The sequence below is a fragment of the Bradyrhizobium sp. CCBAU 11361 genome, from assembly GCF_028128935.1.
Taxonomy (GTDB): domain Bacteria; phylum Pseudomonadota; class Alphaproteobacteria; order Rhizobiales; family Xanthobacteraceae; genus Bradyrhizobium; species Bradyrhizobium niftali.
Map to the genome: position 1 here is coordinate 1 of NZ_LBJZ01000181.1, position 57671 is coordinate 57671.

General features: G+C 65.9%; 42 protein-coding genes and 3 pseudogenes (1 of these 45 running past the window's edge). 25 read left to right on the forward strand and 20 right to left on the reverse strand.

Translation table 11 applies throughout. The features are described from left to right. Positions 1-3412 (reverse strand): AsmA family protein (locus tag XI08_RS23675; protein WP_271576166.1); only part of this gene is annotated, 3412 nt, incomplete at its 3' end. Positions 3413-3557: 145 nt separating this feature from the next. Next, positions 3558-4790, reverse strand: a complete 1233-nt coding sequence (locus tag XI08_RS23680; RefSeq protein ID WP_271576167.1) for a cytochrome P450 — start codon at positions 4788-4790, stop codon at positions 3558-3560. Between the two features lie 131 nt (positions 4791-4921). On the opposite strand from XI08_RS23680, the gene XI08_RS23685 reads away from it, so the two are divergent. Next, positions 4922-5533, forward strand: coding sequence for a TetR/AcrR family transcriptional regulator (locus XI08_RS23685; protein ID WP_271576168.1), 612 nt, complete (start codon positions 4922-4924; stop codon positions 5531-5533). Positions 5534-5689: 156 nt separating this feature from the next. On the opposite strand, the gene XI08_RS23690 is transcribed toward XI08_RS23685, so the two are convergent. Both XI08_RS23690 and XI08_RS23695 read right to left on the reverse strand, forming a co-directional pair. Then, entirely contained in the window at positions 5690-6394 is a 705-nt protein-coding gene (locus XI08_RS23690) for a LytR/AlgR family response regulator transcription factor (RefSeq protein ID WP_271576169.1), read from the reverse strand. After that, a complete protein-coding gene (locus XI08_RS23695) occupies positions 6391-7494 on the reverse strand; it encodes a sensor histidine kinase (RefSeq protein ID WP_271576170.1) in 1104 nt (367 codons plus the stop codon). The genes XI08_RS23690 and XI08_RS23695 overlap by 4 nt, the downstream gene beginning before the upstream one ends. A gap of 257 nt (positions 7495-7751) precedes the next feature. On the opposite strand from XI08_RS23695, the gene XI08_RS23700 reads away from it, so the two are divergent. The 3 genes and pseudogenes from XI08_RS23700 to XI08_RS46425 form a co-directional block, all read left to right on the forward strand. Next, a complete protein-coding gene (locus XI08_RS23700; protein ID WP_271576171.1) occupies positions 7752-9278 on the forward strand; it encodes an amidohydrolase family protein in 1527 nt (508 codons plus the stop codon). Positions 9279-9320: 42 nt separating this feature from the next. After that, entirely contained in the window at positions 9321-10367 is a 1047-nt protein-coding gene (locus XI08_RS23705) for an alpha/beta hydrolase family protein (protein ID WP_271576172.1), read from the forward strand. A gap of 84 nt (positions 10368-10451) precedes the next feature. Then, positions 10452-10697: pseudogene (locus XI08_RS46425) on the forward strand (autotransporter domain-containing protein); the annotation flags it as partial. Positions 10698-10760: 63 nt separating this feature from the next. Here XI08_RS46425 and XI08_RS23715 read toward each other — a convergent pair. Then, positions 10761-12527 carry a winged helix-turn-helix domain-containing protein gene (locus XI08_RS23715; RefSeq protein ID WP_333928046.1) on the reverse strand — a complete coding sequence of 589 codons (1767 nt, stop codon included), beginning with the start codon at positions 12525-12527 and terminating at the stop codon, positions 10761-10763. A gap of 191 nt (positions 12528-12718) precedes the next feature. Here XI08_RS23715 and XI08_RS23720 point away from each other — a divergent pair, with 191 nt between their 5' ends. The 3 genes and pseudogenes from XI08_RS23720 to XI08_RS23730 all read left to right on the forward strand — a co-directional run bounded on the left by XI08_RS23720 (position 12719) and on the right by XI08_RS23730 (position 21106). After that, the gene (locus tag XI08_RS23720) at positions 12719-14413 is read left to right on the forward strand and encodes a beta strand repeat-containing protein (RefSeq protein ID WP_271576174.1); all 1695 of its coding nucleotides are present in this window, start codon (positions 12719-12721) and stop codon (positions 14411-14413) included. Beyond that, positions 14368-16077, forward strand: a pseudogene (locus XI08_RS23725) (autotransporter outer membrane beta-barrel domain-containing protein); the annotation flags it as partial. The gene XI08_RS23720 and the pseudogene XI08_RS23725, both read left to right, overlap by 46 nt. After that, positions 16028-21106, forward strand: coding sequence for a beta strand repeat-containing protein (locus tag XI08_RS23730; RefSeq protein ID WP_271576176.1), 5079 nt, complete (start codon positions 16028-16030; stop codon positions 21104-21106). The pseudogene XI08_RS23725 and the gene XI08_RS23730, both read left to right, overlap by 50 nt. A 122-nt stretch (positions 21107-21228) precedes the next feature. Here XI08_RS23730 and XI08_RS23735 read toward each other — a convergent pair. Continuing rightward, a pseudogene (locus tag XI08_RS23735) lies at positions 21229-21444 on the reverse strand (hypothetical protein); the annotation flags it as partial. 59 nt (positions 21445-21503) lie between these two features. Between XI08_RS23735 and XI08_RS23740 the strand changes: the two are divergent. Further along, entirely contained in the window at positions 21504-21995 is a 492-nt protein-coding gene (locus XI08_RS23740) for an MAPEG family protein (protein ID WP_271576178.1), read from the forward strand. Positions 21996-21998: 3 nt separating this feature from the next. Here the strand turns inward: XI08_RS23740 and XI08_RS23745 are convergent, their stop codons facing one another. After that, entirely contained in the window at positions 21999-23942 is a 1944-nt protein-coding gene (locus XI08_RS23745) for a BTAD domain-containing putative transcriptional regulator (protein WP_271576179.1), read from the reverse strand. A gap of 401 nt (positions 23943-24343) precedes the next feature. On the opposite strand from XI08_RS23745, the gene XI08_RS23750 reads away from it, so the two are divergent. The 4 genes from XI08_RS23750 to XI08_RS23765 all read left to right on the forward strand — a co-directional run bounded on the left by XI08_RS23750 (position 24344) and on the right by XI08_RS23765 (position 26602). Next, positions 24344-24775 carry a hypothetical protein gene (locus XI08_RS23750; protein WP_271576180.1) on the forward strand — a complete coding sequence of 144 codons (432 nt, stop codon included), beginning with the start codon at positions 24344-24346 and terminating at the stop codon, positions 24773-24775. Positions 24776-24916: 141 nt separating this feature from the next. Further along, positions 24917-25276 (forward strand): hypothetical protein, encoded by a 360-nt coding sequence (locus XI08_RS23755; RefSeq protein ID WP_271576181.1) that lies wholly within the window; start codon positions 24917-24919, stop codon positions 25274-25276. A gap of 25 nt (positions 25277-25301) precedes the next feature. Next, positions 25302-25481, forward strand: coding sequence for a hypothetical protein (locus XI08_RS23760; protein ID WP_271576254.1), 180 nt, complete (start codon positions 25302-25304; stop codon positions 25479-25481). A gap of 227 nt (positions 25482-25708) precedes the next feature. Then, complete coding sequence (locus tag XI08_RS23765; RefSeq protein ID WP_271576250.1) at positions 25709-26602, forward strand: hypothetical protein; 894 nt, start codon at positions 25709-25711, stop codon at positions 26600-26602. Positions 26603-26692: 90 nt separating this feature from the next. On the opposite strand, the gene XI08_RS23770 is transcribed toward XI08_RS23765, so the two are convergent. The 3 genes from XI08_RS23770 to XI08_RS23780 all read right to left on the reverse strand — a co-directional run bounded on the left by XI08_RS23770 (position 26693) and on the right by XI08_RS23780 (position 33395). Next, entirely contained in the window at positions 26693-29275 is a 2583-nt protein-coding gene (locus XI08_RS23770) for an EAL domain-containing protein (protein WP_271576182.1), read from the reverse strand. Positions 29276-29431: 156 nt separating this feature from the next. Further along, a complete protein-coding gene (locus XI08_RS23775) occupies positions 29432-30730 on the reverse strand; it encodes an MFS transporter (protein WP_271576183.1) in 1299 nt (432 codons plus the stop codon). A gap of 274 nt (positions 30731-31004) precedes the next feature. Further along, positions 31005-33395 carry a bifunctional diguanylate cyclase/phosphodiesterase gene (locus XI08_RS23780; RefSeq protein ID WP_271576184.1) on the reverse strand — a complete coding sequence of 797 codons (2391 nt, stop codon included), beginning with the start codon at positions 33393-33395 and terminating at the stop codon, positions 31005-31007. Between the two features lie 325 nt (positions 33396-33720). Between XI08_RS23780 and XI08_RS23785 the strand changes: the two genes are divergently transcribed. Further along, positions 33721-34887: an ABC transporter substrate-binding protein gene (locus XI08_RS23785; protein ID WP_271576185.1), complete on the forward strand. Its 1167-nt coding sequence runs from the start codon at positions 33721-33723 to the stop codon at positions 34885-34887. A 151-nt stretch (positions 34888-35038) separates the two neighbouring features. Here XI08_RS23785 and XI08_RS23790 read toward each other — a convergent pair whose 3' ends face one another. The 3 genes from XI08_RS23790 to XI08_RS23800 are packed head-to-tail and all read right to left on the reverse strand — an operon-like array spanning position 35039 to position 38921. Then, positions 35039-36016, reverse strand: coding sequence for a hydroxyacid dehydrogenase (locus XI08_RS23790; protein WP_271576186.1), 978 nt, complete (start codon positions 36014-36016; stop codon positions 35039-35041). Positions 36017-36028: 12 nt separating this feature from the next. Beyond that, positions 36029-37882, reverse strand: a complete 1854-nt coding sequence (locus tag XI08_RS23795; RefSeq protein ID WP_271576187.1) for a TRAP transporter large permease — start codon at positions 37880-37882, stop codon at positions 36029-36031. Between the two features lie 7 nt (positions 37883-37889). Next, the gene (locus tag XI08_RS23800) at positions 37890-38921 is read right to left on the reverse strand and encodes a TRAP transporter substrate-binding protein (protein ID WP_271576188.1); all 1032 of its coding nucleotides are present in this window, start codon (positions 38919-38921) and stop codon (positions 37890-37892) included. On the opposite strand from XI08_RS23800, the gene XI08_RS23805 reads away from it, so the two are divergent. After that, a complete protein-coding gene (locus tag XI08_RS23805; protein ID WP_271576189.1) occupies positions 38920-39261 on the forward strand; it encodes a hypothetical protein in 342 nt (113 codons plus the stop codon). The genes XI08_RS23800 and XI08_RS23805 overlap by 2 nt on opposite strands. 2 nt (positions 39262-39263) lie before the next feature. Here XI08_RS23805 and XI08_RS23810 read toward each other — a convergent pair whose 3' ends face one another. Next, a complete protein-coding gene (locus tag XI08_RS23810; protein WP_271576190.1) occupies positions 39264-39707 on the reverse strand; it encodes a DoxX family protein in 444 nt (147 codons plus the stop codon). 95 nt (positions 39708-39802) lie between these two features. On the opposite strand from XI08_RS23810, the gene XI08_RS23815 reads away from it, so the two are divergent. From XI08_RS23815 to XI08_RS23825, 3 genes are all read left to right on the forward strand, one after another. After that, entirely contained in the window at positions 39803-40723 is a 921-nt protein-coding gene (locus XI08_RS23815) for a LysR family transcriptional regulator (protein WP_271576191.1), read from the forward strand. A gap of 136 nt (positions 40724-40859) precedes the next feature. After that, the gene (locus XI08_RS23820) at positions 40860-42350 is read left to right on the forward strand and encodes a caspase family protein (protein ID WP_271576192.1); all 1491 of its coding nucleotides are present in this window, start codon (positions 40860-40862) and stop codon (positions 42348-42350) included. A 237-nt stretch (positions 42351-42587) separates the two neighbouring features. Continuing rightward, complete coding sequence (locus XI08_RS23825; RefSeq protein ID WP_271576193.1) at positions 42588-44255, forward strand: SulP family inorganic anion transporter; 1668 nt, start codon at positions 42588-42590, stop codon at positions 44253-44255. 6 nt (positions 44256-44261) lie between these two features. Here the strand turns inward: XI08_RS23825 and XI08_RS23830 are convergent, their stop codons facing one another. The 3 genes from XI08_RS23830 to XI08_RS23840 all read right to left on the reverse strand — a co-directional run bounded on the left by XI08_RS23830 (position 44262) and on the right by XI08_RS23840 (position 47569). Next, on the reverse strand, positions 44262-44624 hold the full coding sequence (locus tag XI08_RS23830) for a hypothetical protein (RefSeq protein ID WP_271576194.1): 363 nt from the start codon (positions 44622-44624) through the stop codon (positions 44262-44264). Positions 44625-44745: 121 nt separating this feature from the next. Continuing rightward, on the reverse strand, positions 44746-46059 hold the full coding sequence (locus tag XI08_RS23835) for a Spy/CpxP family protein refolding chaperone (protein ID WP_271576195.1): 1314 nt from the start codon (positions 46057-46059) through the stop codon (positions 44746-44748). A gap of 85 nt (positions 46060-46144) precedes the next feature. Further along, positions 46145-47569 carry an FAD-binding oxidoreductase gene (locus tag XI08_RS23840; protein ID WP_271576196.1) on the reverse strand — a complete coding sequence of 475 codons (1425 nt, stop codon included), beginning with the start codon at positions 47567-47569 and terminating at the stop codon, positions 46145-46147. A gap of 86 nt (positions 47570-47655) precedes the next feature. Here XI08_RS23840 and XI08_RS23845 point away from each other — a divergent pair, with 86 nt between their 5' ends. Then, positions 47656-48159: a thioesterase family protein gene (locus XI08_RS23845; protein WP_271576197.1), complete on the forward strand. Its 504-nt coding sequence runs from the start codon at positions 47656-47658 to the stop codon at positions 48157-48159. Between the two features lie 157 nt (positions 48160-48316). Here the strand turns inward: XI08_RS23845 and XI08_RS23850 are convergent, their stop codons facing one another. Beyond that, positions 48317-48487 (reverse strand): DUF1328 domain-containing protein, encoded by a 171-nt coding sequence (locus XI08_RS23850; protein WP_014493008.1) that lies wholly within the window; start codon positions 48485-48487, stop codon positions 48317-48319. Between the two features lie 238 nt (positions 48488-48725). On the opposite strand from XI08_RS23850, the gene XI08_RS23855 reads away from it, so the two are divergent. The 7 genes from XI08_RS23855 (at position 48726) to XI08_RS23885 (ending at position 56578) form a co-directional block, all read left to right on the forward strand. Next, positions 48726-51314, forward strand: a complete 2589-nt coding sequence (locus XI08_RS23855) for an ATP-dependent helicase (protein WP_271576198.1) — start codon at positions 48726-48728, stop codon at positions 51312-51314. A 91-nt stretch (positions 51315-51405) separates the two neighbouring features. Next, positions 51406-51822, forward strand: a complete 417-nt coding sequence (locus XI08_RS23860) for a hypothetical protein (protein ID WP_271576199.1) — start codon at positions 51406-51408, stop codon at positions 51820-51822. After that, positions 51822-52505 (forward strand): OmpA family protein, encoded by a 684-nt coding sequence (locus XI08_RS23865; protein ID WP_271576251.1) that lies wholly within the window; start codon positions 51822-51824, stop codon positions 52503-52505. Before XI08_RS23860 ends, XI08_RS23865 begins: the two co-directional genes overlap by 1 nt. 174 nt (positions 52506-52679) lie before the next feature. Next, the gene (locus XI08_RS23870; protein ID WP_027544703.1) at positions 52680-53198 is read left to right on the forward strand and encodes an Mpo1 family 2-hydroxy fatty acid dioxygenase; all 519 of its coding nucleotides are present in this window, start codon (positions 52680-52682) and stop codon (positions 53196-53198) included. A 29-nt stretch (positions 53199-53227) separates the two neighbouring features. Beyond that, positions 53228-54259 carry an NAD-dependent epimerase/dehydratase family protein gene (locus XI08_RS23875; protein WP_271576200.1) on the forward strand — a complete coding sequence of 344 codons (1032 nt, stop codon included), beginning with the start codon at positions 53228-53230 and terminating at the stop codon, positions 54257-54259. 31 nt (positions 54260-54290) lie between these two features. After that, positions 54291-54917, forward strand: a complete 627-nt coding sequence (locus tag XI08_RS23880) for a methyltransferase family protein (protein WP_271576201.1) — start codon at positions 54291-54293, stop codon at positions 54915-54917. 356 nt (positions 54918-55273) lie between these two features. Further along, positions 55274-56578, forward strand: a complete 1305-nt coding sequence (locus tag XI08_RS23885; protein WP_271576202.1) for a PQQ-dependent sugar dehydrogenase — start codon at positions 55274-55276, stop codon at positions 56576-56578. Between the two features lie 3 nt (positions 56579-56581). On the opposite strand, the gene XI08_RS23890 is transcribed toward XI08_RS23885, so the two are convergent. Beyond that, a complete protein-coding gene (locus XI08_RS23890; RefSeq protein ID WP_271576203.1) occupies positions 56582-57406 on the reverse strand; it encodes an aspartate dehydrogenase in 825 nt (274 codons plus the stop codon). 38 nt (positions 57407-57444) lie between these two features. After that, positions 57445-57671 carry the final stretch of a LysR family transcriptional regulator gene (locus XI08_RS23895; protein ID WP_271576204.1) on the reverse strand. The gene runs 691 nt beyond the window's last position, so only the last 227 of its 918 coding nucleotides appear in the window; its start codon lies off the right edge, out of view — the gene reads right to left on this strand; it ends in the stop codon at positions 57445-57447.

The following is a 57671-nucleotide window of genomic DNA, read 5'->3' on the forward strand; positions in this document are numbered from 1 at the left end:
CGGGCATCGGCACGTCCTGCAGCGACGGCTCCGGCGCGGGGTCGGGCGAGACCAGCGTCGGCAGCGCCGCGGTCGCCGGCGGCGGCTCGCCGCGCTCGATCGCGTCCAACCGGCGCGTCTCGCGATCGATCGTGCGCACCGCGAGCCATGAGGACAGCGGCCCAAGATCGACGGTGCGATTGAGCTTGTCGGGGGGACCCGCCGCGAACAACTGGATTTCCGGCGGTGCACCGGAGAGCCCGGTCATGATCGGCGTCAGGCTGGCGCGGATGTCAGCCTGGTCGGCGGGAATGTCGTAGCCGCCGGAGACGATGGCGCGGGCGTTCTTCGCCTCCAGCGGCGTGGCGCCAACGCGCAGCCGTCCGTCGCGGATCGTGAACGGGATCTGCGCCGAGGCGACCGCAATGGGACCCGCCGCCAGCGCGGGCTCGACGAGCTGCCGCAGCCTGTTGTCGTCGGCGACCTGGCCGCCGTCGCTGGCGCGGATGGCGATCTCGAAGGCACGCGGGTTGAGGCCGCTGATTTCCGCAGACTCCAGCGTCACCGTGCCGTTGCCGGCGAGCGCGCCGGTCAACGCCGCAACGCTGCGGCCCTGGCTGGTCAGAGCCATCTGCACCGAGGCACGCCCCTTGGGCAAAGCAAGGTCGCGGTAGCGCAGCGTGGTCGCATCGACATTGCTGAGCTCGATACGGGCGTTCAGCGCAATGCCACCCGCGCCATTGCGCGCGTCAAAGCTCGCCGACATCTCGCCGCCGCCGACGCCGCCCTTCAGCGCATCGAGCGCGAGCGACTGGCCGTCGCTCCGGATCGTCCCGCCGAAGGGACGCAGCTCGACGCCGCCCGGCAACGTGCCGCGCAACGCCTGAAAGGCGATGCGGCCGCGCCAGCCGCCGAGGAGCCCCGCGCTCAGCGGCTCGCCGGCGTCGCGGCCCGCAGCGCCAATGGCCACCGCAAGCGTGGGCACAAGATCGAGCGAGTCGAGGCCGACTTCGCCGTCGACGCTCTTCTCCTGGTCGAGCGTCACCGCCAGACGGCCGCGCAGATGCGAGCCGGCCGCGCTGCTGTCGAGATCGTCGAAGGTCAGTCGATTGCCTGATAGCGCGACGCGGGAGGACACGCTGACGGTCCGCGCCGACTTGTCGGCCGGGCCGGTCCCGAACAGCGGCGCGAGGTTGACGTTGCGCACGCGCAGATTCACGGACGCCTTTGGCTCCGGCGCGGACAATTCGACGCTGCCCTGCGCGTCCGCGTCCAGCCCGCCGCCGCTCAGCTTTGCGTTCAATTGCAGCGGACGGCGCCAGGCGCCGCTTAACCGGCCTTCGAACTGCGAGGTGCCCTCGCCTGCGGCCACCACGCGATCGAGACCGAGCAGAGCCAGCAGCGCGCCGGCCTGCGGGGTCGACAGTTTCGAGTCGAGCGTGAAGTCGCTGTTGCGCAGGCGGTCGATGTCGATGCCGTTGACGGCCGCCACCGGCGTCTGTGCGGCCAGCGTCACGGTGGCCTTGAGCTGCGGCGCGTCGAGATCGAGCACGGCGCGCGCGTCGCTGCGATCGGCATGCTCGGCGTTCTTGTCGAGGCTCAAATCGAGCTTCAGGCGGGTCGCACCGGGCAGCGGCGCGATGGCATCGAAGCGTGCGCGCACCGACGGCGCAAACGGCTCGATCAGCGCGGTCAGCTCGCGCAGCGAACTGGCCGAGGATTTCAGCGCGAGCTTGCCGGTGGCTTTGGTGCGGTCGAAGCTGCCGCTCGCCTCGGTGGTCACGCCGCTGGTCTGGCCGAACCGCAACTCCTCCAGCGACAGCGACGCCGGATTGTAGCCGAGCTTCGCCGCGAGCGGCCGCAGCTCCTGGCCGGCGGAGATCGCACGGCCGACATCGAGCGAGAGCTTTGCCTCCTCCGGCCATTCGCCTTGCGGCCCGGCGAGCGCGCGGACAAAGCTTGCGGCGGCGTCGAGATCGAGACGGTCGGCCTTGAGCTCGGCATCGATCCGCGAGCCCTTGCTCGCGCCAGTCTGGACGAAAGCAATTCGTCCCTCGACGGCGCCGCCTTCGATGTCGGCCTTCAGCCTGTCGATGGCGAGATGGTTGGCGGCAATCGTCACGTCGCCGGCAAGACGCAGCGGCCGCGTGCTGCGGCGGTTGACCTCGCTGCGGCCCTGGAGCCAGGCGACCAGCGTATCGGGATCGGAGGATTCGACGCTGAGCCGGCCGCTGAAACTGTCGGCGCCGGGCGCCGCGCCGTTCAGCGAGAGCTGCGTCATGCCGGGCGCGCGCAGCTCGAGCCGCTGGAACGTCCAGGACCGGCCGTCGGTCTTGAGCTCGGCCGCAATGTTCTGGAGCGGACGGCCGCCCAGCATGATCTGGTCGGAGTTGAACTCGATCTGCGCCGGGATCGGCGCCTGCGGGATTACGGCAAGGCCGGCGCGCAGCGCCGGCAGGATGCGCAGCGGCTCGGCATCGTCCTTGCCGGCCAGCTTGTCGGCATCGAACTGGCGCGCCGACAGCACCGCGCGCAGCAGCGGCGAGGCGCCGAACTTGAGGTCGCCGACGCCGCCGGCTTTCAACGCGTTGTCCTCGGCGCCAAAGCTCGCGTCGATCTGGTCGAATTTGGCGCCGGCGGGATCGGCCTTGAGTTTTGCGGTGAGCTTCCAGGGCGTCGGCCCGGCCTCGCCTGCCTTCTTCGCCGCCGGCACCGCGATCGTCAGCGCGCCGTCGAATTTCGGCAGGCGGTTGTCGAAGGCGAGCACGCCTTCGAGATCGGCGAGGATGGCGCGCTGGCCCGGATCGATATTGAGGTGGAGACGGGTGGCGCTGCCGTCGGGGCTCGGGCCGGAGGAGATGCGGAACGGATAGCGCACCCCGGAGGCGATGAAACTGCCGTCGCCCCGCACCGAGCCGGCCAGCGAGCGGACGTCGCCGGAGAAGGCGATGTCGCTCAGCTCCAGCGTCGAGCGGCTGGCGGCATCGTGCAGGGCGATGCGGCCGGTGAGATTGAGGCGCTCGATCGCCAACGAAGCCAGATTGAACGTTCCGCTCGCGGTGGAGGGCAAATCGACCCGTCCCCTGGCGTCGAGGCCGAGATCGACCGCCATGCCATTGACAGTCAGCTCGGTGGCGCGCCATTCGCCGCGCATCAGCGAGGAGAGGCTGAACTCGACGTCGAGCTTGTCGGCGCGCAGGCGGCCGAGATCATTGTTGCCGCCGAAGGTGACCGAACGCAGCCGCAGCGTCGGCGCCGGCAGCAGCCGGGCGTCGAGTTCGCCCGCCACCCGCACCGGCACGCCGATGATCCGGCCCGCCTCCGCCTCGAACTGGGGCCTGAACTGGTTCCAGTCGATGAAGTAGGGCCCGATCAGCGCGGCCAGAAGCGCAATGATGAAGGCAATCGCCAATCCGAGCAGCGTCGTCTGCACGGGTCTCCCCTCGGCCAAATCGGCATCCGGGCCAAACCTTGCCCCTTGGAAGGCTTCAGGCGCGCCGGAACAGCCCCTTATATAGGGGGAAGTGTGGCGAAGTCACAGCGACTGTTGCGCGCGGAGGTTAACGCGTGGCGCCGCCTCACCAGCTCGCCGGCAAGCTCTTCAGGCCGCGCAGCACGAAGGTCGGCCGCCATTCCGGGTTCTCGACGTCGTCGATGCGCAAATCCGGCAGCCGGCGCAGGAGCGTGGCGATGGCGATCTCGGCCTCGATCCGCGCCAATTGGGCCCCCAGGCAGAAATGGATGCCGCCGCCGAACGACAGCGGCTTGACGTTGGGACGGGTGACGTCGAGCCGGTCGGGGCGATCGGGGTAGACCGCCGGATCGCGGTTGGCCGAGCCGAGCAGGCAGAGCACGGTCTCGCCCTTGGGGATTTTCTTGCCGCCGAGATCGTCGATGTCCTCGAGCGTGACGCGCCCGGTCATCTGCACCGAGGAATCGTAGCGCAGGAACTCCTCGATCGCACCCACGATCAGCTCCGGCCGCGCCTTGAGCAGCGCAAGCTGGTCCGGGTTGCGATGAAGCGCGAGCAGGCCGTTGCCGATCAGATTGACGGTGGTCTCGTGGCCGGCGCCGAACAACAGGATGATGTTGGCGGTCAGCTCCTCGTTGGTGAGCTTGTTGCCGTCCTCCTCGGCCTGCACCAGCTGGGTGGTGAGATCGTCGGCGGGATTTCTGCGGCGCAGCTCGAACAGCTGCTGGAAATACATCTGCGCCATCATGTTGCCGGCGTTGCCCTTCGCGATCTCCTGCGGCGTCAGCGGCACGGGGTCGAGCAGCCGTCCGCCGTCGCGCGAGCTCTTGTAGAAAACCTCGCGATGATCCTCGGGGATTCCCAGCATGTCGCAGATGATGGTGACGGGCAGGCGGAAGGCGAAATCCTCGATCAGGTCCATGTGGCCGCGGTCGATCACGGCGTCGATGGCATGGTCGACGATCTCCTGGATCCGCGGCCGCATGTCCTCGACGCGCCGCGCGGTGAAGGCCTTCACGACGAGGCCGCGCAGGCGGGTGTGATCCGGAGGATCAGACTGCAGCATCCAGTGGCTCATGCTGCGGAATACCGGCTCGTCCATGATCTTTTCGCTGTAACGGCGCTTGGAGCGCTCGACGAAATCCTTGCCGAAGCGCTTGTCGCGCATCACGAGGCTGACATCGGCGTGGCGACTTGCGACGAACTGGCCGAACGGCGTCACATGGATCGGATCGATCGCGCGCAGCCGTTCGTAATGCGGATAGGGATTGCGGATGAAGTCCGGCGACAGCGGATTGAACAGCGGATCGCCGCCGGCGGGTTGCGCTTGCTCGTTCATGGTGACCTCAAATCGGTTGCCGCATGACACGAATACGCCGGCAGCCCCGGCTTGCGCGGCGTAACCATCCCCTGAGATTATCAACTCGATACATTGTTGTATCGAGTTGCATTCTGCCCTAAACTGGTCCGATGTCAAGGATGAGAACCAGGCCGACCAGGGACGATACGCGCGACAAGTTGTTCGAGGCGGCCGCGCGGGTGTTCGAGGAAGGCGGCATCGGCGGCGCCAGCATCGAGGCGATCGCGGCCGCCGCCGGCTTCACCCGCGGCGCGTTCTATTCGAACTTCAAGAGCAAGGACGAATTGATCATCGCCATGCTCGAGGACCATGTCGAGCAGTCGATCCGGCGCAACATGGACATCCTCGCGCAGCACGACAATCTCGACGATTTCATCGCCGCGCTGCGAACGATGGACCGCAGCCGGCAGGATCCGCTCGGCCGCTCCCCCCTCCTCCACATGGAGATGATCCTCTACGTCGCGCGCGCCGAGAAGCGGCGTCCCGAGCTTGCAAAACGCCTGCGCGCGCGGCGCAAGCTGATCGCCGACATCGTCGAGGCGACGTTGAAGGGCAACGGCCGGAACGACAATCTGAACCCGCCATGGATGGCCTCCGTCGTGCTGGCGCTGGAAGACGGCTTCCGCCTGCACCGGCTGATCGATCCCGAGACGACGCCGGCCGACAGCTTTCTGCGCGCGATCACGTATCTGCGGCGGAGGACGGGATTGGCGGCGGAGTGAGGTGGCTGGGCGTGTCTTCTTATGTCCGGAGATAAGGCAGACTTAAGCAGGTAACTCCGTAACGACCGTTTCCGGATCAAGGACCATTGGCGCCATCGACCTAATTCGGTGCCGTTGCCCCAGTCACAGCACTAATGCCTTGATGCAAATGAGGCTTTAAACCGTCATTCTGGCACGGAACAGCCGCGCCTGGCGTCGCGAAATTTCGACATCTGATCCATCGCGCAACTTGGCCAGCAAGCGGCCACCGGATCCAAGCCGGACACTTTGAACAAATTCCAGGTTCACGATCTGCCGCCGGTTGGCGCGGAAGAAGCTTTTCGCATCGAGCTTCTCTTCGACGGTGGCCAGGGACCGTCCCAGCACGGGGCGCTCCTTCCCCCAATACAATCTCACGTAGTTCCCCTCCGCGACGAACAGACTGACCTCGCGCAACGGCAGGAACCAGCATCGCGGTCCGTCGCGGACGAAGAGCTGCTCGAGCGGCTCGTCGTTTGCCATCGCCCGGCTCGACATGGATGTGTGAATCTTGTCGAGCGCCGCCGCAAGGCGCTCCGGTTCGATCGGCTTCAGCAGGTAATCGAGCGCGCTCACCTCGAACGCTTTTACGGCATAGTGATCGTAGGCCGTCGTAAAGACGACGCGCGGCGGCCGGTCAAGCTGAGCCAGCAGATCGAAGCCCGTGCCGCCCGGCATCTGCACGTCGAGAAATGTCAGGTCCGGCGCGAGCGTTTCGATTCGGACGCGCGCCTCGTCGATATTGCTTGCCTCGCCGACGATCTGGACCCAGGTAAACGCGGCGAGCAGCCGACGCAGTTCGAGCCGGGCGAGCGGTTCATCATCGACGATCAGCGCCTTCATGCCGGAAGCCTCACTTGCGCGCTCGCCCGGCCCGGATCGGACAGGTCCAGACGCAGCCGCGCGGCGGGACCGAACAGCAGCCGCAGGCGTTCCGACAGGTTCTTGAGCCCGACATTTTCAGATCCCGAGTCCATCGAGCCGCTCTCAGGGCGGGGATTGGCGACCTCGATGACGAGCTCCGTCGCGGCGACATGTGCCGCGATGCGTAGCGTGCCACCTTGCTTGAGCGGCGCGATCCCGTGCTTGATCGCGTTCTCGACCAGTGTCTGCATCAGCATCGCTGGAATCCGCACCATGATGGCAGCAGGCGCAATGTCGCGTACCACGTTCAATCGCTCTGCCAGGCGAAGCGATTCGAGCGCCAGATAGTCGTCCACCATCTCCAGTTCGCGGGCCACGGTCACGAGATTTTCCTCGCCGGAACTCAACGTGTAGCGCAGGGTCCGGGCGAGCCGGGTCACGGCATCCTGCGCCTTGGCGGGATCACCGGCGATCAAAGCGCGCACGCCGTTGAGGGCGTTGAACAGGAAATGGGGATTGAGCTGCGCCTTCAAGAGCCGCAGCTCCGCGGCCTGCAAGGCTTCGGCGAGCTGTGCCTGACGCAATTCCGCGCGGTGCCGCCGACGCTGTATCGCGATGCCGAAATAGACCGCAACCCAGATCCCATAGATCAGGAGAGAGCCGATGAACTGATTGCGGAGCTGGTCAGCGAAATTGAGCTTGCGATAGACTGCGCCCAATATCGGCACGACAGGCGTGCCATAGAGCGTCGACGACAGCGCCATGGCGACGAGAGAGGACGTCATCGCAATGATCAGCAATCCGGCCAGAACTCTGCCCAGCAAAGCCAGCGGCGGCAATTCAAGCCAGGCATGACGCCTGGAGAACCAGCGCAGCGTTTGGGTGAGGCCGATGGCCGCCGCGCAAACCCCGCCCCACATGGGGCCTGCCTTGCTCCATGGCGCCCCGGCGAGAATGACCTCTCCGGACGATTGCCAGTAGAAATAAAGGCCCCAGCCAACGAGCTGCAGGGTCCAATAGGCAAGGCTGGTTCTGGACGACAGAGACTCCGATCGAGAACCGCCGCGTTCGGTTGTCATTGGCTCATGCATCGCCCGCGACATCTACACCACCTGCGACGCAGTTCCCAGCGCCATAAGAACGGAGCGGACCGCAAGCAAGTCGCCGCGGTGCCCCTCAACCGCAGCAACGACCGCTCGCCATCGCGATTCGACCGCTCGTCATTCTTCCGGGACGAAGCGGCGATTTCAGTTTTGGGTTTGCCTCCCCGTTACCTATTCTGATGCGGGAATTGTCAGCGCGGGTGGCCGCCAGGATCCTCGCATTGGAAGGATTGATGACCATGATTTCGAGAATATCGCTGTTTGCAATGCTGACGTGCTGGCTCGCATTTTACGGCGAGCTGTCAGCCGCCGCGACAATTGGGGATGTTCGGATCGAACACGTCACCGTCGTTTCGCCGGAGCGGGCAAGCCCGCTGCGCGATGCCGAAGTCTATATTCACGACGGCCGCATTGCCTCGATCACGACCGGCGGAGCGATGGGCTCAGCAGCCGGCGCGGCAGCGACGGTCACGACGATTGACGGCACCGGGCTCTATCTGGCTCCGGGCCTCATCGACAGCCATGTCCACCTCGGTGCCATCCCCGGAATGACCGAAGAGCAGGAAGCGCGGCATTCCGATATCGCGCGGCTTGCCAGGGATCAGATCCCGCGCAGCTACCTGCTTTACGGCTTCACGACGTTGGTCGATCTGATTTCAACGCCGCAAAGGATGGCGCGCTGGAACGATCACGACGTCGTCCCGGACACCTATTTCTGCGGCGCCGCCGCCGTGATGGACGGCTATCCGATGAATTATTTGCCGAAGCCGCTACGCTATCGCGCATTTCCCTACCTGCTGATCGAGCCGGACACGGCAGCCCCACCCGACATCGCTCCCGAGATGCACACGCCCGTGGCCGTGGTGGCGCAGATGAAAGCGGATGGCGCCATATGCGTCAAAACCTTTTACGAGCACGGTTTTGCCGGAGTGCGCAACCTGCCGGTACCCAAGGCCGAGACGATCCGAGAGTTGGTCCAGACCGCTCACGCCGCGGGACTGCCGGTACTGATGCACGCCAGTTCCATCGAGGCGCAGGCCTTTGGCCTCGACACCGGCGTCGACATCATGGCGCACGGACTATGGGGCTGGAACGAGGCTTCGACGGTCACCGAACCCACCCCAGCGGTCAAGACGGTACTCGATGGCGTGCTGGCGAAAAATGTCGGCTGGCAGCCGACCATCCAGGTGCTGTACGGCGAACGGGATCTCTTCAGCACAACCTTTCTGTCGGATCCGCTGTTGGCGCGTGTTCTGCCATCGGGTCTGATCAACTGGTATGGATCCGCGGAGGGGCAATGGTTTCACGATCTGCGGGCCGAGCGCTTCCGTGCCAAGGATCGGGACCCCAAGGCCGTGGAAGCGGATGCCAACGAGCGGTTTGCGCTTCCGATCGACCGTGTTGCGCACGCCACGGCCTATCTCGGGTCTCATGGCGGGCGGCTGCTGTTTGGGACCGATACGCCCAGCGCACCAATTTACACCAATCCCCCCGGTCTCAACGGCTGGTTCGAAATGCATCGTCTCGTCGCGGCGGGCGAGACGCCCGAACAAATATTTCGTTCCGCGACCTTGTCCAATGCGCAGGCGTTGAAGCTGGATCAGGATGTCGGGACCGTGGAGGTCGGCAAGCGGGCCAATCTGCTATTGCTGCGTGAAGATCCGACGCAGACGATCGAAGCCTATGCAGGGATTCTAAAAGTGTTGCTTGGTGGCCGCGTGCTGGATCCGGCCGACCTTGTTGCCAATCGCAGTCACTAATTGCCCGGCCAAGAAGCCACCACAGATCGAGGAGTAACCACCATGTGCAAGCGACCCGCCGGCCCTGCCGGACTACTCGTTCTTGCAGCGGTGATCGCGCTTTCGCTGCTTGCGCCACTCGCCGGCAGCCCGTCGCCTGCGCGCGCGGATGGTACGTATCGCGCGGGCGTCGCGCAGATCACCGTGCCGGACGCAGTCAGCGGTGTTGTTGGCCTCGGCGATGCGCAGATGCCTCCGGTCCCGTTTGAGGTTCTCGTGGCCTACCCGACCGACGTAGCCGAAGCCCCGTTCGAGGCCGGGCCCTTTACCATCCACGCGAGTCGTAACGCACCGATCGCCCCGGCGAAGACGTTCCCGGTGCTGCTGTTCTCACACGGCAACGGTCGTGGCGGAACTCCCCGCCATGACCGCGATCTGATCACCTCGCTGGCACGAGAGGGCTTCATCGTTATCGCCCCGTTCCATTCCGGGACCAGGCCTTTGCGGGATCGACCGCGACAACTGCACAAGGCTCTCGATCAGGTTCTCGCTGACCAACGCTTCGCCGCCCAAGCTGATCGCTCGCGGCTGGGTATTGTCGGCTACTCGTTTGGCGGTGCGGTGGCGCTCATCGCCGCCGGCGCAACACCGGACTTTGCCCACCTCGTTTCATACTGCCGCGGGCGCACCGACGATCCGCGCGCCTGTGACGGCACCGACACGAATGACACCTCGCACGTTATCTTCGGGCAAGCCGCCGACGTGCTCCCGGTCAAGGCGCTCGTGCTCTTGGAGCCGTTCGGCGCTCCGTTCGACCGGGAAGCGCTGACCTCATTGACGATGCCGGTGCTGCTGTATCGGGCCGAGCACAGCGACCTCCGCCCGGAAGGCAATATCTTTGCGCTTGCCGCGGCATTGCCGCGTCCGCCGCGGCAGGAGAGCGTGCCTGGTGGACATTTGATTTTTGTCAATCCCTGCACGCCTGCGCTCATGAAGGAAGCGCCCGCCGACTGCAAGGTCATCGCAAGGGACGCCGCAGGGGTCGACGGCGCCGCGATTCTTCGTCGGGTCGAGGCCGACGTGGCCGATTTCTTGCGAAGCAATCTCTAAGCCAATGCTCTCGCGTGGAATGTCTCTTGTTGGCCCATAGCTCCCTCGTTAGGGCGCGTTGCCCGGCGCGATCAGCAGGCCGAGCGCGGCCGCGCCGCCTGGGCGCATGATTTCAACACCGACCGCGCTGCCTCTGCGACGTTCATCGCGCTGCCCGGCGCGTCGTTTGTCGTCAACGGCGCGGCAGCGGCACGCGACGCCGCGCTGACAACGGCCTCGGCCGAGATGACCTTCATCAGCGGCATTTCCCTCGCAGCAACGTTCGAAGGCGAGTTCTCGCAGGTGACGCGCTCTTACGCCGGCAAGGGCGTCGCGCGCTATACGTGGTGATTAAGCTGCCTCACCTGGACCGCCTCGGCGTCAGGCAGGCGTTATAGGCGCGCCCGCCGCCGATCAGCGTTCCGGCAACCCGGCCGCGATCAGCGCCTGTTCGATCCGGCCGCGCGCTTCCATATAAGCGGCGCTGACATTCTTGGTCGGGATCCCGATGTTGCTCACGGTCGAACCGGGCCGCAGCTTCAAGCCTTGCGTCAAAGCCGCATGTGCTTCGTCCGTGCGGCCCAACCGCTGGTAGGCCGCGGCCAGCAGTATCAGCGGACGCCCGGATGCCGGCGTGATGGCGATGGATCGCTCCAGCCACGGCAACGCTTCTTCGTCGCGGCCCATCATCAGGTAGCTCACTCCCGCGCCAAGCAGCCAGGTCCAGCGCGACACCGGCGGCGTATCAAACCGGTCGGCTTGCTTGAACGTCGCCAGCGCGTCCTCGAACCGGCCCAGTGGAAGTTGCGCCAGGCCGATGTGGAACAGCGCCATTCCGTCCCAGGGGTCGAACGCCAACGTCCTGGCGCAAGCCGCCAGGCTTTCGGTGAATGCGTTGGTGGCGTTGAGAAAGCGGCAATAGGCTTGAAGCACCGGAATGGAAACCGGCCTGCTCCGCAATGCGCGCTCCAGCATCGCCTTGGCATTCTTCTCCGCCGCCGCGGCATCGGCCGGGCTGTACCAGACCATCTGGATGCCGCGCAGTTGCAGCGCGGCGAGCGCGACCTGGATGTCCACATTGTCGGGATGATCGCCGAGCGCTTTTTCCAGCATGGTCTGCGCCGCCGCGAAACGCTCCTTGCTGGTCTGGTTGATCTGAGCGGTGGCCTGCTCGACCACGCCCTTGGCTGCGCCATCGGTCGGCACGCCGGCCTGCACCAGCTCATTGAGGCGCAGCGCGAGCAGATGGCCGAGGCCCGCCGCGAGCCGCGATTGCTGCAAGCCCACGTCCGTCTCGCCGATCGCGACCGAAACCGGCGCCGACCAGACCACTTCCTGGGTTGCGGTCCGGGTCAGGCGGGCGCGCAGTTCCCATGTCGGGCCGGTGTTCTGCAATTCGCTGCTCAAGACGAAGTCCGCTTGCGCCGGGCGCGCCGAGGCCGCCTGCGGCGAATCGCTGCCCGCTTCCGGCGTCACGACGCGGATATTCTCGATCTTCGCCAGCCCGTCAGCGAGGCGGATGGTGACAGCGGCCGCCGTCGGGACGGTGTCGGCTTCGGAGCCGGTGATCGGCATCACGGCGATGGCCGGTGGTCTGGATATGAAGAGGCCGGGGCCAAACATCGGCGCCGCGATCGCAAAGCCGAACGCGGCGCCGAGCACCGCGACGGCGGCGAGCGCCGCCGGGCCGCGCTGGACAAAACGAGACCACCGTGTTTTCGCAAGCTCAGCCTCAGCCGTCGCGTTGGCGACAGGTTCCGCGCCGTCGGCGGGAGGGGCAGCCGCGCCGCCGGCGGGTTCGTTCGTCACGGGCTCGCTCGTCACCGGCTCGCTCGTCACTTGGGCGTCGAGCCTGTAGCCGTGGCCGGGAACCAGCTTGATCAATTGCCGCCGATCGTCACCGAGCGCCGTTCGGAGCTCGCGAATGCATTTGAACAGACTGTCGTCGCCGACATGAACGTTCGGCCAGACCGCCTCCATCAACTCCCGCTTGCTGAGGGCGCGTCCGGCGTTGGCGGTAAACAGCGTCAACATCGCGAAGGTTTGCGGTCGAAGCTTGATGGCTTCGCCGTCGGGCCCGCGCAGCTCGATTCGCGCCCGATCCAGTTCAAAGCCAGCAAAACGGAGCACCGTGCCTCCCCCGGGACGTCTGATGCGGCAGCAAATATCAGAAATGCTCACCAGACCGCAAACACAACGCGAATGTCAGAAAAGGGTCAGAAAAGCACCCGCCCCGCGTCAGGACACTGACACTGCCTGCGGGGCACCCTTGGCGACAACATTAATGGGGCCGTTGCCGCGGAACTCGCAGCACGGGACGAGGGGCTATGGCGTCGGGGAACTCTAGAAGGCCAACGGACACTGTCCGCCGGTTGCGGACCGTTTTGCTGGCGTCGTCGGCGCTGTGCCTGGCATCGGCGTTGCCGGCGGCGGCGCAGAACGCGACATGGAACTCCGCGCCCGGCAGCGGCGACTTCAACACCGCCGCCAATTGGACCCCGGCCGCGGTGCCGACCGGCACGGCGTTCTTCGGCACCTCGAGCATGACCGCGCTATCGCTCTCGAGTGTCACCACGGTGGGCGGCTGGACCTTCAACACCTTGTCTTCGGCCTACAGCTTCACGAACTCCGGCCAGTCGCTCAGTTTCACCGGCGCCGGCATAGACATCCAGGGCGGCAGCGTCGCCATCACCAACGACAACCTCGGCAGCCTGACTTTCAACAACAACAGCACGGCCGGCAGCGCCGCCATCACCAACACCACCGGCAGCAGTTTTGGCGGCGGCAGACTGATTTTCAACAACAACAGCACGGCCGGCACCGCCACCATCACCAACCGCAACGGCCCCGTATTTTTCAACGACGCCAGCACGGCCGGCAGCGCCACCATTCTCACCGACGGCGGGTTCAACAATGTGTATTTCAACAACACCAGCACGGCCGGCAGCGCCACCATCACCGCCAACAACCACGCCGAAGTGCATTTTAACGCCACCAGCACGGCCGGCAGCGCCACCCTCACCACCACCAACGGCGGCAGCCTGATTTTCGACAACGCCAGCACGGCTGGCAACGCCACCATCACCAACAACAGCGGCAACTACGTATCTTTCGGCGCCACCAGCACGGCCGGCAACGCCACCATCACCAACAACGGCTACCTGAATTTCTCAGCCACCAGCACGGCCGGCCGCGCCAGCATCGTCAACAACTACGGCGAGATCACTTTCCTCGGCACCAGCACGGCCGGCAGCGCCAGCATCACCAGCAACGGCAATCTGAATTTCTACACCACCACCACGGCCGGGGCTGCCACCATCACCAGCAGCGGCAACGTGATTTTCAACAATAGCAGCTCGGCCGGCAGCGCCAGTATCACCAGCTCCGATACCATGCAATTCAATGACTCCAGCACGGCCGGCAGCGCCAGCATCGCCAACACCGGCGGCGTCAGTTTCACCGGCAGCAGCAAGGCCGGCAGCGCCAGAATCATCAACAACAACTTCGGCGGCGTGAATTTCAAAGACACCAGTTCCGCCGAGAACGCCACCATCACCAATAACGCCCAATTACCGTTCGCCGACAATAGCACGGCGAGCAGCGCTACCATCACCAACAATAGCGACCTACGCTTCACCGCCAACAGCACGGCGGGCAGCGCCACCATCACCAACACCAGCCAGTTGACGTTCGACACCAACACCACGGCCGGCAACGCCACCATAAGCAACAGCGGCAACGTGCTGTTCGACGGAAACTCGACGGCCGGCAACGCGCAGCTGATCAACACCGCGCCCGGCGCCGTTATCAACTTTTTCACCCCCGGCCCGGCCAGCGACGGCAGGATCAGCGCCGGCTCGCTCGCCGGCAATGGCCGCTTCGACCTCAACGGCACAGAACTGACCGTTGGCGGCAACAATCTGTCGACCAACGTCACCGGCGTGCTCACCGGCACCGGGATTGCCACCGGGACATCGCTGATCAAGACCGGCACCGGCACGCTGACGTTGTCGGGCTCAACACCTATACCGGCGCTACCAGCGTCGATGGCGGCAGGCTGGCGGTGAACGGCTCGATCGCGTCGTCCAGCCTGCTGACGGTAAATGCCGGCGGTACGCTCGGCGGCAATGGCATCGTCGGCAACACGGTGATCAACGGCGGCGCGCTGGCACCGGGCAATTCGATCGGCACGCTCTCGGTCAGCGGGAGCCTGACGCTGACCGCGGCCTCGGCCTATCTGGTGCAGGTGTCCGGCACCAGCGCCGACAAGACGGTGGTCACCGGCACCGCGACGCTCGCCGGCACGGTCGTGGTGGATCCGCTGACGCGTCTGTCCGCAACGACCACCTACACCATCCTGACCTCGGCCGGCACGACGGGCGCCTTCAGCTCGGCCACCCTCGCCACCGTCAGCACGCCCGGCTTCGCCCGCAACGCGCGACTGAGCTACATCGGCGGCAACGTTTTGCTGACGCTGGATCCCGGCCTGCTGTCGCCGATCCTGCCCGGCGCCGCCACCCTCAACCAGAGGAACGTCGCGGCGGGAATCGACAACGCCTTGCTCGCGGGCGGCAGCCTGCCGGCCGGCTTCAATGCGCTGTTCGCGCTGTCGGGTGGCGGCCTGCTCAATGCGCTATCGCAGGCCTCCGGCGAGACCGCGACCGGATCGCAGCAGACCACGTTCAACGCCATGAACCAGTTCATGGGTGTAATGACCGATCCGTTCCTCGCGGGCCGTGGCGATGGCGTCGGTGCGGGCGGAGCGCCGAATGCCTATGCCGGGGAAAGCCTCGCTTACGCATCGAAGGGGGAGGGCCGTTCGCGGAGCGAGCGCGATGCCTACGCGATGCTCACCAAGGCGCCGCTGGCGCAAACCTACGATCCGCGCTGGAGCGTGTGGGCGGCGGGCTTCGGCGGTTCGCAGACCACGGATGGCAATGCGGTGCTCGGATCGAACGCCACCACGAGCCGCCTGTTCGGCACCGCGGTCGGCGCCGACTACCGCTTCTCGCCCAACACCATTGCCGGCTTCGCGCTCGCCGGCGGCGGCACCAATTTCAGCGTGACGGGTGGCGGCAGCGGCCGATCCGACCTGTTCCAGGCCGGCGCGTTCGTGCGGCACAATGTCGGCCCGGCATATATCTCCGGTGCGCTGGCTTATGGCTGGCAGGACGTCACGACCGATCGCACCGTAACCGTCGCCGGCATCGATCAGCTCCGCGCCCGCTTCAACGCCAATGCGTATTCCGGCCGCGTCGAAGGCGGCTATCGCTTTGTCGCGCCGTGGGTGGGAGGCATCGGCATCACGCCCTATGCCGCGGGCCAATTCACCACCTTCGACCTGCCCGCCTATGCCGAACAGGCGATCTCCGGTGCCAATACCTTCGCGCTGGCCTATGGCTCGAAGAGCGTCACCGACACCCGCAGCGAACTCGGCCTGCGCGCCGACAAATCCTATGCCGTGCAGAACGCCATCCTCACCTTGCGCGGCCGCGCCGCCTGGGCGCACGACTTCAACCCGGACCGCACCATCGGCACCACCTTCCAGGCGCTGCCCGGCGCGAGCTTCGTCGTCAACGGCGCGCGGCAGGCGAGCGACTCCGCGCTCACCACGGCGTCCGCCGAGATGAAATGGATCAACGGCTGGTCGGCGGCGGCAACCTTCGAAGGCGAGTTTTCCAATGTCACCCGCAGCTACGCCGGCAAGGGTGTGGTGCGATATGCGTGGTGAATATCTGAACCTGCGCCGGGCGCTGTTGGCGTCGACGGGCTTGGCCGTGGTGGCGTTGGCGGTGGCGACAGGCCGACCGGCGCGTGCGCAGGACGCGACCTGGCTCGCCAGTCCCGGCACCGGCGACTTCAACACCGCCGCCAACTGGGCCCCGGGCGCGGTGCCGACCGGCACCGCCTTCTTCGGCACATCCGGCGTCACTAACCTGTCATTCTCGGCCGGCTCAACGAGCGTCGGCGGCTGGACGTTCAACGCGGGCGCGTCGAACTATAGCTTCAGCAACAGCCAGTCGCTCAGTTTCACCGGCGCCGGCATCGTGATCAACGGTGGCAGCACCAGCATCACCAACAACGACACCCTGGGCTTCTTCGGCAGCAGCACGGCGGGCAACGCCAGCATCACCAGCATTGGCACTCTGCAATTCTTCGACACCAGCACGGCCGGCAGCGCCACCATCGCCAACAACAACACCGGGGGCGTGGCCTTCTTCGGCAGCAGCACGGCCGGTAGCGCCAGCATCACCAACAACTTCTCACTGATCTTCGCCGACAGCAGCACGGCCGGCAACGCCACCATCACCAACAACAGCGGCGGCGGCATCAGCATCCTAATTGGTGGCGCCAGCGGTGGAACCGCGCGGTTCATCCTGAACGGCAACGGCGCTCTCGACATTTCACAGCTCACGACCGGCGGCACCACGGCCGGCTCGATCGAGGGCGCCGGCAACGTTTTTCTGGGCTCGAAGAACCTGGCGGTCGGCGGCAACAACCTTTCGACCACGTTTTCCGGCGTCATCCAGGACTCCGGCCTCGGCGGCTCGCTGACCAAGACCGGCAGCGGCACGCTGACGCTGTCGGGCGTCAACACCTATACCGGCGCCACCACGGTCGAGGCCGGCACATTGCGGGCGGGCGCCGCCGGGGCGTTCGTGGGCAATACCGCCTATGCGGTGAATGGCGGCACGCTCGATCTCAACGGTTTCAATCTCACCATGTCGTCGCTGTCAGGCACCGGCGGCACCGTCGCCTTGGGAGCGGCCGCGCTCACGATCGATCAGGCGACCGACACGAGCTATGCCGGCGCTGTTACCGGCACCGGCTCGCTGACCAAGACCGGCGCCGGCACGCTGACGCTGTCGGGCGCGAACACCTACACCGGCGCTACCACCGTCGATGCCGGCGAGCTGGCGGTGAGCGGCTCGATCGCGTCGTCCAGCATCACCAACAACAGCCTCCTGCGGTTCCTCGCCACCAGCACGGCCGGCAGCGCCAGCATCACCAACATCGGCCTCCTGGCCTTCAACAACAGCAGCACGGCCGGCAGCGCCAGCATCACCAACACCAACGGCGTGGACTTCTTCGACACCAGCACGGCCGGCAGCGCCAGCATCAGCAACAACGGCTTCGTGAATTTCTTCGCCACCAGCACGGCCGGCAACGCCACCATCACCAACGACAGCGGCGGCAGCCTGTTTTTCAACGCCACCAGCACGGCCGGCAGCGCCAGCATCACCACCAATAGCGGCGGCCGCAGCTTCCTATTTGATAGCGCCAGCGGTGGAACCGCGCGGTTCATCCTGAACGGCACCGGCCTTCTCGACATTTCAGGGCTCACGACCGGCGGCACCACGGCCGGCTCGATCGAGGGCGCCGGCAACGTTTTTCTGGGCTCGAAGAACCTGGCGGTCGGCGGCAACAACCTTTCGACCACGTTTTCCGGCGTCATCCAGGACGGCGGTTTCTCTGGCGGCACCGGCGGCTCGCTGACCAAGACCGGCAGCGGCACGCTCACGCTGTCGGGCGTCAACACCAATACCGGCGGCACCACGGTCGAGGCCGGCACATTGCGGGCGGGCGCCGCCGGGGCGTTCGTGGGCAATACCGCCTATGCGGTGAATGGCGGCACGCTCGATCTCAACGGTTTCAATCTCACCATGTCGTCGCTGTCAGGCACCGGCGGCACCGTCGCCTTGGGAGCGGCAGCGCTCGCGATCAATCAGGCGACCGACACGAACTATGCCGGCGCTGTTACCGGCACCGGCTCGCTGACCAAGACCGGCGCCGGCACGCTGACGCTGTCTGGCGCGAACACCTACACCGGCGCTACCACCGTCGATGGCGGCGTGCTGGCGGTGAGCGGCTCGATCGCGTCGTCCAGCATCACCAACAACCGTTTTCTGATATTCGAAGGCACCGGCACGGCCGGCAGCGCCAGCATCACCAACAACGACACCCTGGCCTTCCACGACGCCAGCACGGCCGGCAGCGCCACCATCACCAACACCATCACCAACAGCCTGGCCTTCAACGACAGCAGCACGGCCGGCAGCGCCAGCATCACCAACAACGGCTTCCTGGACTTCTTCGACAGTAGCAGGGCCGGCAGCGCCAGCATCACCAACAACCGCACCCTGGAGTTCTTCGGCAGCAGCACGGCCGGCAGCGCCACCATCATCAACAGCGGCTTCCTGGACTTTAGCGCCACCAGCACGGCCGGCAGCGCCACCATCACCACCAACGGCGGCGGCGGCAGCATCATAACTGGTGGCGCCAGCGGTGGAGCCGCGCGGTTCATCCTGAACGGCACCGGCCTTCTCGACATTTCAGGGCTCACGACCGGCGGCACCACGGCCGGCTCGATCGAGGGCGCCGGCAGCGTTTTTCTGGGCTCAAAAAACCTGGCGGTCGGCGGCAACAATCTCTCGACCACGTTTTCCGGCGTCATCCAGGACGGCGGTTTCTTTAGCGGCACCGGCGGCTCGCTGACCAAGACCGGCAGCGGTACGCTGACGCTGTCGGGCGCGAACACTTACACCGGCGGCACGACGATCAATGCCGGCGCGCTGGCGATCTCGGCCGACAACAACCTCGGCGCCAATACCGGCGGCCTGACGTTCAGCGGCGGTACGCTGCAGTTCGGCGCGAGCTTCGATCTGGCCAACACCCGCGCCATCACACTGAACGCGGGCGGCGGCACGTTCGACACCAACGGATTCAACACGACGGTCTCCCAGGCGATCGGCGGCACCGGCGCGCTCGTCAAGGCCGGCAGCGGCATGCTGACACTGTCGGGCGTCAACACCTATACCGGCGCCACCACCGTCGAGGCCGGCACATTGCGGGCGGGCACCGCCGGGGCATTCGCGGGCAATACCGCCTATGCGGTGAATGGCGGCACGCTCGATCTCAACGGTTTCAATCTCACCATGTCGTCGCTGTCAGGCACGGGCGGCACCGTCGCCTTGGGAGCGGCAGCGCTCGCGATCAATCAGGCGACCGACACGAACTATGCCGGCGCTGTTACCGGCACCGGCTCGCTGACCAAGACCGGCGCCGGCACGCTGACGCTGTCTGGCGCGAACACCTATACCGGCGCTACCAGCGTCGATGGCGGCAGGCTGGCGGTGAACGGCTCGATCACCGCGTCGAGCGGCGTAACGGTGAACAGCGGCGGCACGCTGGGTGGCACCGGCATCGTCGGCAACACCACCATCAATGGCGGCACGCTGGCGCCGGGCAATTCGATCGGGCTGCTGACCGTGCAGGGCAATCTCCTGCTTACGGCGGCATCGCACTACATGATCGAGGTCTCGCCGGCCAATGCCGATCGCGTCAACGTGACGGGCACTGCTAACCTTGGCGGCGCCACCGTGAATGCGAGCTTCGCGGCTGGCAGCTATGTCGCGAAGCAATACACCATCGTTAACGCCACCAGCGGCCTCGGCGGCAGCACGTTCGGAACTTTCGTCAACACCAATCTGCCGTCAGGCTTCAAGACCAGCCTGAGCTATGACGCCAACAATGCCTATCTCGACCTCGCGCTGGCCTTTATCGCGCCGCCCAACACCGGTCTCAGCGGCAACCAGTCCGGCGTCGGCAACGCGCTGGTGAATTACTTCAACCGCAATGGCGGCATTCCGCTGGTCTATGGCGGGCTGACACAGGCGGGGCTCACGCAGGCCTCCGGCGAGACCGCGACCGGCGGGCAACAGACGACCTTCAACGCCATGACGCAGTTCATGGGCATGATGACGGATCCATTTACGTTCGGCCGCGGCTTCGATGCGCCGGGCGCATCGTCGTTCGCCGATGACAGCAGCGCGAACAGCTATGCCTCGACGGCGAAGAGCCGCGCGGCGCGCGACGCCTATGCGATGTTCAGCAAGGCGCCCGCGGCCCGGACCTACGATCCGCGCTGGAGCGTGTGGGCCTCGGGCTTCGGCGGTTCGCAGACCACCGATGGCAACGCAGCCGCCGGTTCGAACACCTCAAGCAGCCGTATCGGCGGCGTCGCCGCCGGCGTCGACTTTCGCTTTGCACCTGATACCGTCGCCGGTTTCGCGATGGCCGGCGGCAGCACCAGTTTCAGCGTCGCCAATGGCGGCTCCGGGCGCTCCGACCTGTTCCAGGCCGGCGGCTTCGTGCGCCACACCATCGGCGCGACCTATCTGTCGGGTGCGCTGGCCTACGGCTGGCAGGACGTCACCACCAACCGCAAGGTCATCGCGGATCAGTTGCAGGCGCACTTTAATGCCAACACGTTCTCGGGGCGCTTTGAAGCCGGCAATCGCACCGTGACCTCGTGGCTCGGCGGGCTCGGTCTGACACCCTACGCCGCCGCCCAGGTCACCGCCATCGCGCTGCCCGCTTATGCCGAAACCGCCGTCGCCGGCAGCAACGCCTTCGCGCTCAGCTACGCCGGCAAGACCGTGACCGACACCCGCAGCGAACTCGGCCTGCGCACCGACAAATCCTATGCGGTCGGCGATGCCATGCTGACGCTGCGTGGCCGTGCCGCCTGGGCGCACGACTTCAACACCGACCGCGCCGCATCGGCGACGTTCATCGCCCTGCCCGGCGCAAGCTTTGTCGTCAACGGCGCGGCAGCAGCGCGCGACGCCGCACTGACCACCGCCTCGGCCGAGATGACCTTCATCAGCGGCATCTCGCTCGCCGCCACCTTCGAGGGCGAGTTCTCGCAGGTGACCCGCTCCTACGCCGGCAAGGGTGTCATGCGCTATACGTGGTAAGCGAATGACTTCCGGCTGTGGCCCATAGCTCCCTCGTTAAGGCGAGTTGCCCTTGTCCGCTCCCAGGGACAGAGCGCACGTGGCACGCGCTTCGGGCAGATCGGTATTGCGAGGTACACGCCCTACGCCGACCGCTTCACCGCAACCGCCGGCGCAACATCGAGCCGCCCAAGCATCGCCTTCGCCTGCTCGGCGCAGTGCTCGATCAGCCAGCGCTCGAATGCGACCGGGTGAAGCGCGGGGGCATAGAGGAAGCCCTGCACGACGTCGCAGCCGAGCTCCGCCGGCAATTGACCCTGCCCGACGCGCACCACGGCGGTGGCGTTCGCGAGCGCGCCGGGCTATACGCGGACTGGTGACGTCCTTTGCTTGCTGGCGACGCGGTCGCGCATGTCACGTGGAAACGTCAGAGGGGGCCAGATTGGACCGAATGAGTCTTCACGATCCCCTTTTCGCCACCTATGCCGTTGCCGCCACCCTGATGATCATGAAGGCGGTGGCGATGTCATGGCTGACCGTGATCCGGATGGTGCAAGCCAAGGGGGGCTACCGTTCGCCGGAGGATATCAAGAAGACCCCGATGAATCCCGCGCCAGATCCAGCGCAGCTTCTTCCCAACGAACGTGTCGAGCGGATCCGCCGGATCCAGATGAACGACCTCGAGAGCTTGCCGTACTTCCTGGTCGCGGGCCTGCTCTATATCCTCACACAGCCGTCGCTGCTGCTCGCGCAGTGGCTTCTCTACGGCTACGTTGCCTCACGCCTGCTGCATTTTCTGGCCTATCTCACCGGGCAAATCCACGAAGTTCGCGCGACGCTGTGGACGGTCGGTTCGCTCATCCTCATCTTCATGACCGGTCGCACGCTTCTCGTTGCACTCGGCGCTTGACGCTCAATCGGCCACACCGGCAACCTGCTGGGCCGCAAGATAGCGTGCGAGAGCATCGTCTTGCTTGAAGAAGCGCATGGCGCGCAGATCGCGGATCGTTGTCTTTTGTGTTGCATCGCGACGCCGCGTGATCTCGCGAGCTTCTTCCAGGCGGCCGGCGGCGACCAGATTGGCCGCCAACATACGATGGCCGGTGCCATTGCCCGGATTGTGCTGAACCGACTTGCGTGCCCAGGCGATGCCATCCTCATGGCGCCCGAGCGCAAAGCAAGACGCCGTCAATCCTGTCATCCACAAATGCAGCATACTGTCGTAGGGACTGAGGACGAGAGAACGATGAAGGCATGCGAGTGCGTTCTCGTAGTCGCCTGCCATGCTATCGATCATTCCGAGCGTACCCCACGCGAAGGCCGAACTGGGATTGAGCCTCACGGCCTCGATGGCGTGAATACGCCCCTGATCGTTGTCGCCGGCGGGCCCAAAGAGCGTGAAGCCATAGACGGCATGGGCAAAAGCGTCCGTACCGTCCTGCTCGACGGCGCGGCGCGCCAGACTTAGCGCCTCGGTCGTGGCGTCCGGCGACGTGCGTGCGCCAAGCGGCGAAGCCATGACGAGTCCCCAAGCGAGCGCCGCGAGCGTCGGCGAGCGCGCCTCATCAAGGCTGAGAGACTGTCGAAGCAGGTCGATCGCCTTGGTGATATCCTCACGGGTGCCGCCCCAGAGGTGGTGAAGGGCACGCAGGTAGAGATCGTACGCGGAAAGATTGGTTGGCTGCTTGCGACGTGCTCGTTCGATCTCGGCGCTACGAACGGCGGGATCGACGACCGCAGCGACGCTGCTGCTGACGTCATCCTGCAGATCGAAGATGTCGGTCAGTGGGCGGTCATAGCGATCGGACCAGACCTGAGCCTCACTGCCGCTATGGGTCAGCTCGGCTGACACGCGAATGCGGTTGCCGGCCTTGCGTATTTGGCCGCTCAAGACGTATTGGACACCGAGTTGTTGCGCAATTTGCTGGCTGGTCATTCCCTTGTCCCGGAGGGCAAAGCTCGTCCCGCGTGCAATCACCACAAGGGCGCGAAAGCGCGACAGGGCCGTGATGATGTCCGCGGTGACGCCGTCGGCGAAATAGTCCTGCTCGGGGTCACCGCTCATGTTGCTGAACGGCAGAACCACCAGGGACGGCTTCTCGTCGTGCATGACGAGCGCCAGCGGGGGTGAGGCCTCCGGCGCGACCTCACCTGCAGCCGGCGCGACGTTCTGCGCGTGATTGCTGCGCAGTTCCGCGGCCAGCGACCTGGTTGCCAGATCCGGCTCGGTGCTCAACTCGCGCTTCAGCAAAGCAACGACGTCCCGATAGTATTTGAGCGCCTCGGCGTTACGTCCCGTTGCGGACAAAGCGCGCATGATCAGGCGATGCGAATCTTCGCGCAGGTTATTGAGTGCATTGGCGCGCTGGCCGGTTCGCAGGGCTTGCTCCGCACGCCCCTCGGACAGCTCATGCCCACCGAGGGTCACCATCGCGCCCAGAGCGAGCTCCGATAACCGCTCGCGTTCGCCGGCGACCCATTCGCTCCAGCTTTCTTCGCCGACGCTGACGTCGTCAGCCAGGCGCCCGCGATAGAGGTCCGCCGCCGCACTCAATGCATCGCGGCTGCCGTCTTGGACAAGCTCCTCAAATCGGCTCACATCGCAGGCGATCACAGCGGCATTCAGCGATACGAGTTCGCCATCGCTCTTCAGCGCATCCTGACCCAGGATTTGACGCAGCTTGAAGAGCGCTTGTCGCAGATTTTGCTTCGCTTGCGCATCGAGGTGAGATCCCCACAGCAAGGTCGAGAGTTTTTCGCGCGACTGCGAGTCAGGAGCCATGCAGGCCAGAAAGGCCAGCAACCCCGCGAGCTTCTTGTTCGGCAGGCTGACGGCACCATCCGGCCCCGTCAGCACGAAACGCCCCAGAAGCGAGAGATTAAAGTTTGGGCACGCCGCAGATGTAGCTCTGACCACGCCGCCTCCGATTCAATCACACGCACCCGTTGGGTATACACTCTACAGCAATTGCCAGCCTTGCGAACATTATTAACGCGCCAATGACGATTGAATAACGCCAGCGAAGACGGCTGCAGGTTCTGATCCCATTGCGACGGGATGCCGATTGGTGAAACGGCGCTCGGCAATTTCATCCGGAAAGCAGTCATGTGCGCGCGTCACCTCCTCGCAGCGATCGCCGTTCTTTTCATGGTCCTTGCGGGGATCGACGTCGCACTGACGGCCTTTGCCGCTCCGCATGCCGGGGCGGCTTCGGACTCGGCACCTCCGGTCACACCGCTCCTTTTCGGAGGCGACTGATGGACTCCGGCGTCAAAACGGCCATCAAACAGGAGATCGCATTGACCCATCTGGACGATCAAATTCTCGACTGGGATGAAGCTGCCAGGCCCAGTCGTCGCGCGTCGTTTCCCGAGGCCGCGAATGCGCTGCGGGCAAAGTCCCAAGTGCGCATCTCCGACACCATTCCCCCCGCAAAGGATTTTCATCTGCGCGGTTTGGCGCTCCTCACGCTGTTCGTCACCTGGTACCAGCGCGCGCGCTTCAGGGCGGAGCTGCTTGCCGACCTCAGGCACAAGCCCGAATACCTCAGAGATATCGGGATTTGCCTGCACGAGGCGACGTGCGAAACCACCCGATTCTTCTGGGAGCCGGTCCTGCTCACGCGCAGCCCAGCCGGATGCGACCAGCAATCGTCGCCATTTTCGCGGCCCACCCCGGGATCGACGTAAGCGAACCGGGCGAACGCCGCAGTAGTGGCCAAGCCAGCAAGCGCGGCGGCAGATTTCGATGCAGGTCTCAATCGTCTCAGGCGGGCCCGGCGCACGCACGCACCCACCTGCGCCATGCCGCGCAGCATCAGGAGAATAGCCATGAAGATCGACGTGCCCGCGCCACCTCGGAGTTCCCTGGCATCAACGATCGTCGCTGCACTACACGAATCCCGCCGCCGAGAGGCAACCGACGTCATTCATCGCTACCGGCATCTTGGTTCCGATCGGGTCGAAATCAACCTTTGCGACCCGACGCCATCGCCGGACACGAAAACGCACGCTCGTCAGTTGCTGAACAAGCGAAGGGGCAAGAACGTGGGACGATTGAGCGAAACACAGTTGATGGTCCTCATCCTTCTGGGATTCGGCGTTGTTCACGTGATTGGCGGCACCCTCATTGCGCGCGCGGCACCCGAGCAAGGTGATCCTTCCCTGGTCGTCGCAGCCTGGGGCGACTGACGGTCTGGCGACGGAAGCTGCTTCATTGGATGTGAAAGATCGAGAGGCCGACGTGACAGCAATCATCAACGCGATTTCCCGGACCGTCGTCTCGGTCACCCGCGCCGACGTGGCGAAACACGCTCTGCTGCTGGCCGGAGCCTGCGCTTTCGTGTTCGTGCTCACGCTGACCGATGGCCTGGATTGGAGCGCCGGACTGTTTTGATCATCGCGCTGGCGAGAACCGCGAACTCCGCCGGCGCCGCGCGCTGACGCCGGCGGCCGTCTTCGGCGGGTGTCGGTTGGTGTCACGCCAATTATGCACCGCACATTCCGGCCATCAGAGCCTGCAATCCGAAGATTGCACAGCGCCGACACGCACGTAAACGAGGAGCCGATATGTACGTTGGCAGAATATTGTCTACGCTTGGCGGACAAGGACCGACGCTCTTGGTGATCTCACTTTGCGCCGGGCTGTTGATCAGTCCGCTCGCTCATATTGGCTACGATCTTTTGCCTTTTTCGGCATTCCTCCTGACACTCGGCTCGTTTCTCACTGCCGGGCTCGCGCCGTCCGAGGCCAGGATTCGTTTACCTCTGATGGCCGTGGTGCTTGTCTGGGTTGGCCTGGCACTTCCTTTGGCTGCCGCCGCTCTGCTGTCCTCTCTTCCGCTTGATCCTGCGCTGCGGGCCGGTGTCCTGCTTTCGCTGCTGGCGCCGCCGGTCGGAAGCGCTGCTGCGATTGCGGGGATGCTTGGCTTGCGGCCGCGGCTCGCGCTCCTCGTCTCCATCGCACTGACCCTCCTCGCGCCAATATCGATTCCGTGTTTTGCCACAGTGCTCGGACTTGGAGTTGCATTCGATATGGGCGCCCTGGCTATCCGGCTGTTCAGCATTATCGGAGCAGCAGGCATGGTTGCCTTTCCGGCAATATGGTTCCACCGACATCTGACCCCCGTTCTGCCCGATCAACGCGCGGCCACCGGGATCGCCGTTATCGGACTCATCATCGTTGGACTAGCCACTTCACAGGGCATCAGCGCCCAATGGACCAGCAATGCCCTGCGTTTCGACATGATGCTCGTCGCGGCAATCGTTGCCAATTTCGGGTTGTGCGCGCTCGCTACTCTCACCTTCGCCAGGCTGGGGCTGCAGACCGCCGGAACAATAGGCCTCGTGACCGGAAACCGTAACGTCACTCTCGTGTGGGCGGCAGCAAGCTTCGGTCTACCACCACTCGCGGAGGGCTATGTCGCCGCGTGCGTCATCCCCGTGCTCGCGCTTCCTCTCATCATCAAGCTTTGTCTCAGACTACCTTCCTTCGGCCGTTTCGTGCCGCAAAACTGATGACTGAGAGCGGGCACCGCCGGCGGCTTCCATGGATCACAAGGAAGATGAGCATGGACTCCGTGGCACGCCTTCGCGGGCCGATTAGCCCTACGCCGAGCGCTTCACCGCGTCGCGACCCGCCGCCGCATCGAGCCGGCCCGGCATCGCCCTCGCCTGCTCGGCGCAGTGCTCAATCAGCCAGCGCTCGAACGCGACCGGGGGGAGCGCGGGCGCGTAGAGGAAGCCCTGCACGACGTCGCAACCGAGATCGGCCAGCAATTTGCGCTGCGCCTCGGTCTCGACGCCTTCGGCGACGACGGTCATGCCGAGGCCCTGCCCCACGCGCACCACGGCGGTGGCGATCGCGAGCGCGCCGGCGTCTTTCTCGATGTCGCGCATGAAACTGCGGTCGATCTTGAGCTCGCGGATCGGCAGGTGCGCGAGGCGGCTGAGGCTGGAATAGCCGGTGCCGAAATCGTCCACCGAGAGCCCGACGCCGAGCTCGCGGATCGCGTTCATCGTCTCGATCGCGGCGACGCTGTCCTGCATGAACGCGCCTTCGGTGATCTCCAGCATCAGCGCGTCCGGCGGCAGCCCGTATTCGGCCAGAATGTCGGCCAGCCGCGCCGCCAGCGTGACGTTGCGGAAATTGATCGGCGACAGGTTCACTGACACGCAGGGAATGTTGAGCCCGGCGCGGCGCCAGCGCGCCATCTGCCGGCAGGCCTCGCGCACCGACCACAGGCCGATCTGCTCGATCAGTCCGCATTCCTCGGCAAGCGGAATGAACTTTGCCGGCGAGACGTCGCCGAGTTCGGCATCATGCCAGCGCGCCAGCGCCTCGAGGCCATGGATCGCGCCGTCGCAGCTGCGGATCTGCGGCTGGTAGCTGAGCGTGAGCTCGCCCTCCGCGATGGCACGGCGCAGCGCCGCGATCAGCGCCAGCCGCTGCTCGGTCAACCCGTTCATCTCGGCGCTGAACAGCCGATGGGTCGAACGTCCGGCCTGCTTGGCCATGTACATGGCGGCGTCGGCCTGCTGCATCAGCGTGTCGATGTCGGTGGCATGATCGGGGTAGAGGCTGATGCCGATGCTGGCCGACATCTGCATCTGCCTGGATCCGAGCCGTAACGGCGCAGCCAGCGCCTCGGTGATCCCGGTCGCGACACGCCCGGCACTCTCGGCGTTGCGATGCGGCAGCAGCACGACGAATTCATCGCCGCCGAGCCGGCCCAGGATGTCTTCGGGCCCGATCTGCTCGCGCAGCCGCTGCGCGAGCTGGATCAGGAGCTCGTCGCCGGCGGCGTGACCGAGCGTATCGTTGACGTCCTTGAAATGGTCGACGTCGAGGAAGGCCAGCGCGACGTGGCTGCCGGTCGGACAGGCGCCGATCGCGGCCGAGATCAGGTGCCGCAGCTGCGCACGGTTGGGCAGGCCGGTGAGGATGTCGTGATAGGCGAGCCGCGCGATCTCCGCGCGTGCCTCCTTGCGCTCGATCGCAAACGCACCGAGGTTGACGCAGGCATCGACGATGCGCCGGTGCCAGTTGCTCGGCGCGCGTGGTTCCCGGTAGTAGAAGGCGAAGGTGGCGATGACCCTTCCGTCCTTGGCCTTGACTGGGGTCGACCAGCAGGCGCGCAGGCCAATCCCGAGCGGCATCGCCTTGTAGGGCTGCCAGCGCGGATCGGTGTCGAGATCTTCAGCCAGGACCGGCTCGCCATAATAGGCCGCCGTTCCGCAGGAGCCGACATCGGGGCCGATCGCAACACCGTCCAGTGCGCGGGAATAGTCCTCGGGCAGGCTCGGCCCCCCGAGCGGGTGGATCAGGCCTGCGGCATCGACGTGAAGCAGCGAGCAGACCACGTCGGGCGCAATCTCCTCGACGCGGCGACACAGTCGGTCGGCGATCTCGGCGATCGGAACCTCATCGGCCAGCGCGCCCATGATGAGCTGCTGGAGCGAGCGCAGCTGCTTGGTCTCGGTGATGTCCTCGAGCAGCGCGAAGATGTGCTTGACCCTGCCCTTCTTGTCGCGGAAGGCATCGATCCGGGCGCAGACCCAGGTCTCCTCGCCATCCTTGTCGTAGGCGAGCACCTCGGCCTCGCCGCGGCGGCCGCCATGCATCAGACGCTTGACGAGTTTGGCGACGGCCTTGCGATCGGTGTGGCGGCCGGCGATGAGCTCGCCCGCGCGGCGCCCTTCGGCCTCCGCGCTGGCATAGCCGAACAGCGCCGTGAATGCCGAATTGACGTAGACGATGTTCTGCTCGGTGTCGGTGATGATCACCGCGCGGTTGGTCTGGTCGGAGACGGCGTGGAGAAGCCCGATCCGCGCACGGCGCTCGGCCTCCGCGGTGACGTCGCGGGCGAACACGATGTGATGGACCGCGCCATCGATGGTCGCGGAGGACAGCGTGATGGCCGCCTTGATGCGGCTGCCGTCGCGCCGCACGAGGCTGATCTCGTCGCGGAAATCCGTGACCGCGTCGGCCTGGAGGCATTTGAGGGTGAGAAGGCCGGCATCGCGACCGAGCACCTCGGTGCGCGCGAGCTTCCAGATCCGCTCCGCGGCGGTGTTGAAGTGGGTGATGCGCTGCGCGTCATCGACAATGACGACGCCATCGTCGGCGCGTTCGAGCGCAGCCAGCAGCAGTTCCGGAGTTTCTGTCACAAGACGATCGGAGGCAGACATCGTTGGACCCGGAGTCATCGGGAAGAAGCAGAAATCGATCGAGGCTAGCGCTTCGATGGTGTCCAAGATGTTTTTGCAGTCCCGCCGCGTCCCGCCAAGACGCGGCATGCTTAACGGTCCGCGAAAGAGACGAAGGTAATCCGATGCGTGTGGAACCTACTCCGCGCGTGCGCCCTGGAGCTTGTGCAGCCGTCCGGCCACAGCGCGCACCTTGCCGGGCGATGCCCGCCATACCGACAGCGCCGACAACGCGCTCACGACGATGGCGATGGCGAAGGCGAGCGTGTAATCGCCCGTGCGATCGTGGAGAAAACCCGTGAGCCAGGGACCGGCCGCGCCGCCGGCCAGGGCCGCCAGCATGATCGTGCCGAAGATGCTGCCCTGGTGCTTGCCCTGGAAGATCTCGAACACCACCGCGCCCATGATCGAGGTGAGGCCGTAGCCGAGCGCGCCTTGCGCGAACACCATGAGATAGACGAGCCAGAGCGAAGGCTGGTACTTCAGCGCCATCAGCGCCGCCAAACAGATCGCAAAACCCGCGCAGCTGATGGCCCAGACCCATTCCCGTCCAATGCGGTCGGAAACGTGGCCCAGCACGATCTGGCCGGGAATGCCGAGCAGGCTGACGATGCCAAGCGCCCACACCGCGACACCGGGGCTGAAGCCGATATCGAGCAGGAACTTGGTCTGGTGCACCTGCACCGCATACCAGATGTACAGGCCGGAGAAATAGCCGACCGCGATCCACCAGAACCGCGCCGTCCCGACGGCGCGCTTGAGCGTCCACTCGGTGCCGACCCAGACGGGATCGACGATGTTGGAGACCGGCTTTGCGGCACCGGCGACCGGCGCGGCATCGCCATCCGGTCGAAGGCCGATATCCTCGGGGCGCCTGTGCAGGAACAGGTTGATCGGCGCCAGCACGATGAGGATGAGCAGGCCCATCGCGGTGCAGGCCGTGCGCCAGCCGGTCTGTTCGATCATGAGCTGCACCCATGGCAGCAGCGTCACCGAGCCGATGCCGACGCCGGCGAAGGCGATGCCGATGGCGAAGCCACGCTTGCGGATGAACCAGTTCGGCAGGAACAGCGACTGGCCGGAATAGCCGAGACAGACGCTGCCGGCGCCGACCATGACGCCGATGGTCACATAGAGATGCCAGGGCTCGCTGGTGAGCGGAGCGAGCAGCAGCCCGCCGCCCATCAGCACGACGCCGAGCTCCATCACCGCGCGGGGACCGGCGCGGTCCATCAGGCGGCCGATCAACGGGCTGACCACGCCCGACACCACGAAGCCGAAGGAGAATGCGCCTGCGGTGATCCCGCGCTCCCAGCCGAATTCGGAGATGATCGGCGGAAAGAACAGCGAAAACGCGGTGCGTGCGTTGACGCCGATGGCCATGGTGACGAAGGTCACCGCGACCACGACCCAGCCGTAGAAGAACGGAAGCCGCATGTTGTGCTTATTTCATCCCTAGACGATCCTACCGACCATCCGTGGACGCCCGGGTCAAGCGCTTTTCGCTCATACCCATAGCGCGCGGGAGCATCGTACTTGGGAATTTGCTCCGCAGCTTCCACAGCGTCATGGCCGGGCACAGCCGTCCGAAGGACGGCGTCGCTTCCGCTCGCCTATGTCCCGGCCATCCACATCTTTGCCGCGCGGACGGACCGTAACGTGGATGCCCGGGACAAGCCCGGGCATGACGGCCTCTCATAGATATTTCGGCTCAGGCGGCGTCGAGTTGCGAAGGGCGGACGGACTCGTCGAATGCGATCTGGTCGACCGGCTGCGGACGCCCGAACAGATAGCCTTGCGCGAAATTGACGCCGAGCGCCTTCAGCCGCTCGAACTCCTCGCATGTCTCGACACCCTCGGCGGTGACCGACATGTCCAGCCCGCGCGCCAGCGTCAGGATCGAGGCGATGATGGCGGAGCTGCGCGGCTGATGCGTGAGGTTGCGGATGAACGACTTGTCGATCTTGATCTTGTCGAACGGGAACGTGGTCAGATAACTGAGCGACGAATAGCCGGTGCCGAAATCGTCGAGCGCGAGCTCGATGCCGATGCTCTTCAGCCGCTCCATGAAAGCGAGGTTCTCGACGCCGCGTTCGAGCAGGACCGATTCCGTGATCTCGATCTCCAGCCGCTGCGGTGGCAGGCCGGAATCGGCGAGCGCCGCGCAGATCATCTCGAACAGCTCGGCCTCCTTGAACTGGATCGGCGACAGGTTCACCGCGACCGCGAGGCCGGAGGGCCAGCCGGCAGCATCCGCGCAGGCGCGCCGCAGCACGAATTCGCCGAGCGGAACGATCAGCCCGGTCTCCTCGGCCAGCGGTATGAACTGGTCCGGCGGGATCAGGCCGCGGCTCGGATGGCGCCAGCGCACCAGCGCCTCGAAGCCGCGCCGCTGGCCGCTGGCCGCATCGACGAACGGCTGATAGTGCACTTCGAGCTGGCAGAGCGCGATGGCGTCGCGCAGGTCGCCTTCCAGCGTGCTGCGCGCCTCGAGCTCGGCCGACATCGCCTCGTCGTAGATGGTGAAGCAGTTGCGGCCTGCTGACTTCGAGCGATAGAGCGCAAGGTCGGCCTTCTTCAGCAACTGCTCCTGGTCGCTGCCATGGTCCGGCGCGATCGCAATGCCGATGCTGGTGCCGATCTCGACACGATGTCCGGGCAAGAGGAACGGTTCGGCCACGAGCTTGGCGATCCGTCCCGCCAGCTCGGTGGAGCAGACGCGCTGGTCCTCGCAGCCCTCCTGGATGATGGCGAACTCGTCGCCGCCGAGCCGCGCCAGCACGTCGGTGGCGCGCAGCGCGGATTTCAGCCGCTGCGCCACCTGGCGCAGCAGCGCATCGCCGGCGCCGTGACCGAGCGAGTCGTTGACGTTCTTGAAGCGGTCGAGATCGAGCATCAGGATCGAGAAAGTCGAACCGCTGTCGTTGAGCTGGCCGTTGAGATCGTCGAGCCGGGCGAGGAAGAAGGCACGGTTCGGCAGACCGGTCAGGATGTCGGTCTGGGCGAGTTCGAGCACCCGACGGTTCGCCAGCGACAGGCGCCGCGAATTGCGGCTTGCCAGCATGAGATAGGTCGACAGCGACAGCGTCAGCAGCATGCCGACGATGAGGACCGCGACCGCGCGATCGTAGGACGTCTCGAGCGCGCCGCCAGCCGTCGGCATCGCGCGCACCTGCCAGTCGGTGTCGCCGATCTTGAGACTGCCCGACCAGTGCAGGGCCCGCGCGACGTCCCGCATCGACTGCGGCGCCGTGGCGGCCGACGAATAATCCGGCAGGCTTTGTTCGAGGCTGACGATCTGTCCCGTGAAGGGCGGATAGACGTTGACGCTGACCGCGGGGCTTGCGCCGGTGGTCACGCGAATGGACTGGACCAGCACCGGCAGGTCGAACACGCCGACGACGAAGCCGGCCAGATTGCGACGCCGGTCCGCGACCGTCTCGCGCGACGTCCCTTTGGCGTAGACGGGAATGGCTACGAGGACGTCGGGCAGCCGGCCGCCCTCCTTGGGTTCGAACAGGCGGGTGCGGAGGGCCGCGATCCGATCGTTGTCGCGCGCCCGCTCCAGGACCGCACGACGTTCCGGGACGGTCGCGTAATCCATGCCGTAGACCTGCGAGGTCTTGGGCTGGGTCGAGTAGAACACCGGGAAATATTCGTCGCTCTGCGGCGCGACCGCGAAGGCATCACCCTGGAGCGACTTGATGCGATAGTCGGGCACGCCGTCCGTGATCGCGGCGGCCTCGTATTCGGCGCGCTCCTTGCGGTTGACGCGCGGCAGCCAGGCGATTCGCAGCATGCCGGGATGACGCTCGAACAGACGAGTGCTGAAGGTCTCGAATTCGCTGCGGGTGATTTCCTCGTTGGTTGATTCGAACAGCGTGCGCAGCGCGACGAGCCTAGAGATATACTCGCTCATGCCGTTCTGCATGACGATCGCTTCGGTTTCGGCCGCGTTCTCGAACTCGAGCTTGTTGACGCGGTTTTCCCACCGCGCAACGGCGGCCGCGCCCACGACCGAGAACAGCAGGCCGACGGCAACCGCGACCAGCGCAGGGCGATAGAGCCCGAGCAGCGGCGCGACACGCCACCATCCGGTCATCCGTTTCCGATCCTGATCGTTCTGATCGCGACCGCCCATCTTGATCCGCAAGTCCCCATCGGCGCGGCGGCACGAACTTCTGGTTGAGCCGCCGGAGCCACTATCGGACAAGGATCGGGGTTAAGGACTGCAAAATTTCGGAACCCGGTCGTCCGGGATTGCGCGGCTTAGTTAACGATCGACCTGCAAAGTTGCAGCAGACTGGCAGTAACTTGCCGGTTTTACCCGGAGTCTTACGGATCGTCGGCGCGGCGCGGGTTAGCGACCTGTTCAGCCTGCAGAACTATCGTTTCCGCAACGCGTCCTGCATCCGACAAGCACCCACATGACACGATCGCGCTCCGCGACATACCTCGCCTTGACCATCGCATTGCTGACCGCGGCAATGCTGCCCGCGAAAGGCGACGAGGCCGGCGTCAGCGACGATGCGATCCTGTTCGGCCAGGCGGCCGCGCTCGAAGGTCCCTCCTCCGCACTCGGGCAGCGCATGCGGCAAGGCATCGTCGCGGCGTTCAACGAGATCAACGGCAAGGGCGGCGTCCATGGCCGCAAGCTCCAGCTCATCAGCCGCGACGACGGCTACGACCCCGATCGCTCGGTGGCGCAGACGCTGCGGCTGATCGAGGACGACAAGGTGTTCGCGCTGATCGGCGCGGTGGGCACGCCGACCGCGATCGCGACGATCCCGATCACCAGCGCCAGGAACGTCCCCTTCATCGGTCCGTTCACCGGCGCCGAATTCCTGCGCGACCTGGAGCTTCCGAACGTCGTCAACATCCGCGCGAGCTACGGCGCGGAGGCCGAAGCATGGATCAAGCACCTCACCGAGGACCGCCGGTTCACCCGCATCGGCATCTTCTACCAGGATGATTCCTTCGGCCGCGACGGTCTCGTCGGCGTGAAGCGCGCGCTCGCCAGGCGCGGCCTCGAGCTCGCCGCCGAAGGCACCTTCGAGCGCAACACCCGCGCCGTCGCCTCGGCCTGGCGGATGATCAAGCGCGCCGAGCCCGAGGCCATCGTGATGGTCGGGACCTACGGTCCCTGCGCCGAGTTCATCAAGCTCGCGCACCGCAGCGGCGCCTCGCCGACCTTCGTCAACATCTCCTTCGTCGGCGCCAATGCGCTCGCCAGGGAGCTCGGCCCCGACGGCGAAGGCGTCATCGTCTCGCAGGTGGTGCCGTTTCCCTGGGACCGCTCGCTCAAGCTCGTCGCCGACTACCAGGCGGCGCAGACGGCGTTCGACCCGACGCTGACACCGGACTTCGTGTCGCTCGAAGGCTATCTCTCCGGCCGCCTCGCTGCTGCGGCGCTGGAGAAGGCGGGACCGAAACCGACGCGCGCGAGCCTCCTGCGCGCCATCAACGACGTCGGCCGCTTCGACATCAGCGGCAGCATCGTCACCGTCGGCATGCAGATGATCGACGCCCCGCCGAAGGTGTTCCTGACCGTGATCCAGAAGGACGGGACGTTCAGGGCAGTGGACCGGCTGTAGCAGCAAGCAGGAGGTCGTCATGCCCGGGCTTGTCCCGGGCATCCACGTTCCTGGCATCGCAGGCAAAGGCGTGGATGGCCGGGTCAAGCCCGGCCATGACGAGGCGGAAGCTTCAGTGCACACAGCGACTGCATGAGTTGCTCCCGCAGCGTCAAGGCCGCCGCGTCCAGCGCTCCGCGTTGACGGCGCCTTGGGGGACCTCGCCCCTGACGATGGCCTCCACCTGCCGCACCGTCTCCAGTGACTGGTACTCGATCGCCTGCGGCGTCAACCCGCCGACATGCGGGGTGGCGATGACGTTGGGCAGCTTGGCCAGCTCCGGGCTCGGCATCTGGTCCGGCGCGCGGCCGACATCCATTGCCGCGCCGGCGATGCGGTTCTCGCGCAGCGCGCGTGCCAAGGCCGTCTCGTCGACGAGATTGCCGCGCGACAGATTGATAAAGACGGCATGCTTCTGCATGCGCGCCAGCGCCGCCTCCCCGATCAAATTCTCGGTCTCTGCGTTGGCGATCGCAAGGCAGACGACATAGTCGGACGCAGCGAGGAGCTCGTCGAGACCGACCTGCCTGATGGCGTTGTCGCCGACGGTCGCAAAGGGGTCGGAGACCAACACCTCCATGCGCAGCACCTTCGCGATCTCGGCGAGATAGCGGCCGATACTGCCGTAGCCGATGATGCCGATCTTGCTGCCGGCGAGCTGGCGGCCCATCCGTGCCTCCGGCTGGCGGCCGGCCTGGTAGTCCGCCGTCGTCCGCGACACGCCGCGGGAGAGATCGACCATGAAGCCGAGCGCGAGCTCGGCCACCGCCTGCACAAAGCCGGGGCCGGCGCGGGTCACCAGCACGCCCGCCTTCGAGGCCGCATCGACATCGACGTTGCGGATGTCGACGGCGCAGCGGACGAAGGCGCGCAAATGCGGCAGTTGCGGAAAGATCTCGCCGCGTCCCTCGGTCATGCGATCGGCGACGATGATGTCAACGTCCCTGGCCGCGCGGACGAGGCCGGCGGCGTCGAGCGGCTGATCGCCCTCGTGCAGGATCACCTCGGCAGCCGCGCGCAGGCCGTTCAGGCTGCGATCGCCGTAGTAATTCCGCCGCATCTCCGGCGTGTGGGCGAGCAGGACTTTCACGGCAAGACTCCTTCAGTAGCCGAATGCCCGCGGCAGCGCCGTCGAGAGCCATGGCACGAAGGCAATGACGAGCAGGCAGAGGAACAAGAGGCCAAGATAACCCATGATCGGCTTCACCGTCTGCTCGATCGGCACGTTGCCGATCAGGCAGGCGCCATAGAGTCCGAGCCCGAGCGGCGGCGCGAACAGGCCGATGCCCATCGCGATCACCAGCACGACGCCGAAATGCAGGGGATCGATGCCGAGCTGCACGGCCACCGGCAGGAGCAGCGGCCCGAAGATGATCAGCGCGGCCGCGCCTTCCAGCACCGAGCCCATCACGATCAGCACGGCGATCGCGAGCAGGATGAACAGCCAGACGCCTGAGGTCTTGGACAATCCGAGCATGAAGTCGCCGACCGCATGCGGCACCTGCTGCAAGGTCAGCGTGAACGCGAGCGACTGCGCGGCGGCGACGATGAACAGCACGAGCCCTGCGCGCGTTGCGGCCTGCACGAAACTGTGCGCGGCCGATTTGAAGCCGAGCTCGCGGAACACCAGGCTGCCGATGACGAGCGCATAGGCGACCGCGAAGGCCGAGATTTCGGTGGCCGTGGCAAAGCCGCTCTTGAAGCCGAAGAAGATCATGAAGATCAGGCCGAACGAGGCGATCGCGCCGCTCCACAGGCCCGACACCGGCATCTGCGGCGCAACGTCCTCGGCATCCGCCGGCCGCTTGCCGAAGATGATGGACACCGCGATCAGGACCAGCGCCATCAGCGCCGCCGGCAACAGCCCTGCGACGAACAGGCCGCCGATCGAAAGGTTCGCGACGAAGCCGAGGATGATCAGGTTGATGCAGGGCGGGATGGTCTCCGCCATCACCGCGGACGCCGCGAGCAGCGCCACCGCGCCGCCCGGATTCTGCTTCGAGCGGCGCGCTGCCGGGATCAGCACCGAGCCGACCGCGGCGACGTCGGCCATCTTCGAGCCTGAGATCCCCGAGAACAGCACCATCGAGGCCACCATCACGACGTTCAGCCCACCGCGCATGCGGCCGACCCCACGCTGCAGCAGCTCGATCAGGCGCACCGACATGCCGTTGGCTTCCATGAGGTAGCCGACGAGGATGAAGAAGGGGATCGCCAGCAGCACGAAATTGTCGATGCCGCGCGCCATCTGCTGGGCGAAGATGACGCCGGGCAGCGCGCCCTCGACCCAGATGAAGATCAGCGCGGCCAGCGCCAGCGCAAAGCCGATCGGCAATCCGCCGAACAGCGTCGCGAAGAAGCCGATCAGCATCAAGGTGCCCGCCGACGGCACCGACGACGGCGACAGATAATCCCAGGCGAGATAGAGGCCGGTGACGACGATGATTGCGACGAGCCCCCTGACGATGTCAGGAAACGGCCGGGCGCAGAGCTGGTCGATCGCGAACACCGTCATGAACAGCGCACCGATGCCCATCGGATAGAAGGTCAGTTCCAGCGGCAATCCTGATCCGGTGGTCTGGCCCGCCGTCAGCGAGCCCAGCTTGATGGCGTGATAGGCGACGTAGCCCGAGATCAGCACGACCAGCAGGGCGCTCGCGGCATCGACCAGCGCCCGCAACCTCGCCGGCAACAGGTCGCGGAAGAAAGACACGCCGACATTCTCGCCGCGCGCCAGCGCGCTCGCCGCGCCGAAGAAGGCCGAGCCGACCATCAATCCGCGCGCGACGTCGTCAGACCATTCGACCGGGGCATTGAAGCAGAAGCGCAGCAGCACGGACGCGCAGACGACCAGGAGATCGGCGGCAAGGAGAATGGCCGCGATCGCGTCGCTGACGCGAAGCAGCAGCGTAATGCTCCCGTGGCGGCCGCCCGAGAGGGGCACGGCGGCTGTCATCGTCATCTCAAGCTTGCGTCGCGCGGATGATGTCGATGACGGCCTTGGATTCCGGCCGCGCCTTGATGAAGTTCTCGTGCTGCGGCGCGACGCGCTTCTTGAACGCCTCGCGGTCGCATTCGGCCACCGTCACGCCCTTCTCGGTCAAGGCCGCCAGCGCCTCCTTCTCGACCGCAAGCCCATGCCCACGCGTGTCGATTGCGGCCTTCTTCGCAGCATCGAGAAAACCGTCGCGCAGCTTCGGGTCCATGCGGTTGTAGGTCATGTCGCTGAAATAGATCGCAAGCGGCGAGAAATTGTGCTGCGTCAGCGCGTAGGATTTTGCCGTTTCGAAGAACTTGCTGGCCAGGATCGTCGGCGGATCGTGCTCCAGCCCGTCGAGCACGCCGGCCTGCAATGCCGTGTAGATTTCGCCGAACGCCAGCGGCGTCGCAGCGGCCCCCATCAGGCGCAGGCATTCCGTGATGACGGGATTTGGCAACGTCCGGATCTTGAGGCCGGCGAGATCCTCCGGCGTCTTCACCGGCTTCCTCGCCAGAACGCTGCGGGAGCCGAAATTGTAGGCCCAGCCGATGATGCGGATGTTGCTGCCCTTGAGCAGCGCCTCCTCGATCGGCTTGGCGGCGCCGGCGTCGAACGCCTTGGTCTGCTGCGGGAAACTCGAGAAGAGAAAGCCGAGGTCGAAGGTGCCGACCAGCGGCGTCAGATTGGCCGAGATCGACGAGCCCGACACCATGAGGTCGATGACGCCGAGCTTCACCGAATTGATGACGTCGATCTCCTGGCCGAGCTGATTGTCCGGGAAGAAGGCGACCTCGACCTGCTCACCGAGGCCGTTCGCCTTCAGGTTCTTGACGAGGTTGTCGTAGTAGACGCGGCCGTTGGCGAATTTGGGATCGTTCGGCAGCGAGGAGGAGCATTTCAGCTTCAGCGTCGCAGCTTCGGCGCGGCCGATGATGGCGGGAGAGAGCACGAGGCCGGCGGTGACCGCCGCCGATGACTTGATGAACGCGCGACGGTTCACGGGCACGATGGTCATGGTGCGGTCTCTCCCGGTATTTTTTGTTCGCGGCCGCGATCGTTGCGTGCGGCCTTTGCTCGGACTGTATGGCCAAAGCGACGACACAGGCAAGGGTTGCGGCCGGGGTGCCGCAACGGCGCGAGAGGCAGGCGCGTCGGCAGAGACCGCAGCGAAACGCCTGTGTTTATCGATGTTTTCGATGGTGCCGCACGGCAGCGACGAGGCCCGCCATGCAGGATTGACGCGGATCGATCCAATTCAGGTATGGATCGATGCCGAACGCAGATTGATCGGTGCGAAGCAAAACGAGCCGCGGGATATTGATCCCGCGGCTATCGCGTTTGAGCAGATACCGTGACCTCAGCGCGAATGCGCGCCGCTGAGCTGGCCGGTTGCCGCAGCGACATCGCGGGACGGACGCAGCGCGTAGGCGCCGTCGCCGAGCAGGGCCTGCGCCGCGAGCGCGATCGCCCAGAAGGCGGGATATTCCCAGCCGCCCTTCGGATTGGTGAAGAAGAAGCCGGCGGCGCCGTGCACGGTGAAGATCGCACCGAGCAGGATCGGGATGCCGGCCAGCGCCGCATAGCGGGTCCAGACGCCGAGGATCAGCGCGACGCCGCTGAGCACTTCCACCGTTATGATGAGATAGGCGAGTTCGGGCGGGAAGCCGAGGCTGCCGAAGAACTTTGCGGTCCCGGCCGGGGTGAAGACGAACAGCTTCAGGCCGGCGTGGGCGAGGAACAGCGCGCCCAGCGTCACGCGCAGCACGAGCGCGGCATAGGGAGCGGTACGGGAATCGATCATGGCGGTCTCCTTGTTGGAGGCAGCTATGATCTATTCTCAATAGAATGATAATCCGCTATAGTGGAATTACTCTTCACACCAGCAGAGTGAGATAAATGCTCGACCGGCTGACCAGCCTGGAGGTCTTCGCCAAGGTCGCGGCGAACGGCAGCCTGTCGGGCGCGGCCCGGGCCATGGGCCTGTCGCAGACCATGGTGACCAAGCATGTCGCCGCGCTCGAGGCCCGGCTCGGCACAAAGCTGTTCCACCGGACCACAAGGCGGCTGTCCATCACCGAGGCCGGACGGAGCTATCTGGAATCCTCCGAGCGCATCCTCGCCGACATGGAGGCCGCCGACGCCGCGATTGCGCGCGAGCGCGTCGAGCCGCGCGGGCTGCTGCGGGTCAACGTGCCCGTCGTGTTCGGCACCAGGCAGATCGCGCCGCTCATCGCGGAGTTCAGCGACCGCCACCCCGAGGTCACCGTCGAGCTCGGCCTCAACGACCGCCTCGTCGATCTCGCCGAGGAAGGCTGGGACCTCGCGATCCGCATCGGCCAGTTGCGCGACTCCAGCATGGTGGCGCGAAAGCTCGCGCCGAACCGCCTCGTGGTCTGCGCCGCGCCGTCCTATCTGGCGAAACACGGCACGCCGCGCTGCGTCGCCGACCTCGCCGCGCATAACTGCCTCGGTTACACGCTTTCGCAGCAGGCGAGCGCGGCGGAATGGCTGTTCGGCGCCGACGGCGAGATCCGTGTCCAGGTCAGCGGCACCCTGCGCGCCAACAATGGCGATGCGCTGCGCGCGGCAACATTGGCGGGCCTCGGCCTCGCGCGACAGCCAACCTTCATCATCGCCGACGACCTCCGCGCCGGCACGCTTCTCGCGCTTCCGCTCGACCAGCCGGAGATCCAGACCTCGGCCGTGCATGCGGTCTACCTGCCCGACCGCCGTCCGCCGGCCAAGGTGCGCGCCTTCATCGACTTTCTCGCCGCGCATTTTGCGCCTGACCCGCCCTGGGACCGCGGACTGTTCTGACGGCACCCGGCCTGACACACCAGCTCCGCTGCCCATTTTGCCGCAGCTCGCAACGTGATCCAGTGCACAGACAGGGTCATGGCGGACGACTAGAAACGGTGACATCATCGCGCCCATTGCCGATGGAGGTGACACCATGCGCCGTCCAATCCTCAGTCAATTGTTCCTTGCTTCCAGCTTTCTTGCACTCACCCAGCTGATGACGCCGACGGAGGCCGCAGCCGAAACGCGGCTCGCCCTCGTGATCGGCCAATCCGCCTATCGCACGGTGCCGGAGCTGCCCAACGCCGCCAACGACGCCAAGGGCATGACGGAGCTGCTCGGCAATGCCGGCTTCACCGTCACCGCGGCGGCCAACCTCGGGCAGAACGAGATGCGCACGGCGATCTCGGATTTCGCCGGCAAGGTCAGTGCCAGCGGCGCCGACACCGTCGCGCTGGTGTTCTATGCCGGCCACGGCCTTCAGATCGACGGCGAGAACTATCTGGTGCCGGTCGATCTCGATCCCAAGCGCGAGGCCGACATTCCGCTCCAGGGCGTGCGGCTGAACGATCTGCTCAACACGCTCGGCGCGCTGCCGACGCGGGCGCGCATCTTCATGCTCGATGCCTGCCGCAACAACCCCTTCCCAGCGCTGAGCGGCGCCGGACACGGGCTTGCGATCGTCGACACCAAGGCCGGCGCGCCCGGCTCCTTCATTTCCTATTCGACCTCGCCCGGCGCCGAGGCCGAGGACGGTTCCGGCATCGACAGCCCCTACACCACCGCGGCGCTCTCGGTCGCGAAGCAACCGAACCTGCCGATCGAGGAAGTGTTCAAGCGCATCCGCATCACCGTGGCGCAGTCGACCGACGGACGGCAGATCCCGTGGGAAAGCTCGTCGCTGACGACCGACTTCAAGTTCTTCGGCGGCGAGAGCAGCAGCCAGCAGCCTGCCCTTCCCGGCGCTTCCGCCATGGCGCTCGCCGGCGGCACGCGCAGCGTCGCGGACTGGCGCAAGGATCTGCAGGGCAGGGAGGCGAAGGTCGCCTATGAGCTCGTGATCGCCGACGACACCGCCGAGGCGTATCAGGCCTATATCGAGCTGTACACGCAGGACGCCCGCACGCCGCACCTGCGCACGGTGCTGGAGCGCCGGCGCCAGATGCTGGCCTGGGAGCGCGCGGTCGCGATCAACACCCGCGCCTCGTTCGAGGCTTACCTCGCCAACTGGGACAACAGCGACCTCGCTGCAACCGCGCGCAGGCTGCTGCTTCGCGTGCAGAACCGCAACTACGTCCTGCCCGCGACGGTCGCAGCCACGCCCGTCCCGGTCGCCGTCGCAATGGCCCCGACCTGCCCGTGCTCGACGCCCACGCCTCCGGCTAGCCCGGTCAACCCGACAGTGGCGCCTGTGATCAAGAAGCGTGTCGACGACACCCCGCCGAAGCGCAAGGTCGTCGAGACGCCGCCGAAGCCGCGCCGGCCGCCGCCCGACGAAGTGATCTACGAGCGCGCGCCGCCGCCGGATCGTGGCCCGCCGCCCGGCGCCGTCATGCAGGGCATCGGCATCGGGATTGGTATCGGCATGGGAATGGGTGGTGGCGGCCGCGGCGGCGATTACCACAACGACCGCGGCCGGTACTGAAGGGGACTCGCACGATACGGAGGACAAATATGTCCTCCGTCATTGCGAGCCAACGGGTCCGCGCGAAGCGCGGTCCGATGACAGGCTCCGCGAAGCAATCCAGAATCTTTCCGCGGAGGGACTCTGGATTGCTTCGCTGCGCTCGCAATGACGACGGATGTAGAGAAATTGCGTCTGCCGCTTGCGATACGGAAATGCTGTAGTCTTATCAGCTGACAAGCATTTCCGGGGACCTCGATGCCGCACGATTCTCACGCCAAGCACGCTTGGCCGCTGTTCCGATCACTCGCGTCCTATTCCCTGCCCGGCGACCTCATGGCGGGGCTGACGCTGGCGGCGATCGCGATTCCCGAGCAGATGGCCACCGCGCGGCTCGGCGGCTTCGCGCCGCAGATCGGCTTCTTCGCCTTCATGGCGGGCTCGCTCGGCTTTGCGCTGCTCGGCGGCAACCGTTTCCTGTCCTGCGGCGCGGACTCGACGATCACGCCGATCTTCGCCGGCGGGCTCGCGGCACTGGCCGCCACCGGATCGCCGGACTATCAGGGGCTTGCGATTGCACTGGCGCTGATGGTCGGCGCCATGATGCTCGCGGGCGGCGCCTTCCGTCTCGGCGGCATCGCGAACCTGTTGTCGGTGCCGGTCATGGTCGGCTTCCTCGCCGGCATCTCCGTCCACATCATCGTCTCACAACTGCCGGGCGTGCTCGGGCTTGAATCGCCGAGCGGGCCGATGCTCGATCGCATCGGCGTGCTCGCTGGCCAGCTCGGCCGCACCAATCCCTTCACGCTGTGCATCGGCTTGGGCGTGCTGGCCCTGGTCTTCGTCTCCGAGAAGGTCAGCGCGAAAATTCCGGGCGCACTGATCGGGCTGGTCGCCGCGACACTGGCCACAATCGCGCTCGGCCTCGAGAGCAAGGGCGTCAACGTCGTAGGCAGCGTGCCGGGCACGCTGCCGCGACCGACCCTGCCCGAGCTTGCGCCGGAGCTGTGGGTGCGCCTCGTCCCGCTCGCCTTCGTGATCACGGTCGTGGTGATGGTGCAGACCGCCGCGACCACGCGGTCGTTCCCGTCCGATCCCGACAAGCCCGCCGACGTCGACCGCGACTTCCTCGGCGCTGGCGCCGGCAGCGTGCTGTCCGGCCTGTTCGGCGCCTTTCCCGTCAATGCCAGCCCGCCGCGGACGGGCATCGTCGCCGAGACCGGCGGACAATCGCAGCTCGCGGGCCTTGCCGCCGGGACTATCGTGCTGGCGCTGCTCGCGTTCGGCACGGGACTGTTGCAGCACGTTCCGGACGCCGCGCTCGGCGGCATCCTGCTGTTCGTCGCGCTGCGCATCGTCCGCGTGAAGCAGATCGCCACGATCTACCGGCAATCGTTCAGCGAGTTCCTGCTGATCGTCGCCACCGCCGCACTGATCATCGTGCTGCCGATCCAGCAAGGCGCGTTCCTCGGCATCGTGCTGTCGCTGCTGCACGGCATCTGGAGCACCACGCGCGCCAGGCTCGTCGAGTTCGAGCGCGTGCCAGGCACCACGATCTGGTGGCCCGCGCATCCGCACATCGCCGGCGAGCGCATCGCAGGCGTCGCCGTGATCGGACTCCAGGCGCCGCTGTCCTTCCTCAACGCGCCGGGCTTCCGCAGCGACGTGACCAACGTGCTCGGCGCGGCGACGCCGCAACTGCTGGTGCTGGAGGCGAGCGGCATGGTCGAGATCGACTTCACCGCGGCGCAGATTTTGCTCGAATTGTTCAAGGCGTGCAGTGAACAGGGCGTCACGGTCGCGCTGGCGCGGCTGGAATCGGTGCGCGCCCAGGACGCGTTCGAACGCTTTCGATTGTTCGACGCCCTGCCGCGCGAGCACGTCTTCCACAGCGTTGACGAGGCGGTGCGCAAGCTGGCGAAATAGCGGCGTTCACTGCACCAGCGTGGGGTGATCCCGCTGTATCGTTTCGCGGATCCAGCTGGCGTGGATCGCGCGGAACAGGATCTGCGCCGTCTTGAGATCGTTCGCCTTCATGCAGAGATCGACGATGCGATGGACCGCATCATCGCGCATCAATCCATCGGAGATCTTCATCGCGATTTCCATCGCGACCTTGGCCGCGCGCTCGTAACGTTCGCTCTCGCGCTTGTCGTTGAGCGCAGAACCTGCTGCGCTCGTGGCCGCGGCGTCACAAATGGCGCGGATACGCGCGGCGGCTTCGATGTCGCCGAGCGGCCCTTCTGTCGTCTCGTCCCAGATGTCCGCCACCTTCTGCCTCGCGAACCACTTCATCGCCCCACCACCTGCGGTCTTCCAGCCGCCGTATTACCGCTCTTCAGGCTCGTTCAGCGTAGAGAGGCCTGTCGAGATCGGCGAGGCGATTTTCCACCTCGCTTCCCGGCTCGATACGCATTCAGGACGTCCGACGTGGTCCGATGGCCTCGAACTGTGCCTTCTGTTCGTCAGTCAGCGTCCCGTAGAAATCCTCCAGCGCTGCGCGAACCGACTTGACGCCGTCGAGCATCAAGTCGAGCCGCTTGCGAACCGCGGCCATTCGCGCCGGCGGCGTCATCACGTCGTTGGGCTCGCAAGCCGCCTTGAGCGATGCGCTGACCCTGGCGCTGGTATCCTGGAGCACCTGTAGCGCCGCGCGCTGCGTGTCGTTGGGGCGCAGCCGCGCTTCGATGTCGGCGCCGGGCCAATCGAGCAAGGCAGGCGCGCCGCAATTCTGGACCAGCGATCCCCCGGTGTTGTTTGAAGCTGTCGTACGACGCTGGTCCTCGGCCAGTGCATTGAAGCGCGCCTTCTGCTCGTCCGTGAGCGAGCCGTAGAATTTATCGAGGGCGGGCTGAACGAGGTCGACGGCTTTCGCCATCGCCTCGATGCGCTGCTGCATCGCCGTCAGCCGACCGGGCGCCGTCGCGGCGACCTGCACCGGGCAGGACGCGCGGATCATGCCCGCCGCCAGGATCGAGGCGTTGCCGAGCTCGTCGAGGCTTGCGCCTTGCGCCTCGCTCGGCTGCACCGCGGCGGCGATCTGGTCGATCGGCAGACCGACGATCTCGCGGCGGTCGCTGCCGCAAAGCTGATCCAGCGCAACGCCGCGCGCTTGCCGCCGTCCCTGCGGCCGCTGCGGCAGATAGGCCGCAAGACCGTCGTAGCCATAAGGCCCGAAGATGCCGGCATAGATGTCCGGATAGCCGTAGCCCCAGAAGCCGAGACCGTCGCCCCAGATCGTGTAGTCGTAGAGATCGTTATAGGCGAACGGCCAGAACAGCGGCCCGACCCAGCCATAACCGCCGCCCGCATGTTGCCACCATCCGCTGCTGGCGCCATGCCAGCCGGCGAGTGCGGCCGCCGCCGCGATCTGGGCTCGCGCCGCCGGATTGCCGATCAGACGGCCGTTGCGGAAGGCGCTGGAATGCACGTTGAGGGCGTTGCGGAAATTCGCGGGGCGGATGGCCGCATTGCGGATCTGACCGAAGTTCGGACCACCATGGCGGGCGCCGGTTGCAAACCGCATCCCTCGATGATGCCCGCCGCCGTACGCGTGCCCACCGCCGTGACCGTGGAAATGGCCGCCGCCATGGTGACCACCGCCATGGTGACCACCGCCGTGCCCGCCTCCATGGCCGCCGCCATGCCCGCCGCCGCCCTTCGCCAGAGCCGCGCCCGCCAGCATGCAGGCAAGCGCCACCGCGGCAATTCCAACGACCGGTCGCATCATCGCACCCTCCCGCGCAGAGCCCTGCCATTCAGGCATCGGAACTTGGCGGAATTGGAACCGGCAACATTGCCGAAAGTTCCCGGCCCTACGCCTCGGGGACGATCTTGCCGGGGTTGAAGATATTAAGCGGATCGAGCGCCTGCTTCAGCGCCCGCATCGCGTCGAGCGCTTCGGGACCGAGTTCGGCCCTGAGGTATTTCTGCTTGCCCTGGCCGATGCCGTGCTCACCGGTGCAGGTGCCGTCCATCGCCTGCGCGCGCTCGACCAGGCGATGCATGAATTCCTCGCCGCGCGCCATCTCGTCGGCGTCGTTGGTGTCGCAGACCAGCGAGCAGTGGAAATTGCCGTCGCCGACATGGCCGACGATCGGCGACAGCAGATTGAGCCGCTTGAGATCCTCCTCGGTCTCGCTGACGCAATCGGCAAGCCGCGAAATCGGCACGCAGACGTCGGTGGCGACCACGCCGACACTGTCGCCGGGCCGCAGCGCCTTCACCGACCAATAGGCGTCGTGCCGCGCCTGCCATAGTTTGGTGCGATCCTCCGGCTTCGTCGTCCAGGAGAAGTCGCCGCCGCCGCATTCCTTTGCGATCTCGCCGAAGGCCTTGGACTGCTCGGCGACCTCGATCTCGCTGCCGTGGAATTCCATCAAGAGCAGCGGCGTCTCCGGCAGCGTCAGCTTGGAATAGGCGTTGCAGGCCCTCACCTGCGCGGCATTGAGCAACTCGATGCGCGCCACGGGAATGCCGGTCTGGATCGCCAGGATCACGGCCTGACACGCCCCGTGAACCGTCTCGAACGACACCGCGCCGGCCGCGATGGTCTCGGGGATGCCGCGCAGGCGGATGGTCAGTTCCGAGATGACGCCGAGCGTGCCCTCGGCGCCGACGAACAGATGCGTCAGGTCGTAGCCGGCGGATGATTTCTTGGCGCGGGTGCCGGTCGTGATGATCTCGCCGTCGCCGCGCACCACCTTCAGTGCCAGCACGCTGTCGCGCATGGTGCCGTAGCGCACCGCATTGGTGCCGGAGGCGCGCGTCGAGGCCATGCCGCCGAGCGAAGCGTCCGCGCCGGGATCGATCGGGAAGAACAGGCCCTGGTCGCGCAGATGCTCGTTGAGCGCCTTGCGGGTGACGCCGGGCTGGATCACGCAGTCAAGATCCTCGGCATGCACCGCGAGCACCTTGTTCATGTCGCGCAGGTCGATCGAGATGCCGCCGGCGGGCGCATTGACCTGGCCCTCCAGCGAGGTGCCGGTGCCGAAGGCGATCACGGGCACGCGGCTCTTGGCGCAGATGCGCACCACGTCCTGGATATCGGCGGTCTCCTGCGCCATCACCACGCCATCCGGCGGCTGGTTGGGAATCCACGTGGTGGTATGGCCGTGCTGCTCGCGGACGGCCTGCGAGGTGATGAGGCGGTTGCCGAAGCGTGCGGCAAGCTGCTCCAGTGCGCTCGCGAGGGCTTTCGGCTCCGGCCGCGGCGGATTATTGGTGATGGTCGTACCCACGGGAAATTCCTCCGACAGAAGAACCGTGGCAAAGGACATCTAACCGGTCAAGTCAAGCGACCGGACGCATAGCCAGGGAAGGACACATGCCGGAGACCGCTACTGAGCCCAAGGCCGAGCCGTTCCGCGCCTCGATCATGCAGATCGAGCCGCAATGGATTGACTATAACGGCCATCTCAACATGGCCTATTACAACGTGATGTTCGACCGGGCGATCGACGAGTTCTGGCTCGAGCTCGGCATCGGTCCGGTCTACAAGAAAGAGCGTCACGGTTCGACCTTCACCGCCGAATGCCATGTGCGCTATCTGCGCGAGATCCATCTCGGCGATCCCGTGCGGATCCTGGTGTGGCTGCTGGAGGCCGACGACAAGCGACTGCATACGTTCGAGGAGATGAGGCACGCCACCGAAGGCTGGTTATCGGCCACCTCGGAGAACATGTCGCTGCACATGGACATGAACGCACGGCGCGTTGCGGCATTTCCGCCCGATATCCAGCAGCGCATCGCAGGCATCGCCAAGGCCCACAGCGACTTGGCCCCGCCCGAAGGCATCGGCCGGAGCGTGGCGATGCCCTCGAAGCGGTAGCCAAACAGTCCTCTCTAACCCCTCATCCTGAGGAGCCCGCGAAGCGGGCGTCTCGAAGGATGCAAGGCCACAGTCGGGCCTTCATGGTTCTCTAGGCGATGCGAAGCATCGTCCGGGAGACGCGCGTTCCGCGCTCCTCACCATGAGGATAACACCGCTAGATCCTGCGGCCGCGGGCGAGGCCGACCACGGCCGAAACCAGGAACAGCACGACCGCGATGAAGAAGATGATCTTGGCGATTTCGATCGAAGCGCCGGCGATACCGCCAAAGCCCAGGATACCGGCGATCAGTGCGATAACCAGAAACGTCACAACCCAGCCAAGCATGGTCAAATCCTCGTCTTGATATTTGTCTGCGTCGGCGCGGCTGGCCGCGCCACCTGTCCAGACAATCTCGACGCGGGAACGATGGTTCCTGCCCACGCAAGGTGGAAATTAGCAGCTCCCGCAGGAACAAATCGGCCTGCCACGTACGTGGAAAACCTCGCACCGCCGCCCCATATAGGCACCAATCCCTGTTATGAAGGCTCCCTCCCGTCACCCCGCGGTGCCATCGTGGGGCCAAATGATTCGCATGACCGAGCCGAGCAAGATCACCAGCGTCCCCGACCACCAGCCCGCAGCCGGCGGCATCGCCGCGCGTGCGCGCGCCTCGGTGGGCCCGAAATACCTGTCCGGGCTCAATCCCGAGCAGCGCGAGGCGGTGGAGACGCTGGACGGCCCGGTCCTGGTGCTGGCCGGTGCCGGCACCGGCAAGACCCGCGTGCTGACCACGCGCATCGCCCATATCCTGAGCCAGGGCCGCGCCCGCCCCGCCGAGATCCTGTCGGTGACCTTCACCAACAAGGCCGCGCGCGAGATGAAGCACCGGCTCGGCCAGATGCTCGGCCACGCGGTGGAAGGCATGCCGTGGCTCGGCACCTTCCACTCCATCGGCGGCCGCATCCTGCGCACTCATGCCGAGCTGGCGCAGCTCAAGTCGAACTTCACCGTGCTCGACGTCGACGACCAGGTCCGGCTGCTGAAGCAGCTGCTTCAGGCCGACAACATCGACGACAAGCGCTGGCCCGCGCGCATGCTGGCCGGCCTGATCGACGGCTGGAAGAACCGCGGCCTGACGCCGTCGCAGGTGCCCTCGGGCGAAGCCGCTGTCTTCGCCAACGGCAAGGGCGGCAAGCTCTATGCGAGCTATCAGGAGCGGCTGAAGATCCTCAACGCCGCCGACTTCGGCGACCTGCTGCTGGAGAACATCCGCATCTTCCGCGAGCACCCGGATATCCTGCGGCAGTACCAGCAGCGCTTCAAATACATCCTGGTCGACGAATATCAGGACACCAACGTCGCGCAATATCTGTGGCTGCGGCTGCTGTCGCAGGCGCCGGCGTCCGGCTCGTCATTGCCGGGCTTGACCCGGCAATCCATCGATTCTTCGCAAGATGGATCACCGGGTCTCGACGCTTCGCGTCGACCCGGTGACGACGAGCAAAACAGTGCAGCGCCTGTTCCCGCCAGCGAAAGAGCCCACGTCAAGAACATCTGCTGCGTCGGCGACGACGACCAGTCGATCTATGGCTGGCGCGGCGCCGAGGTGGACAACATCCTGCGCTTCGACCACGATTTCCCCGGCGCCAAGGTCATTCGCCTCGAACGCAATTACCGCTCGACCGGCCACATCCTCGCCGCCGCCTCGCACCTGATCGCGCACAATGAAGGCCGGCTCGGCAAGACACTGCGCACCGAGGACCAGGACGGCGAGAAGGTCACGGTGACGGGCTCGTGGGATTCGGAAGAGGAAGCCCGCGGCATCGGCGAGGAGATCGAGCAGATCCAGCGCCAGGGCGAGAAGCTGAACGAGATCGCGATCCTGGTGCGCGCCTCCTACCAGATGCGCGAGTTCGAAGACCGTTTCGTCACGCTCGGCCTGCCCTATCGCGTCATCGGCGGCCCGCGCTTCTACGAGCGCGCCGAAATCCGCGACGCGCTGGCGTACTTGCGTGTCATCAATTCACCGGCCGACGATCTCGCCTTCGAGCGTATCGTCAACACGCCCAAGCGCGGCCTCGGCGATGCCACCGTGCAGATGCTGCACGACCACGCCCGCAAGCGCCGCATTCCGCTGTTCGAGGCGGCGCGCGCGGTGGTCGAGACCGACGAGCTGAAACCGAAGGCGCGCGGGTCCCTGCGCGACCTCGTCGCCCAGTTCGACCGCTGGCGCGCCCAGCGCGAAGTCACCGCGCATACCGACCTCGCCCAGATCGTGCTCGACGAGAGCGGCTACACCGAGATGTGGCAGAAGGACCGTTCGGCGGACGCCGCCGGCCGGCTCGAAAACCTCAAGGAGCTGGTGCGCTCCATGGAGGAGTTCGAGAACCTGCAAGGATTTTTGGAGCACATCTCGCTGGTGATGGACCGCGACGGCGGCGCCGAGGAAGACGCGGTGTCGCTGATGACGCTGCATTCGGCCAAGGGCCTCGAATTCGACAACGTGTTCCTGCCGGGCTGGGAGGAAGGCCTGTTCCCGAGCCAGCGCACGCTGGACGAACAGGGCCGCGCCGGGCTGGAAGAAGAGCGTCGGCTCGGCCATGTCGGCCTGACCCGGGCGCGGCGCCGCGCCATGATCTATTTCGCCACCAACCGCCGGATCCATGGCACCTGGACGACCACGATCCCGTCGCGCTTCCTCGACGAATTGCCGGCGGCCAATGTCGAGATCACGGAATCCAAGGGCGGCTCGGCCTGGGGCGGCACCGGCGGCTATGGCGCCTCGCGCTTCGACGACATGGAGGCGTTCGGCTCCAGCTATACGACGCCGGGCTGGCAGCGGGCGCAGGCCAACCGCAACCGGGGCGGCGGCCGCACCGGCGCCGGCGGCCACGGCAGCTTCGAGGAAGAGGCCGCGACGTTCTCGTCCTCCTCGTCATCTGGCCCCGATTTCGGCAGCTTCTCCTCGCGCCGGCGCGGGCCGATGACGATCGAGGGCGAGCTGGTCGCCAAATCCACCGGCACGACCTCGGAATTCTCGCTCTCCGACCGCGTCTTCCACCAGAAATTCGGCTACGGCCGCGTCACCAAGATCGACGGCAACAAGCTCACCATCGCCTTCGACAAGGCCGGCGAGAAGAAGGTCGTGGACAGCTTCGTGCAGCGGGCGTGAGGCCCTCCCCTGTTGCGGCGGCGTTACGCCGCCGTCTTTCTTCGCTCTACGCCCCTTGACCACCGCGAACTTCCCCGTATCAGATGCGGCCATGGTCCGGGGCTCCATCACATTGATCGTGCTGGCATTGGTTATGCCGTCGCTTGCGACGGCGGAGACCATGAGCTTTGGCGATTCGATCGGAAAGCTGGCGGCGAGCTGCGGTGCGGAAATCGTCGCCAATTGCCGCGGCGTCAATCCGGATTCGACCCGGCTGAAGGAGTGCCTGTCCCGCAACCGCGACGTGCTCTCGCCGCAGTGCCAGAGCGATTATCTCGGCGTCTTCGACGCCATCCAGAAGCGCGTCGCCGCGCGCATCACGGTGGCGAACGCCTGCCAGCGCGAGATCGTCAAGGTCTGCGGCGGCTCGACCAAGGAGACCAGCAAGTCGATCCCCTGCCTGGTCGCGACGCCCAAGGGCATCAGCAACAACTGCCTGAAGGCCGTGGACGACGCGGGGTATCGATGATGCGCGCGAAGGGGCTCTCCACCGCCGGACTAGGTATCAGTGTTGGTTTCAGTCTTGGCCTTGCCTTGCTCGCGGGCGCAGCCAGCGCACAGACGGCGCCGCCGACCCGCGACGACATCGTCGGCAAGCTGAACCATGTCGAAGAGGCCGCCGAAATCGACCTTCCCGCGCTGAAGCAGCAGGTGATGGAGCGCGCCAAGGCCAGGATCAAGAACGATCCGGGGCCGGTGAACCGGCCGCCGATCGCGCCTGATCTCGCCAAGCTGCCCGCCTTCAACGTGCAGATCCAGTTCGACGCCGACACGCCGATCATCCAGCCGGCGTCCTACCAGACCGTCGGCCGCATCGCGGACGCGCTGGTTCATTCCTCGCTGCTGCCCTACACCTTCCTGATCGTCGGCCACGTCGAATCCAATTCGAAGACGCGCGAGGCCAATGCGATCCTGAGCCAGCGCCGGGCGGACGCGATCCGCGACGTGCTGGTGAACACGTTCAAGATCTCGACCAAGCGGCTGCACCCGATCGGCCTGGGCGAGGAGCAGTTTCTCGACCGGGCGAAGCCGACCGCGGCCGTCAACGGCCAGTTGCAAATCCTGACCTTTGCCAAGGTACCGGAGGAGGCACCCGCGCATCCGGCTGCGGCACCTGCGCCTGCGACGAAAAAGCCCGCCAAGAAGCGCTGAACGAGCGCGCCTCGGCGCCAGACGGAACCCCTTGAAGTCCTGATTGTTTTGTGACCTGTTTCACAGCGCGACAGCACGGTCTTGCGCGACAATAGTGCCGGTTTGTGCACTGCCCTATCAGGTGCTATAGGCTCTGGTTCGTCCTTCCCCAACCCTGTGCTGCATGAGACCAAGATGGGTGGCTTGTTTCAACGCCAACTTGCCGTTTATGTCGAGTACCATCGCGATCCCCGGAATACGGCGATGCATGTGGTCGGTATCCTCTTGCTGTTCACGGGCGCCGTGCTGCCGCTGACATTGGTGAAGGTGCCGCTGTTCGGAACTGAACTCAGCCTGGCAGTGATCCTGGCCTTGCCGGTTCTGATCTATTGGCTGCTGCTCGACGTTGCGCTCGGGGTCGGCATTCTGGCCGTCTCCATCGTGCTGTTTTCGATCGCTACGACCATTTCGGCGCAAGCTAGCACCATGACGATGTGGGCGATTTTCGCCGCGCTGGTCGGGCTCGGCCTCGCCGCGCAGGCCATCGGCCACAAGGTTTTTGAGGGGCGCGAAGCCTCGTTATTCACGTTTCCGTCGCATCTTTTGCTGGGACCGATGTTTGTCATGGCAAAATTATTCATTGCACTGGGCTTCCGTCGCGACCTTGCCGCGATTCTGGCGCCTCTTCCGACCAATTCCCTTTCAACCCGATAGCTCTAGAAGCGAAACAGCAAACCTTCTTCATGGCTCTCGTACTGGTTACCGGTGGCAGCGGCTTCATCGGACATCATCTCGTAGAATCGCTCCGCGCCCGTGGGCAGCGGGTGCGTGTTCTCGACGTCCGGCCGCCGGCCGCCGCCAATACCGACGTCGACTATGTTCACGGCTCGGTGCTGGACGGCGCCGCGGTCGATGCCGCGCTGGCCGGCGTCGATCAGGTCTATCACCTCGCCGGCCTGCCCGGCATGTGGGTTGCCAACAAGCAGGACTTTCACGACGTCAATTTCCGCGGCACCGAGGTCGTGCTGGCAGCTGCGATGAAGCGCGGCGTGTCGCGCTTCCTGCACTGCTCGACGGAATCGATCCTGTTCCCCTATACCGACCTCAACGGCGCTCCCGCCGAGGAGGCGCTGCAGCCGGCCGACGCGATGCCCGGCGCCTATACGCGGTCGAAGTCGCTCGCCGAGCATCATGCCGCGAAGGCCGCGGCCAATGGCTTTCCGCTCGTGATCGGCACGCCGACCATGCCGATCGGTGCCGCCGACCACAATCTGACGCCGCCGACCGCGATGCTCTGGTACTTCCTCCAGAAGAAGGTGCAGCCGCATCTCAACTTCCTGGTCAATCTCGTCGATGTCCGCGACGTCGCCATGGGCCTCGTGCTGACGATGGAGCGCGGCCGCATCGGCCAGCGCTACATCCTCGGCGGCGACTGCGTCCCGCTCGGCCGCATCCTCCGAATGATGTCGGCGATGAGCGGCCGCCGGCAGTTCCCGATCGTCGTGCCCGGCAAGATCGCCGAACTTTCCGCCGTCATGCTGGAGAAGATCTCCGATCACGTCACGCGCCGGCCGCCCAACGGCACTGGCGAAGGCGTGCGCATCGCGCTTGCCGCGAGCGACCTCTCGATCGGCAAAGCCCGTAATGAGCTTGGCTACGCGCCGCGCCCGATCGAGCCGGTGCTGCGCGAAACCATCACCCATCTGCTCGCCCGCAACGGCCAGCAGCCCTCCGGCGCCATCAAGCATCACGCGCTCTCCTCGCGCGCGGGCTAAGGCCGCCGCCCAAACCAAAGAACCTTTCCTCATGTCCTTCGATTTCAGCAAGCTTCTCTCCGTGGCCTGGGGTGGCTGGACCACGACCTGGCCGACCGAACTCCTGGCCCTGATCTGGCTCGCCTTTCTCGCCAGTTGGGTGGGCGCCTCGTTCTGGCAGGGGCGGACCAAGAAGCAGGTGATGACGCTGGAGTCGCAGCGCTATCGCCTGCCGATCCTGGTCGGCGGCATCTTGTACACGCCGTGGATTGCGGAAGTCATGGGCTGGAAGCCGCTCTGGGTGCTCGGCAACACCGGCATCACCATCGCCGCGGTCCTCTCGGTCGCCGGCATCGCCTTCGCCTGGTGGGGGCGGCTGCATCTCGGAAAGTTCTGGTCCAACACCATCACCCACAAGGAAGACCACCGCGTCATCGACACCGGCCCCTACGGTATCGTGCGCCACCCGATTTACACCGGGCTGATCTTCGGCATGCTCGTCACCGGCATCGCGATCGGCGCCGTGACGACGATCCTCGGCGCGATCCTGATCTCGCTCGGCATGTGGCAGAAGGGACGGATGGAAGAGGTGTTCCTGTCCAAGGAGCTCGGCGAAGACGCCTACGGCGCCTATTGCCGCCGCGTGCCGATGATCATCCCGTTCCTGTCGCCGCGGTGATGTAACAAGCCGCCACTTCCTCCGATGTCGTCCTGGCGAAAGCCAGGACCCATCACCCCAAGGAGGAGTTTGGCGAAGATTCATCGTTCGGTACGCCCACCACCCCCAATCGACGGATTCCGCGGTATGGGTCCTGGCTTTCGCCAGGACGACGTGGTGGAGACAGCGCGCCTTCGCCAGAAACCGCGCGGCACGGCGGCTGGAGCGGCAGATCGGCCGCTGATCCGCGGCCAATTCACCCTGCCATGCAAATTCGATCGGCTGCTATTCCACGGGAATAGGCCCGGCCGGTGCGCCGCACAGGTTGACGTCTGCCCCTTCAGCCAGTTGGATGCGCGCGCACACAGGGGCCTCTCATGACTTTTTCCAGCATCTTTGCGCAGTTCGTCGCGCTGCTCGGCGGCATCGCGCTGCAATGGCGGAAGCTCTCGGGCACGGAGCCCGCACCGGCCTGGGGTCAGACGCCCGCCATTCCCGAGGCGAAACCGCAAGGCGCGATCCCGACGCTGAAGATGCCGACCGCGCGCGGCTGGAGCGAGGGCCAGAAGCCGACCGTCGCGCCGGGGCTCAAGGTCAACGCGTTCGCCGCCGGCCTCGACCATCCGCGCTGGATCGAGGTGCTGCCCAATGGCGATGTGCTGATCGCGGAAGCGACGCAGATCGCAGGCCCTCCGCGCAGCGTGTTTCACTACGCGATGCAGGCGACGATGCGGCGCGCCGCCGCGCTCGGCGTTTCCGCCAACCGCATCACGCTGCTGCGCGACAAGGACGGCGACGGCGTCGCCGAAGTTCGCGGCGCCTTCATGGAAAACCTCAGCCAGCCCTTCGGCATGGCGCTGGTCGGCGACACCTTCTATGTCGGCAATACCGACGGCGTGATGGCCTTCCCCTATGTCGCCAATGCCGACCGCATCACCGCGCCGGGCAAGCGGCTCACCACGTTCAAGCCGAGCGGCCACTGGACGCGCAGCCTGCTCGCCAGCCCCGACGGCAAGAAGCTCTATGCCGGCGTCGGCTCGCTCAGCAACATCGCCGAGATGGGCATGGAGGTCGAGGAAGGCCGCGCCGCGGTGTACGAGCTCGACCTCGTCGCCGGCACGCATCGCATCTTCGGCGCCGGCCTGCGCAACCCGGTGGGCCTTGCCTGGGAGCCGAACACGAACGTGCTCTGGACCGTCGTCAACGAGCGCGACGGCCTCGGCGACGAGACGCCGCCGGACTATCTCACCTCGGTGCGCGACGGCGGCTTCTATGGCTGGCCCTATTGCTACTGGGGCAAGACGGTGGACGACCGCGTGACGCAGGATCCGGCGATGGTCGCCAAGGCGCTTCAACCGGACTATGCGCTCGGCGGCCACACCGCTTCGCTCGGCCTGTGCTGGGTGCCCGCCGGCACGCTGCCGGGCTTCCCCGACGGCATGGCGATCGGCCAGCACGGCTCGTGGAATCGCAGCACGCTGTCCGGCTACAAGCTGGTGTTCATCCCGTTCGAGAACGGAAAACCCTCCGGCCCGGCGCGCGACATCCTGTCGGGCTTCCTGGCGCCGGACGAGAAGGAATCCTACGGCCGCCCGGTTGGCGTCGTGATCGGCCCCGACAAGAAGTCGCTGCTGATGGCCGACGACGTCGGCAACGTGATCTGGCGCGTGACGGGCGCGTAGAGGTTACGTCCCGACGCAGAGCGTGGCGCGCTGCTTGCGCAGCAGCGCGATCACGGACAGCGCCGTGATCAACCCGGTCTTGGGGTTCTCGGACGGGATGTTCTCGATCGACATCGAGAAGCGCGCCGAATCCGCCTCGACCTCGATGCGGTGAACGTTGCGCGTCACGGTCGGATCGGCCCAGATCTGCACCGAGGTGCGATCAGGCCCGACGCCCGCGAGCGACAGCGCCACCGCGACGTTGAGATTGGCCGGAAAGCCTTTTGCGGCCTCGCGCGCGGTACCCTCGAACAGCTTCAGCGGCTCGCGCAGATTGTCGATGTCGATGTTGTTCTGGACGATAAAGGGCGCGCCCTTCAGCCCGTCGATCGGCTTGCGCGTGACCATCTTCACCGAATGAATGGTGCCGATGGCAGCGGCGTTGACGGCGTCGAGCCCGATCAGCGCGCCCGTCGGCACGATGATGCGGCCGCCATTGGCACGGGCAAGATCGACCAGATCAAAATTGTCGAGCAGCCCGCCGACGCTGACGACGACCGCGGCCTTGCCGCGCTTCACTGCCGGCTCGACAATCGCGCGCAGCTGGCTGCTCGGTGCGCACTCGACCACGATGTCGGCGGCCTCACCGAGCTGGTCGATCGGCAAAACCTGCGGCGGGCGACGCAGGCCGTTGAGGAATGCCTGATGCTTGGCGGGATTGCGCACGGCGACGGCGGACAGTGTCAGCCCCTCGATGCCCTGATCGAGCGCGGTCGCGATCTTGGTGCCGATCGAGCCCAGGCCTGCTATGGCCACTCGCAATTCGCGTGAAGCTTTCTGATCCGTCATCACCTTCCACCTTCTATCCACGTCAATGTCATAGTCCCTCAGGCCTCGCGCGCATAGCTGCGCAAGCGCGCCTCGAGCACCGCCAGCATGGCATCGCGGGCCGGATCGCGCGAGCCGCGCAGCCAGGCCGCCGCAAGCGGCAGCCGGCCGACCGGGCCGCTCTGCTTCGGCCTGAGCGGCACGAAACGCACGCCTGACACCGCCATTCGCGTGGTCCAGCGCGGCACGATCGCGACCCCAAGCTTCGTTGCCACCAGCTGGATGA

What these genes read in the sequence shown, in the direction of transcription:
- XI08_RS23785 (WP_271576185.1), top strand. Translation starts at nt 33,721, where the DNA reads ATGACACGATCGCGCTCCGCGACATACCTCGCCTTGACCATCGCATTG.
- XI08_RS23795 (WP_271576187.1), bottom strand. Translation starts at nt 37,882, where the DNA reads ATGACAGCCGCCGTGCCCCTCTCGGGCGGCCGCCACGGGAGCATTACG.
- XI08_RS23705 (WP_271576172.1), top strand. Translation starts at nt 9,321, where the DNA reads ATGTGCAAGCGACCCGCCGGCCCTGCCGGACTACTCGTTCTTGCAGCG.
- XI08_RS23845 (WP_271576197.1), top strand. Translation starts at nt 47,656, where the DNA reads ATGCCGGAGACCGCTACTGAGCCCAAGGCCGAGCCGTTCCGCGCCTCG.
- XI08_RS23685 (WP_271576168.1), top strand. Translation starts at nt 4,922, where the DNA reads ATGTCAAGGATGAGAACCAGGCCGACCAGGGACGATACGCGCGACAAG.
- XI08_RS23800 (WP_271576188.1), bottom strand. Translation starts at nt 38,921, where the DNA reads ATGACCATCGTGCCCGTGAACCGTCGCGCGTTCATCAAGTCATCGGCG.
- XI08_RS23815 (WP_271576191.1), top strand. Translation starts at nt 39,803, where the DNA reads ATGCTCGACCGGCTGACCAGCCTGGAGGTCTTCGCCAAGGTCGCGGCG.
- XI08_RS23875 (WP_271576200.1), top strand. Translation starts at nt 53,228, where the DNA reads ATGGCTCTCGTACTGGTTACCGGTGGCAGCGGCTTCATCGGACATCAT.
- XI08_RS23750 (WP_271576180.1), top strand. Translation starts at nt 24,344, where the DNA reads ATGGACTCCGGCGTCAAAACGGCCATCAAACAGGAGATCGCATTGACC.
- XI08_RS23805 (WP_271576189.1), top strand. Translation starts at nt 38,920, where the DNA reads ATGGTGCGGTCTCTCCCGGTATTTTTTGTTCGCGGCCGCGATCGTTGC.
- XI08_RS23770 (WP_271576182.1), bottom strand. Translation starts at nt 29,275, where the DNA reads ATGTCTGCCTCCGATCGTCTTGTGACAGAAACTCCGGAACTGCTGCTG.
- XI08_RS23775 (WP_271576183.1), bottom strand. Translation starts at nt 30,730, where the DNA reads ATGCGGCTTCCGTTCTTCTACGGCTGGGTCGTGGTCGCGGTGACCTTC.
- XI08_RS23755 (WP_271576181.1), top strand. Translation starts at nt 24,917, where the DNA reads ATGAAGATCGACGTGCCCGCGCCACCTCGGAGTTCCCTGGCATCAACG.
- XI08_RS23870 (WP_027544703.1), top strand. Translation starts at nt 52,680, where the DNA reads ATGGGTGGCTTGTTTCAACGCCAACTTGCCGTTTATGTCGAGTACCAT.
- XI08_RS23880 (WP_271576201.1), top strand. Translation starts at nt 54,291, where the DNA reads ATGTCCTTCGATTTCAGCAAGCTTCTCTCCGTGGCCTGGGGTGGCTGG.
- XI08_RS23850 (WP_014493008.1), bottom strand. Translation starts at nt 48,487, where the DNA reads ATGCTTGGCTGGGTTGTGACGTTTCTGGTTATCGCACTGATCGCCGGT.
- XI08_RS23830 (WP_271576194.1), bottom strand. Translation starts at nt 44,624, where the DNA reads ATGAAGTGGTTCGCGAGGCAGAAGGTGGCGGACATCTGGGACGAGACG.
- XI08_RS23890 (WP_271576203.1), bottom strand. Translation starts at nt 57,406, where the DNA reads ATGACGGATCAGAAAGCTTCACGCGAATTGCGAGTGGCCATAGCAGGC.
- XI08_RS23835 (WP_271576195.1), bottom strand. Translation starts at nt 46,059, where the DNA reads ATGATGCGACCGGTCGTTGGAATTGCCGCGGTGGCGCTTGCCTGCATG.
- XI08_RS23865 (WP_271576251.1), top strand. Translation starts at nt 51,822, where the DNA reads ATGCGCGCGAAGGGGCTCTCCACCGCCGGACTAGGTATCAGTGTTGGT.
- XI08_RS23700 (WP_271576171.1), top strand. Translation starts at nt 7,752, where the DNA reads ATGACCATGATTTCGAGAATATCGCTGTTTGCAATGCTGACGTGCTGG.
- XI08_RS23680 (WP_271576167.1), bottom strand. Translation starts at nt 4,790, where the DNA reads ATGAACGAGCAAGCGCAACCCGCCGGCGGCGATCCGCTGTTCAATCCG.
- XI08_RS23860 (WP_271576199.1), top strand. Translation starts at nt 51,406, where the DNA reads ATGGTCCGGGGCTCCATCACATTGATCGTGCTGGCATTGGTTATGCCG.
- XI08_RS23780 (WP_271576184.1), bottom strand. Translation starts at nt 33,395, where the DNA reads ATGACCGGATGGTGGCGTGTCGCGCCGCTGCTCGGGCTCTATCGCCCT.
- XI08_RS23855 (WP_271576198.1), top strand. Translation starts at nt 48,726, where the DNA reads ATGATTCGCATGACCGAGCCGAGCAAGATCACCAGCGTCCCCGACCAC.
- XI08_RS23810 (WP_271576190.1), bottom strand. Translation starts at nt 39,707, where the DNA reads ATGATCGATTCCCGTACCGCTCCCTATGCCGCGCTCGTGCTGCGCGTG.
- XI08_RS23695 (WP_271576170.1), bottom strand. Translation starts at nt 7,494, where the DNA reads ATGACAACCGAACGCGGCGGTTCTCGATCGGAGTCTCTGTCGTCCAGA.
- XI08_RS23820 (WP_271576192.1), top strand. Translation starts at nt 40,860, where the DNA reads ATGCGCCGTCCAATCCTCAGTCAATTGTTCCTTGCTTCCAGCTTTCTT.
- XI08_RS23690 (WP_271576169.1), bottom strand. Translation starts at nt 6,394, where the DNA reads ATGAAGGCGCTGATCGTCGATGATGAACCGCTCGCCCGGCTCGAACTG.
- XI08_RS23825 (WP_271576193.1), top strand. Translation starts at nt 42,588, where the DNA reads ATGCCGCACGATTCTCACGCCAAGCACGCTTGGCCGCTGTTCCGATCA.
- XI08_RS23885 (WP_271576202.1), top strand. Translation starts at nt 55,274, where the DNA reads ATGACTTTTTCCAGCATCTTTGCGCAGTTCGTCGCGCTGCTCGGCGGC.
- XI08_RS23730 (WP_271576176.1), top strand. Translation starts at nt 16,028, where the DNA reads ATGTCACCCGCAGCTACGCCGGCAAGGGTGTGGTGCGATATGCGTGGT.